The following is a 57671-nucleotide window of genomic DNA, read 5'->3' as shown; positions in this document are numbered from 1 at the left end:
GGCAACAGCTTTCTCGCTAGGGAAGTATTTGTCGATCAGCCCCTGTTTCATCAAAAGCTGTTCGGGCAAGAAACACTCGGCGAGAGTTTGCCAGCACAGATCCAGTGCTTCCTCAAGAGGAATGGCCACCTCGATATCCATGAACCGCTTGCGGAAGAGAGCTCCGAATTTCAGGAGCTGGTGGTCATAATCGGACAACTCAAAGGCCATGGACTGCTTCTGTTCTGCGTCCCGTGCACCGGAATAGAACCGGATCATGGTGTTCATGATCTGGTTGTGATCTTCCCGGGTGACCTTACCGATAACGTGCTGCTTCAAACGCGAGAGAGATCCGAACGGATCAAGCATACCGCTGTGCAGATAGAACTGCCCCTCCGTGATGTAGCCCGTGTTGTCCGGCACCGGATGTGTGACGTCATTGCCCGGCATGGTCGTTACCGTCAGGATCGTGACAGATCCGGAGCCCTTGAAATCACAGGCTTTTTCATAGCGCCGCGCAAGTTGGGAATAGAGGTCGCCCGGATAACCGCGGTTGGCTGGTACCCGTTCCATGGCGATAGAGACTTCTTTCATGGCATCGGCGAAGGCTGTCATATCTGTCATCAGGACCAGGACGCGCTTGCCTTCCTCAACCGCGAATTTCTCGGCGACGGCCAGAGCCATATCCGGAACCTGGAGGCGTTCGACAACCGGGTCGGACGCCTGGTTGATGAACATCACCGTGCGCGGGAAAACACCCGCATCTTCAAACTGTTTCCGGAAAAAGGCGTAGTCGTCGAAAATCAGTCCGAGGCCGCCGAAGACTACAATATCCGCATCCGCCTGAATCCCGATCCGCGCCAGGAACGCGTTGTAGGGTTCGCCTGAGACGGAGAAGATCGGGATTTTCTGACTTTCGACGAGGCAATTGAAAATATCAATCATCGGCACATCCGTGCGGATCATGCGCGAGGCGAGCACCCGTTTCATCGGGTTTGCTGAGGGACCGCCTATGGGTACAGTTGGGTCAGTTGAAAGGTCCGGTCCCTGATCAATCGGGGTGCCGGCACCATCAAACACGCGGCCAAGGATGTTGTCGGAGTACGTGACTTTCGCCGGTTCTCCGAGAAATCTGACAGACGCGTTGTTGGCCAACCCCTTTGTGCCGGAGTTGACCTGGAGGGATACCATGTCCTGGTCGATGTTGATCACTTGGGCGAGGGAAGACGTGCCGTCGCCGGTTTCCACAATGGCCAAATCCCCGAGACAGGGCCGGCCTTCGGCCTCACTCTTCGTTGAGGACACCATGATCCGGATGATGTCTCCGACGATGTCAACGATCCGGGTGTGTGAGACAAGCATGCGGATCCTCGCGTCTGTTAACCAATGACAAACCGTGGTTGTTGAAACAAACTTGAACCACTTCAAGGACTTTTCGCAAGGCAAAATTCGACGATGATATGTGTCGAACCCGTCGCGCCTTTATCCAGGATCCGGTGAACCTCAACCGGGGATCAGTTAAATTCAGTTTCAATTACGCGGATATGACATTGATCAAGAGCACGCGGTTTCAAAGTTGGTCAGCCGGATACGGAGGACCGCTTCCGGAGCAAATATCGATGCTCGCCGGTCAGTACGGTGACGCCATCCTGGTTTCGGATCGTTGCGGTCATGACAACAACACCCGTGGTGTTTTGTTCGATCAGCTCGGAAATCACCAATTCCGAATAGAGCGTATCGCCGACATAGACCGGTTTCATGAACTTGCACTCAAGTCCAATGAATCCGATTAATGCGTCGGCAACCTCTTCGGGAAACGTGCCGGCACCCGCGGCTGACTGGATCAGAACCTGCATGCCATGCGCCAGCATGTCTTTGTGGCCAATCGACTGGCAGTAGACCCGGTCATAGTGGATCGGATCATTGTCGCCGGATGCCAGCTGGAAGGCCGCAAACAGGGCGTCCGTCTGTGTGCGGGACGGCAGCCCGTAGCGGCGGCCAACCTCCAGGTCTTCAAAAAAGAGCGACGGTCCCGGCCGATGATCGGCGGGCGTCCAATCGGGTCCGGTTACTTGATCTGCCATTTAGGATCCTTTCGATTGAGAGTAAAAACATAAGGAAAATCCTGTTGCGTGTCTTTCACGGGGTATCCGAAACCGGGTTTGGATCGGGCCAGCGGCCGGCGGAGAGCGGCTTAATCACCCAGAAAAGCGTAATGCCGACGAGGGAAGTGGCGATGGACAGCGCGAAACCTGCGCCGTAATCGCCGGTCCAGTCAAAAAACGCGGACGATAGCCAACCGCCGACAGCACCGCCCAAACCGAGGCCGATGGTTGTTGCGCCATAAATCGCGGCGACATTATTGGGATAGAGCCTTGCAACAAGGGCGGACACGGCCGGGCCGCGCGAGCCCATGGCAGCACCGAATACAACAACAAATCCCATCAGAAGAAGAAGACTTGGGGTTTCCTGCAGCTGCCACAACAGAGCCACACCGACAGCTGAAAGAATATAGCCGACTGTCACGGAATTGCGCTGGCCAAACCGGTCACTTGCCCATCCGAAACAAACAAGGCCGACGACAGACATCGCGCCGACAGCTCCATAGCCAAAGGCGGCTACAACAGGCGTAAACCCAGCTGAAATAAGAAAGGCGACAGCCTGGAGCATTACGGACCAAACGGTCACTGATGCGAGAAACAACGTTGCAAACAGTCCCCAAAACGCGGGATGCCGCAAAACACCTGCGCCTAGACTGAAGCTGCGGTTTGCCTGGCGGGGCGGAATATGGTCGGCGCCATCGCTCATCGTTTGCCAGGGCAAGAACCAAATCACCGCGACCATTGCAAGGCTGACCCACCCTAGAACGCCATAGGCCGTTCGCCAGTCTGTCGCTTCAATCAGGACCTGGGTCAGGGGAACGATAACAACCATCCCCAGCGGGATCCCGGTATAGGCAAGCGCGTTTGCCAATGTAATCCGGTGAGCAAACCAGCGGCTCACGAGACCGGATGCGACCGTCATGCCAGTCGCTGAAATGCCGATACCGGTCATGATGCCGAGGCCAAGAATGGCCTGCCAAAGGTGCTCCATAATGCTGGCCAGCAGGAAACCCGAACCGAACAGGAAGACACCGATGGTGTAGACCGGGCGTGGACCAAAGCGGTCGAACAACATGCCGATGAGAGGTGCGGAAAATCCGATGGTAGCCATATAGGCGAAGTAGATGGTTCCAAATGTGCTCCGGCTCCAGCCGAGATCTTTCGTGACCGGCAGAAGGAACACGGCGAACGTCTCGCTGACGCCGCGCGAAAAGAAATTCATCGCAGCGCAAAAGACCAGAACCGCGATTGCGGATCTGGTCATTTCAGATGTGGGTGGTTCTGGCCGCTTCAGCATGTTTTAGGCTCCGTCTCTTCCCATCGCCCTAGTTCATCATGCTGGGCAGCCAGGTGATGATCTGCGGAAAGAAGATCAGGCCCGCAATCGTTAGGATATCTGCGACGAAAAACAGGAAAATACCGCGAAAGACGTCGGTGAGGGGGATATCGGGGCGCACGCCATTGACGACGAAACAATTGATGCCGATGGGTGGGGTGATGAGACACACCTCAGCCATTTTCACGACAATGATCCCGAACCAGATGCTGGCCTGCGTCCCACTCATGCCGAAGGCGCTGTCGGCTGCCGTGACATCAGGCCCGCCATTCAGAGCCATAACGGCGGGATAAACAACGGGCAAAGTTAAAAGCAGTAGCCCTATGGCATCCATAAACATGCCGAGGATGACGTATCCCAACAAAATCGCGGCAAGGATCAGATAAGGATCGGCATCAAAGGACAGGATCCAGTTGGCAAACGTTTCCGGCAGGCCGGAAAACCCTAGAAATCGGCCAAAGATCAGGACGCCCCAGATCAATGAGAAGATCATCACAACCAGCTTGGATGTTTCCATCAGCGCGGCCTTGAGGCTCGGCCAGCGCATGCCGTTAATCCATGCCATCACGAGGACAACAAATGCTCCTAGTGCCCCGGCTTCAGTCGGTGCGGCCCATCCGGTGTAGACTGCGCTGACGATGATTCCTACCACGGCTGCGATCGGCAAAACGCCCGGTAAGGATTTAAAACGCTCCCGCCAACTTATGCCGCGCACGGACGGCCCGGCTTCAGGGTGGAATTTGGCCCACAGGATAATAATCGCGGCATAAATCGCTGCGGAGAACAGGCCGGGCAAAAAACCCGCAAGTAGAAGCGCTCCGACCGATTCTTCAACGATAATGGCATAGATGACCAAAATCGCGGATGGCGGGATCAGGGAGGCGAGCGTTCCACCAGCCGCGACGACGCCGGCGGCGAGCGGTCGGTCATAACCGGCCTTGAGCATTTCCGGGATCGCGACGCGAGCGAAAACCGCTGTTGTTGCGGTTGAAGCGCCGGAAACGGCGGCAAAGCCCGCCGTTGCAAAGACGGTTGCAACCGCGAGACCGCCCGGCAGCCAGCCAATCCAGGCACGCGCGGCTGCAAAGAGCTGCGATGTCATGCCTGCATGGAATGCGAGATAGCCAATAAGGATAAAAACCGGGATCAGCCCGAGAACAAAACTGACAGATTTTGAGTGCGGGATGGAGCCGATACTGCCGGCCGCCGCGTGCCATCCGATGAGTTCGACAAGCCCGATCAAGCCGACCAGCCCTGCCGCGAAGACAACCCGAACACCGATCAGAACAAAAACCAGCAAAAGCCCCATGCAGATAACGCCAACGAGCGCAGGATTGCTGTAGCCGATCCCGAAGAATACGCCGGGTGCACCGCTTGTGAGGGTTTCAAGGAAGCTCATTTTTCGCCTCCAGCACTGGAGGCTTCATCCTGCGCGTGATCGGCAGCGGTCTTGATGACCGGCACCGCGACCGGATCTGCCTTGGGCCAGATGAGTAGGCGCAAAAAGCCGATAAACTGCAGGGTCAACCGCAGGAACCAAATCGAAAAGGCGAACGGCACCAAGAGTTTCGATGGCCACGTTGGAATCCCGTAGTCGTATGTGACGTCGCCAACCTCCCAGGAGTTATAAAAAAAGCTCCAGCTGTAGCGGATGAGAACAGCAATAAGGATCATGCCGAGCAAGGTGGCAACCGCCTCTAGAAACCAGCGCATGCGCCCGTGTGCAGCGCCCACCAGCATGTCCATCCGGATATGCGCGCCATACCGCTGCGCATAAGCCACACCGAGGAACGCAAATACTGCGATTGCCTGTTCGGATGCTTCCAGAAATCCCGGGATCGGATACCCCGCCAGCCGGCAGAAGATCTGGAACGTCGTTACCAGCATCACGATGAAGATTGTCAAAGCCGCGATGATATTGAGCGTGTCTTCAACCGCACCCAATCCGCGGTTCATCGATAATAAAAGGGCGCCGCCGCCATGTGTTCCTGTCATGGGAAATCAGGTTCCGAAGCTGGTCAAAATTTGGGAAGTTTTGCCGTTCCAGCACACCTTTGAAGGTTGCTGATTGCGAGAACGGGGAATGGCAAAAAGGCATCGGCTGGAACCGATGCCTTTAAGCATTGTCAGCTGCCGTTGCCGGCATTCAGAACGGTGTCCAGAACGCCTTGTGCGTCAAAGCTTTCCTGGTTGTCTGAGACCCATTGGCGCCAGATCGGTTGACCTGCAACATTCTGGAACTCTTCGCGCGTTGCGGGATCGTAAGTGACTTCGGTCAAAGCCTCCTGAAAGATCGGAAGATACCTCTCGTCCGCTTTGCCATAGACCTCGCGATAGACTTCATCGACCTCGGGTTTCAGAGAAGCGAGCAGATCCTTGTATTGATCCGGAAGGCTGTCATAGGACGTCTTGTTCAGAACGATCGGGCAGTCGGCTGTGCCGGGCTTAAGATTTCCGGTGAACCAGCTCGCCACTTCCTGCAGTTTGTAGGCGCCATGCGCGTACGTGAAAGGAAATGAGACCGCGTCGGCAATGCCGCGTTGAAGTGCAGTGTAGACTTCTGTCGCTGGCATGGACTGGCGCACTGCACCGAGTTTCTCCATGGCAAGACCAACGCCACCGCCGGCTCGAACACGGAGGCCGTTCCAATCCTCGAGAGTTTCCGGCGGCTTGCCAGTTCCCATGAATTCATACTGGGGCAAGTGCGTCGACGCATAGCTGATAGCGTTCCACTTTTCCAGATCGGACACGGCGACGGGATGCTGGTAAAGCGCATCGCGCACGGCGATCGATGTGTCGAAATCCTTGATCGGCAGGAACGGCAGGCTCATGACCATCAACGCCGGTGTCTTTGCCGGGTGGTAGAAGTTGCAGACGATCGCAGCTTCAAAGGCATTGACCCTCATTCCGTCGAGGTTCTCTTTCGCCTTGGACAGCTGATCGCCATAAAAGATCTTGAGTTGGAACTTTCCGCCGGTTTCTTCGGCAAGCCGCGCGGCAAGGTGTTCTGGGCCGGCTGTCAAAGCCCTCGATTTGCCCCAAACCGAGAACTTCCAGAAGACTGGCGGGCCATCAACATTTGCAGCCATGATCGGTTGCGACATGAGCCCTGCAAATAAACCGGCAGCAACTGCGCCGCAGACCGCGTTTTTGATGCGTTTCATCTTTTTCCTCCCAATTGAAATCCGCCGGACGACGGTTTTCGGGCTCAGCGCCCGTTCTCTCCCCTGCTGACCTTTTCCTGAAGGCATCGGTTGAGCGAGGGCCATATTTCATATTGTTCTTATTTATGGACTAAATGATCATATATCGAGACATATGTCTAGCCGGCAGTTTTGGCTTTCAGCCCGTCCGGTCATTGGCGAGGAATATTTCCCAAAGGATTGGGGAAACGACCTAGGCAAAAAATAAAATGAAAATAGCAAGTTATGGGATTGATAAGACCGTGGCCTCGCCCAAGAAGCGCTAACGCGCGATGACTCCGGCCGCGAACGCCTATCGATTGTCAAGATCGGTAGCAGGGCAAAGCGTGGCACGACAGCGGCAAGCGAAGGGTTCTTCGAACGAGGTTGTCACTCGCGATTATTCGCCTGGATTAATTGCTGGCCGCGATCGGGTCTGACGTGATCTCGTTGATGGAAAAGCCGAATTCTCTTGTCAGTCTTTGCAAAGTTGCGGCAACATCGCCGCACTTGTCTTCAAGCCGGTACTGCGGGCCGGCAACCACGACAGCAAATTTGCGGTCATCGACCATCACTGGAATGGCAATTGCGGCAAGGTCCGCGCTGTATTCGCGAATGCTCTGATACCAGCCGCGGTCCCGGGATTTTGCAAGGGCAGCTTCAACGTCTTCCGCTGTCATCAGGGCGTTTGCGCCGTAGCGGTCAAAGGAAACCTTGCTCAAAAGGGCCGTGCGCTCGGCTTCCGAATAGAGGGACAAAAGAGCGCGTCCGGAGGCCCCGGCATGGATCGGTATCCGCATGCCCACATGCGCTGCGTAGCGGATGGGCGAGTGGGATTCAATGACATCGAGATATACGGAAAACCGTCCCGCGGGTGCGGCGAGTATGGCTGTTTCGCCGGTTTCATCAGCGAGTTTCCGCAACAGTTCTGCGAGCTGTTCATTAAGCGGATCCGCCGACATGATGCTCTCAGCAACGCTGGCAAGCCGGGGCGTTGGATAATATCCGCCGCGCCGCGCAGGCTCATACATGTAGCCGCGTTCCACCAGCGTGTTCAAAATATTGTAGGCGCTGGAACGCGGCCATCCGAAATGCTGTTGAAGTTCCACCAAACTGGCCGGTTTTTTGGTCCGGGCGAAATACTCGATCAGATCGAGTGCATTCTGGATCTGTTTAACAGCCATGGGGCACGGTCTTTTGTTGCAAGGCGTTGATTCCGCAGCGTGTCGGCGTAGCCGGGCAGCCTGTCGAAGTCTTCATTTCTGGTCTCGGTCTTCTAACGCGCTTTACCACAAAACGCGAGCAATCATCGATGAGTGGCTTGACAATGTTTCAATATATGGACTTATTATTCATATTTGTGGACATAAGCAAGGTTTTTCGCATGGGCCCTTTGGAAGGCATACGTGTCATAGACATGTCGGCGGTGCTCGCCGGACCAGTTGCTACGCAGACGCTGGGCGATTACGGCGCTGACGTCATCAAGATCGAATCCCCGGCAGGTGACGTGTTGCGCCAGGTGGGACCGATGCGGTCGGCGGCCATGGGCCCGCTTTACATGAATGCCAACTACAACAAGCGGTCCGTTTGCCTTGACCTGAAAACAGAAGACGGCAGAGAGGTCTTGCTGGGCCTGATCCGGTCTGCCGACATCTTCGTCACCAACAGCCGTCCGAAAGCGATGATGCGTTTGGGCCTGTCGTACGACACCATTCAGATGGTCAAACCGGACATCATCTACACCGCGCTGCTCGGATTTGATGAAGGTGGTCGTTATTCAGGACGGCCTGCCTATGATGATCTCATCCAGGGTGCTGTCGGGCTGCCGTTCCTACAGGCCAAGGCGAGCGGTAATGTGCCGCGCTATTTTCCGAATGCAATTGCGGACCGGGCATTTGGTTTGGCAGCTTCCAACGCGATCCTAGCAGCGCTCGTTCACAAGGGACGGACCGGCGAGGGGCAGCAGATCGCCATTCCGATGTTTGAGACCGTCGCGAACTTTGTTCTCGGGGATCATCTCGGGGGCCTATCCTTTGAACCGCCGCTTGATGCAGGCGGATACCATCGTCTCACATCGAAAGCCCGTAGGCCGTTGCGCACAAAGGACGGCTACATTTGCCTGCTTCTTTATTCTGATGCGCAGTGGGGCCGGTTTCTGGAGGTCACTGGAAAGCCAGCCGTTTTGGCGGCCGACAACAGGCTCTCTTCTTTCGCCGGGCGGCAGGAGCACTTTGACGATCTCTGCAAAGCCGTCAGTGAAGTCACAAAGACGAAAACCAGCAGCGAATGGTTGGAACTGCTTGAGACCGCGGACATCCCGGTCATGCCGATGCACTCCCTTGAGAGCCTGCTGGACGACCCGCATCTAAACGATGTTGGTTTTTTCGAGATCTACGATCACCCAAGCGAAGGCCGGATGCGGCGCACGAAAGTGCCGGGCCGATGGTCTCGGACGCAATCAAATACGCACAGGCCGCCGCCGGTCCTTGGTGAGCATACCGTTGAAGTTCTGAAGGAGACCGGTCTCAGCGAAGACACGATCTACGAATTGCTGCAGTCGGGGATTGCTTCCGCACCTGCATCTGAACCAGTTCCTGCGTGAGGCGACAATGGATATCCAGCTTTCCCCCGACCGAACTGCCATTCAGGATGCAATCGCGAGCCTCTGCAGCCAATTCGATGACGCCTACTGGCTCGAAAAAGACAAGGTTGGCGGCTTCCCGACCGAGTTCTTTCAGGCTCTGGCGCAGGCTGGCTGGCTCGGCATTTGTATCCCTGAAGCCTATGGCGGCACAGGCCTTGGAATAACAGAAGCCGCTATCATGATGCGCACGATTGCCGAATCCGGGGCCGGGCTCTCCGGCGCCTCTGCCGTCCATATGAACATCTTCGGTCTTTCGCCGGTGGTTGTATTCGGCACGGAGGAACAGAAGAGGCGTATGTTGCCGCCGGTCGTCGCAGGTCAGGAACGCACGTGCTTCGCTGTTACGGAGCCCAACACCGGTTTGAACACGACGCATCTGAAAACGGCAGCCCGGCGTCAAGGAGACCGCTACGTCGTCAATGGCCAGAAGGTCTGGATATCCACGGCGCAGGTCGCGGAAAAAATCCTTCTTCTGGCCCGCACTACACCGCTTGAAGAGGTCGAAAAACCGACACAAGGGCTCAGCCTGTTCTACACCGATTTCAACCGTGACCAGATTACGGTTCGGGAGATCGACAAGATGGGCCGGAAGACTGTCGATTGTAACGAGCTTTTCTTTGAGGATTTCGAGATTCCGGCGGAAAATCTCATTGGAGATGAAGGCGAAGGGTTCCGGGCGATCCTGCACGGCATGAACCCGGAACGGATCCTGATCGGATCGGAAGCCATTGGTCTGGGCCATGCGGCGCTGCGCAAAGCCTGCGCCTATGCCAAGGAACGCGTCGTCTTTGACCGGCAGATCGGTCAGAACCAGGGCATCCAGCACCCGCTCGCGCGCAACTGGATGATGCTGGAATCCGCCTGGCTGATGGCGCTGGAAGCTGCCCGCCAATATGACGCTGGCCTGCCCTGCGGCCCGGCGGCCAATGCCACGAAGTATCTGGGGTCGGAAGCCGGGTTTGAAGCCTGCCAGCAGGCGGTCATGACCCATGGCGGGTTCGGGTATGCCCGGGAATACCACGTCGAGCGCTACATGCGCGAGGCCATGATCCCCCGGCTCGCGCCGGTCAGTCAGCAGCTGATCCTATGCCATATCGCCGAACGGGTTCTGGGACTTCCGAAGTCCTATTGAGATCAGATCGTTTGGTTCCACACCGTTTGTTTTGGAGATTGCGTTCATGAATATTCATACAGGTCAGCACATCCCCTTGCCTCAAGGCGAGCTCGCCGAACTGGTTGCGCCGGATTGCCATGGACAGAACTTCTTTGAGATCGACCGCAGCCTTCAGGATCTTCTGACGCTGTACCTACCTGAAGATCTGCGCGTTCATCTCTGGCCGAAACTGCAAGAATTCGGGGCTTTGTTGGGCGGTGAAATTGACACGCTTTCCAGAACGGCCGACCGGCACGTGCCGGTTCTCCATCACCGTGACCCGCGCGGCCGGTTTGAAGACTGGATCGAGTTTCATCCGGCCTACAAACGCATGGAACAGATCACGTTCTGTGACTTTGCAATGGCCGGAATGACCGGAAAACCGGGGGTGTTCGGCTGGCCCGAACCGATGCCGCACACCGTCAAGTTTCTCTTCCAGTATTTGCTTGGGCAATCGGAGTTCGGCCAGCTGTGTCCGATATCGATGACAGAAACCACAGCCGCCATGATCAAGAAATTTGGCGGTGAAGCGCTCATCGAGCGGTTTTATGACCGCTTGATCAGCCAGGATCCGGAGACCCGGATGTCCGGCGGACAATTCATGACCGAACGTCATGGCGGGTCTGACGTTTCGCAACTCGCCGTCGAAGCCCGATTTGACGACGGCGAATGGCGGCTATACGGCGAAAAGTGGTTCTGTTCCGCCGCTGATGCCGATGTTGTTCTGGTGCTTGCCCGCCCGCGAGGCGCCCCTGCCGGAAACAAGGGCCTTGCGGTTTTTGCTCTGCCGCGCCGTCTAGAGGATGGCAGCCGGAACGCCTACCGGGTTGTCCGTTTGAAAGACAAACTCGGCACGCTCTCCATGGCCTCCGGGGAGGTGGTTTTTGAGGGCGCAGTTGCCTATCCGCTTGGGGATGTCGGAGCAAAGGAAAACCCCGGTCTCAAGATGATGATGAACCAGGTATCCTTGTCACGCCTGTCCCATGGGGCGCGTGCCGCCTCCATGATGCGCCGGTGTCTCAACGAGGCCATGACTGTTGCCAGGAGCCGAAAGGCATTCGGGGAAACAATCATCGGAAAGCCCTTGCTGCGCCGGCAGCTGATGAAACTCTTGGTGCCGACCGAACAGGCGTTGTCGATGACGCTCTATCTCGGCACCGTGCTGACTGCGGCAGCGAACGGCGACACCCATGCCGAACGCGTCGCCCGGATCCTGACCCCGGCGCATAAATACCGGACAGCGCGCGACAACATCCGCGTAGCGACGGGTGCGATGGAGGTCCGTGGCGGCAATGGTTACATCGAGGACTTCGTCAATGCCCGTCTCGTCCGGGATGCCCATGTTGGCCTTTTGTGGGAAGGCACGTCCAACATCAATGCGCTGGACATCACAACGCGGGCCATCGGACGGACAGAGGCCCATAAGGACCTGAAATCCGCACTGCTGGAGCAGATCGAGGATTGTCCAGGACTCCCCGGTTCATTTGCCAGCGCCTTGAAATCATCCCTGATCAAATCGTTGGATCTCGCTGAAGAAATCGCCCGACGCGGGGAAGAGAGCCTTGCCCGCCAGGCCGCCAGTGCCGTCTACCATGCCTCGACCGCCGTTCTTCTGGCCTGCGAAGGTGCACGTCTGGGTGCTGATGGCGGCGATGCGCGCAGGCTGTTGCTGGCCAGGATGGTAATCGACCACTGTCTGTCGCCGCAAGATCCGCTGTCCAGCGGCAGCAGCGCCTTCGAGACAGCCGCTACAGACCTTCTTTTGAGCGACGCCCCGGTTCCGATCGGCGCAGCAGAACAGACCTTATCTCTCTGAATTTCAATTCAACAGGCCGGCCGGAAAATGTCGGCTCCAAGACCCTATTGGGAGGATTTCAAAATGAATGTTCAACCGCAACACCATACATTGCCAACCCCAGAGCTTGCCAACCTGGTGGCGCCGGATTGCCATGGGTTGAACTTCTACGGCATCGACAAGAGCCTGGAGGATCTTGTTTCTCTTTACCTGCCGGACGATCTGCGGGCCCACCTTGAGCCGCATCTTGAGAAATTCGGCGCCTTGGTCGGCGACGAGGTTGATGACTGGTCCCGCATGGCGGACAAGCACATTCCGGTTCTCCATCACCGGGATCCGCGCGGACGGTTCGAGGACTGGATCGAATTCCATCCGGCCTACCGCAACATGGAAGACGTTGCGCTGGGCGATTATGGCCTCGCCGCGATGATCCACAAACCGGGTATGTTCGGTTGGGACAAGCCGATGTCCCACACGGTGAAATTCATTTTCCAATACATCTTCGGCCAGTCGGAGTTCGGCCAGCTCTGTCCGATCTCGGCCACGGAAACGACGGCGACCTTGATCAAGGACTATGGGGATGAGGCCACCAAGGCCCGTTTCTACGATGGCCTGACCAGTCAGGACACCAAGACCATGCTCAAGGGCGCGCAGTTCATGACCGAGCGGCCCGGTGGCTCGGACGTTTCAAATATCCAGCTGGAAGCCCGTTTCGAAGACGGAAACTGGAAGCTCTACGGCGAAAAGTGGTTCTGCTCCTGCACGGATGGTGATGTCGCCCTTCTGCTGGCTCGCCCGCAAGGCGCGCCGGCCGGTAACAAGGGTCTTGGGCTTTTCGCCCTGCCGCGCCGTCTGGACGACGGCAGCCGGAATTCCTACCGGATTGTGCGGTTGAAGAACAAACTTGGCAGCCGCTCCATGGCTTCCGGCGAGATCGTCTTTGATGGCGCCGTTGCCTATCCGCTCGGTGAGGTCGGCCCGCATGAAAACAAGGGCCTGAAAATGATGATGGATCAGGTGTCCCTGTCGCGCCTGTCCCATGGGTGCCGGGCCGCCGCCATGATGCGCCGCTGCCTCAACGAGGCGCTGGTCACAGCCCAGAACCGGCATGCGTTTCAGGAAAAGATCATCGACAAGCCGCTCTTACGCCGCCAGCTGATGAAGCTGATGGTGCCGACCGAACAGGCTTTGTCGATTACACTCTATCTCGGCAATCAGATCAGCCTGGCGGAAGCTGGTGATGAACGGGCGCAAAAGATCACCCGGATACTGACCCCGGCGCACAAATACCGGACCGCCCGCGACAACGTGCGTGTTGCAACGGGTGCGATGGAAGTGCGCGGCGGCAATGGTTACATCGAAGACTTCGTCAACGCCCGTTTGGTGCGCGATGCGCATTTGGGTGTCTTGTGGGAGGGCACGTCCAACATCAATTCGCTCGACATTACGACGCGTGCGATTGCCAAGGTCGGTGCGCACAAGGATCTAAAAGACGAGCTGATGGATCAGATCGACACCAGCTCCGACATGCCGGGCCAGTTCAAGGGCGAACTGCGCAGCACCGTCCAGCAGGCCATCGATTTCGCCGAAGACGTTGCCATGAGCGGCAACCAGACACTCGCCCGCAAGGCCTCCAGCGCGGTTTATAATTCCGCGACTGCTACATTGCTCGCAACTGAAGGCTCGGCGCTGGGCGCAGCTGGCCGCGATGCCCGGCGGCTGCTGCTTGCACGGATGGTGATCGACCACCGGCTGCGCGCGCAAGACCCGCTGAAAGTTACTGAAACCGGCTTTGAAAAGGCGGCGACCGATCTTCTGCTCGCCGACGCACCGGTGTCGCTCGACATGGCCAGCGACGTGCTGACGCAGTAACCGCACGCGGGAAAATCCTTTTATGGCACTGAACACCAAAAAACCGCTGGACGGGATCCGGGTCCTTGATTTGACCCGGATCATCTCCGGCCCCTTTTGCACCCGTCTCCTTGCCGATTGCGGCGCGGAGGTCTTCAAGATCGAGCCGATGGGCGGAGAACACATGCGGGTCAAGGAGCCGCTGCGGGACGGAAAAAGCACGTATTTCGGCCATTTCAACGCCGGCAAAAAAAGCATTGAGATCGATTTCCGCTCGGAACGCGATCTGGAGGAAATCCGCAAACTTGCCGCGTCTTGTGATGTGGTGGTGGAGAATTTCCGGCCGGGCGTCGTGCAGGACCTTGGGCTCAACTACGCAACCCTGTCCGAAGGCCGCGAGGATCTGGTCTATTGCTCGATTTCCGGCTTCGGTCAGGAAGGTCCACGCTCCCGCCATCCGGCGTATGCCCCCATCCTGCATGCGCTGTCCGGACATGACCTTGCCGCGATGTCCTATGCCGAGGATGTCGACAAGCCCTTCCGAACCGGGATCTGGTACGCCGATTTGATTGGCGGCCTGTTTGCCTTCAGCGCGATCCAGACGGCCCTGATCGGGCAGCTCCGGCACGGGGCGGGGCAGTATATCGATGTTGCCTTGATGGACAGCATGATCAATCTGCTCGTCCTGGAAATGCAGGAAGTTCAGACGCCGAGTTCCTTTGACCGCTGGCTGGCAACACCGGTAAAGGCGTCGGATGGGCATGTGATCGCGGTCCCGATCACGGGCCGGATCTTTGAACGGCTTGCCGATCTCTTGGGTCACCCGGAATGGAAAGACGACACCCGTTTCAACACCCAGCTGGAACGCGAAAAGAACTGGCCGATCCTCATGTCGCTCGTTGAAGAGTGGACGCGGGCAAGGCCGGCCGCTGAAGTTGAAGCGGTCCTGATGGCAGCCGGCATTCCTTGTGCGCGGTATCAAACGGTCGCTGAGGCCATCACCGATGAACAGGTGACGGTGCGCCAATTGATGACTGATGTCGGCAATGGCCCAAGCGCTTTCAAGGTCGCCAATCTGCCATTTCAGTTTTCCGGAGCTCCTTTGCCGGTCGGTTCCCATGTTCCAGACGTTGGCGAACACACGGATGCCGTTCTTAGCGCAGCTGGCGCCTTGGCGGGCGCCAAGGTGCCAGCAATGAACGGGACCAACGACAACGCTGAAGAGGTCCGCCATGTCTGACACGGTTCTGTACAGCGGCGAACGCTCAACCCGGCGGTCGGACTGCGAAGGGCGCGCTCATCGCGCGGCCTCCGGTCTGCGGGACTATGGCATCAATCGCGGCGACAGCATTGCGCTGTTGTTGCGCAATGATTTTGCCTTTTTTGAAGCTGCGCGGGCGGCCACATTGCTCGGCGCAAGCCCGGTGGCGGTCAACTGGCATTTGGCTCCACCGGAAATTGATTATGTTCTGCAGGATTCCGGCGCAAAAGCGCTGATCGCGCATTCGGATCTCCTGCAGGGCTTGGGCGGTGTCATTCCAAAGAATATGCTTGTCCTTGAGGTGGACACCCCGCCGGAACTGCGCGTGGCCTACCGGCTCCCGTCCATGAATCGCGTTAAAACCGTTGAAACGGTACCCTGGGATCACTTCATTGAAACACACCCACCGCTGACACATCCGTGCCGGGACTTTACCGACACGATGACCTACACCTCCGGCACCACCGGAAAACCCAAGGGCGTGATCAAGCTGCCGCAGGAGCCGGGCCTGGCGAAAGAGTTTCTTGCGGTCCGCGACCGAATTTACGGGATCAAGCCCGGCATCAGGGCGCTCATCTGCGGCCCGCTCTATCATGGGGCGCCGAATTCCTTCGGGATGCGCACCTACGCAGTGGCCGACAAGGTGTTCCTGATGCCGCGTTTCGATGCGCGGGAATTCCTTGCGACAGTTGAGCGGGAGCGGATCACAACGGCCTTCATGGTCCCAACCATGTTTGCACGTCTCTTGAAACTCCCTCCGGAGATCCGGGATCTCCATGATGTCTCGTCGCTTCAGTATGTCGTGACAGCTGCCGCGCATTGTCCGCCGGAGGTTAAAACGGCGATGCAGGCGTGGTTCGGACCCGTTGTCCATGAGTTCTACGCGGGCACCGAGCAGAATTATGTGACCTACTGCACCCCGGAAGAGAGTCTCCGCAAGCCTGGCACGGTCGGCCGCGCGCTGGACGGCGTGACATTGCGGATCATGGACAGTGACCGCCAGGATGTGCCGGCCGGAACACCTGGGGAGATCGTCTCCCGCCTCGATACGGCTCCTGAATTCACTTACGCCAACAATGCGAAAGCGCGGACGGATCTCGATGTCGGTGGCCTCATTGCCACGGGCGATGTCGGGTATCTGGATGAAGACGGATACTTGTTCCTGTGCGACCGGTCAAAGGACATGGTGATTTCGGGCGGGGTCAACATCTATCCGGCAGAGATTGAAGCAGAACTTCATGCCATGCCGGGGGTCGCCGATTGCGCTGTCTTTGGCGTGCCGGATGCGGAGTACGGCGAAGCGCTGATGGCCATTGTGCAGCCCGAGCCGTCCAGTGATCTCACGGCAGATGAAATCACCACCCACCTGAAGAACCGGTTGGCCGGGTTCAAGGTGCCGCGCCGGATCGAATTCAAATCCCACCTGCCGCGCGATGACACCGGCAAGATCTACAAGCGCAAACTCCGAGATCCCTATTGGGAAGCCGCTCGGAAATTCCGAGAAAAGGCAGCCGGCTGAGCCGCGAATTTACACCCAATCAAAACAGCCGCCTTTTCAGCGGAACAGTGAAAGTATCGGAAATGGATTTTACCCTTTCAGAAGAACAGACCGCTCTCCAGGAAACCGTGCGCCGGTTTGCACAGAGTGAGCTGCCGGACATTGCCCGTGAGGTTGAGGAAAAAGATGAAGCGCCCGGACCGGATGTCATGCACCGGTTCGCCGAGCTCGGACTTTTGGGGGTCAACCTGCCGGAAGCCCATGGCGGCGGTGGTATGAGCCATTTCGAAGCGGTTCTGGTGCTGGAAGAGGTTGCCAAGGTCTCCATCGGCGTTGCTTTTCCGATCTTTGAATCCTGCTTCGGCCCGGCACTTGCGATCGCGAACTTCGCGCCCGAAGCCATGCGCCAGAAAATCCTGCCGAAGGTCTGTTCCGGCGACATGATCGTCGCAGTTTCCATGTCCGAGCCGGGCGCGGGATCAGCGCTGACCGATCTCACCACCAAGGCTCGGGTCGAGGGAGACAGGGTGATCGTCAACGGCCAAAAGCGCTGGTGTTCCGGCGCAGGCCACTCGGATGCCTATGTCGTCTATTGCCGTATGTCCGACGATCCCGGCGCGAAGGGCATCGGAGCTGTTCTGGTCGAAAAGGGGGCTGACGGTTTCACCTTCGGAAAACGGGAGCACCATATGGGCTTTCGAGGTGTGCACAGCGCAGACATGTATTTCGACGATGTCAGCGTTCCGGCCAAAAATATCATTGTTCCGGCCGGTGGGTTCCGGAAGCTCATGGAGGCGTTCGATCTGGAACGTTGCGGCAACACCACCATGAGCCTTGCCTGTGCCCAGTCGGCTTTCGACTACGTCCTGAGTTATGTTCAGGAGCGGGAGCAGTTCGGCAAACCGATCATCGATTTCCAGGCGGTTCAGCTTCAAATCGCCGACATGAAAATGAAACTGGATGCAGCGCGCCTGCTGCTCTACCGGGCGGTCGTGAAGGCCGAAAGCGGTCTGCCCTCGGTTGGGGAAAGCTCGATTGCCAAGTGTTTTGCCAACGAGATGACCCGTGAAGTGACCGGCAAGGCCATGCAGCTGATGGGCGGGTATGGGTATTCACGCGAATACCCGATGGAACAAAAGATGCGGGACAGCTGGGGCTGGGGCATTGCCGGCGGGTCCATCGACATCCAGAAAACCAACATTGCGAGCGCCCTTGTCGGCCGCCGGTTCAACCAGCGGGCCAAATAACAGGCAGCGCGCAATACGGTCCCCTCGACACTCCCTGCGCACATCACCGGAGTGTTTCTTGCCCGGACGTATGAACAGCGTCCGGGTCTTTTCTTGCAAAATGCCCATTCTGCCGGAATGAATGGGGCAGCAATCAGTTGATCTGGAGTGCCTTGCGATGAAGATCCGGCCCGCCGTCCCAGACGATGTATCGGCTGTCCGTGCCTGTGCGGACGAGGCCTATGCCCCCTATATCGCGGCAATCGGCCGGAAGCCGGCGCCCATGATTGCTGATTTTGAGGCGCAGATCGGCGCTGGGCAGGTTTATGTTGCAGAAGATGAGACCGGCAGTTTCCTGGGCTTCGTCGTCTATTTCCCGAGGGCCGACCACATGTTCCTGGAAAATGTCGCTGTTGTCTCGGCCGCAGCCGGTCGAGGCATCGGTAAGGCCCTTGTATCCCACTGCGAGGCGGAAGCCCGTTCGCTCGGTCTTTCCGCCATCCGCCTTTACACAAACGAAAAGATGACGGCCAATCTCCGCATCTATCCAAAGCTCGGCTACACGGAGACCGGCCGCCGAACCGAAGACGGATTCAACCGCGTCTATTTTGAGAAGTCTCTATTCTAGAGCCTTTAGCATTAAATCGTCCGCCGTCCCGGCCTTGTGCCGGGACCAAATACACTCAGGCCCCGGCGGAAGGCCGGGGCAGCGCCTTTTGTTGATCAGAACATCAGGCTCGGCAGGCCGAGTGACAGGATCGGGAAGGCCAGTAGTGCCAATAGGACAACAATGTCCAGCACCAGGAACTTCATGATCCCGAAGAAGATCGTGTGAACCTGTATCTCCCGTCCAACCACCGAATTGATGACGAAGACATTGAGGCCGACCGGCGGTGTGATCAGGCCGATTTCCAGCAGTTTGACGACGATGACACCAAACCAGATGAGATCAAATCCCATGCCTTCGATGAGCGGGACCGTGAAGGGCAGGGTCAAAAGCATGGTGCCGATCGGATCCAGGAACATGCCCATCACCAGGTAAATCGCGACGATGCACAACAGGATCATCCAGGTTTCCAGGCCCGAAGACGATACGATATCGACCAGGCCGCCTGTCACCCCGGTCAGGGAGACGAAGGAGACGAAGATCTTGGCGCCGACCGCAATGAAGAACAGAGATCCGGTCTGATAGGCGGTTTCGCGCATCGACAGGACGAAATCCGCCCACCGCAACCGGCCTGAAATTGTTCCGTAGATCAACACGAATGACAGACTGACGGCAGCTGCTTCCGTGGCGGTGAAGATGCCGCCATAGATCCCGCCAATGATGATGATCATCAGCGTGGCGGCCGGCCAGGCTTTGATCGCGGCCGTAAACCGGTCGTCTCCAGAAATTGCGCCTTCGGGGACGGGGGCCGCTTCCGGCCGGAGTTTGACCCAGACCAGCACGGTGATGATGAACCCGGCAAGACTCAAGAGGCCTGGCACCACACCGGCCATGAACAGCCGGCTGATCGATGTCTCGGTGAATGTGCCGTATAGGATAAACAGAACGCTCGGCGGGATGAGTGCGCCAAGTGTGCCGCCCGCAGCGACGCTCGCGCTTGCCAGTTGCTTGTCGTAGCCATAGCGCAGCATTTCCGGAACGCAAATCCGGCCCATCGACGAGGCACAAGCAACGCTGGATCCCGTGATTGCGGAAAAGCCGCCGCAGCCGATCAGCGACGCAACGGCCAAACCGCCGGGGAGGCGGGACATCCAAACCCGGACCGCGTCGTAAATATCCGTTGTAATGCGGGTGTGATAGGCGATGTGACCAGCTGCGATGAACAGCGGCACCATCGACAGGGAATAGGAGTGAATGAACTCAAAGGCGTTGGATTCAATCAGCGCCATTGCCGGGCGCAGGCCACGGCCGAGATTGAACTCAGAGCCTGGGCGCCAAGCATATGTGACCAAAGCGCAGATGGAAGAAACGCTGACCAGCGTAAATCCAATTGGAACGCGCAAGATGAGCAGTGTGAGCGCTGTCACAAAGCCGAAGATACCAATTGTTGAGGGGTCCACTAGAGTGTCTCTCGTTCGAGTTGATTTGTGAACGAGGTGGCTGCCGGCTGGAGATCAGGCAGCCTCCTCCCAGCTTGGATCGTGTGTCTTGTTGGAGTTTCCCCCGCCGCCGGAGCTGATTGCGGTCCAGACGTCTTGAATGAACAAGACAGTTAGGCGGATGAAGAACAAGGCATAGCCTGCAAAGAATGCGACCCGTCCCGGCCACTCGGGGACTTCCAGAATGCCGAAGAAATAGTTGCCGCTTTCGATCGCGTGGATCATGGCAAGATATCCGGCATAAGTGATTGGGATCACCGCGCACAGTCCGATTATGGCCGCGAGCACGTTGAGCCAGACTTGGGCAGCTTTTGGCAGCAGGTCCGTTATGACTTCAACGGCAATGAAGCCGCGATCGGCCGCCACATAGGCCAATGGCAGGATCAAGGCGCCGATCATCAGGTCTCCGACAATCACGACTTCATCCGGGATCTGCATCCCGACAAAGGTGCGCAGGACGATGCCGAGCGTGATGTAAACACACATGCTCAAAATGGCGACAGCGGCAATTGCTATGAACGCTGTTTCCAGCCCCGCCAGAAGTCTTAAGGGGGAGGAGAACCGGCCCCGCCCGCTGCCAGGCGGGACCGGTTTGCCGGGCGTCACCGTGCCCATGGATAGCCTTTGGTGTTCAGCTCATCCGCATACTTGTCGACGAGAACGGCATACTGATCCCAGATCGCCTGGCCGTCATATCCCCGTTCGGTCATGTCGGAGATCCATTCCTGGACATACTTGTCCGTCATGGCGAGCAACTTCGCGCGCTCAGCGTCGTCAAGCGCAACCACAGGCACCTGACGGCCGATTTCGCCGCTCGCAAGCCCGGCTTTCACGTCGTTGATGGTCTCGATCTGAATGCGGGCGAACTCGTCGATCATCTGGGATCCGGCGGTCATGATCGCGTTCTGATACTCCGCAGGAAGGTCTTCCCAGACATCCTTGTTCATGACCAGGGCAAAGCCGCCGACCTGGCCCCAGTTTGCCTCGGTGATGTGATCGACGATCTCATAATGCCGGAACGCGCGGTTCGTGTAGTAGTAACCGGCAGCACAGTCGACCAGACCGGAATCAAGTGCCTGATAGACTTTGTCAAAGGTCATGTTGACGACATTGGCGCCAAGCTCATTGAGCGCCTTGCCGACCGTTCCGGTTGCCCGAACCGTGAGTCCCTTGAAGTCGTCAGCCGTTTCGATCGTGTGATCGCCGGTGCACTCAAACTGGGTGCCGGTAGAGGTGAAATTGCTGAGGAAGACAACGTTTTCCTTGGCCAGGAAGTCCTTGAGCTGTTCGTTCGTTGTCATCAGCTCGTGCATTGCCCGGAGGCCGACCCAGGTGTCAGACGACGAAATGGGCAGATCCCCGATTGCAAGGCCTTGAAGCTGCTTGGGCGAATAAGGGGCAATGACGGTTCCCATGTCGGCCGCGCCAGCGGCAACTCCGTTCAGCACGGCTGACCATTTCAGGAGCGCGCCGCCCCAATGCACGTCGAAGGTTAGCCGGCCTTCTGTCATGCGGCTCGCTTCATCCAGGAAATACTGCAAGGCTTTGGCTCTGGCGCCCCGGTTTGGGCCCGCTTCGGAATAGCGCAGCATGGTTTCAGCGGATGCCACGCCTGCCATGGCGATGGTCAAGCCCAGACCCAAAAGGGCCGACTTTATGGAAATCATGTTTATCTCCTCCCGTGTTCGGACCGGGCCAAACAGGTGCCGATCCATGCGGCCTGCGTGTGTTCGCCGCGTTTCGCTCCCTCACAACTCAATACATTTGGTCTATTATTATAAGTATACGAATTATACGCATATTATATAATTGCGCAAGCACATCTCCAGTCCGCCCGTGCGCCTCGGTTCAGCGTGTTGTGTTAGATTGCGCTGCTGTTCCTCAAAACCGGCGCGTCTTCGCCAGTCACTCCCCAGTCCTGCAGCACTGACTCGTTATGTTCGCCTATGAGCGGCGGCCTGGACGGCAACGTGGCTTTGGCATTCTGAAAACGCGGGGCAGGGGCCGGTTGAACGATGCCGTCACGTTCCACGAAGGTCTCCCGCGCCGCATTGTGTGCATGAGCCGGAGCTTCTTCCAGGTCCAGAATTGGCGCGAAACAGATGTCTGTTCCTTCAAACAGCTGACACCAATGATCGCGTGGATGTGCGCCGATGATGCTTTCAAACCAGCGGCGGATGTCCGGCCATTGGCGGGTGTCATGGCGGTCGCCGATGTCCGCTTCGTCAAGCTTCAGCAAATGCAGGAACAGCTGCCAGAACTTTTCCTCGATCGGTGCGATCGATACCCACTTGCCGTCGGAACATTTGTACACGCCGTAATAGGGCGCTGTTCCGTCCAAGCGATTGCTGGCCCGTTGGTTCTGCCAACGGTTGTTGGCGAGCCACATGTAAACCGGAGCCATCAAAGCCGCAGTTCCGTCTGATATCGCGGCATCAATCACATCGCCTTCGCCGGTGTTTAGGGCGCGCATTAAGGCGCACACAATGCCAAAGGCGAGGAACATGCCGCCGCCGCCATAATCTCCGAGAAGATTGAGTGGTGGCACCGGATCGCGCCCGTCTTCACCGAAGGACCAAAGGGCCCCGGACAGCGAGATGTAATTCATGTCGTGACCGGCCGCATGCGCCAAAGGGCCGGTTTGGCCCCAGCCGGTCATGCGGGCGTAAACCAGCGCCGGGTTGCGGCCAAGACATACGTCCGGACCAAGACCGAGCCGCTCCATAACACCGGGGCGAAAACCTTCGACAACGGCGTCCGCTTTTTCGATCAGCTTGAGCGCGGTTTCAACGGCGGCAGGATCCTTCAGATCAAGCGTGATGGATTTTCGGCCACGGGCAACACTGTTTTTCCATTGTTCGTCAATGCCTTCAATGTCCGAAGCCCCGGTTGGTTCCCGGTCGATCCGCAGGATCTCGGCCCCCATATCGGCAAGCATCATGCAGCCGTAAGGGCCAGGCCCAATACCGGCAAACTCAACAATCTTCACACCGTGAAGTGGCCCCATCCCCAGTCCTCCCAGATTTTGTTATCGCCGCGCTCAGCCGGCATCTTTGTTCAGTGTCTCAAGCAGGTTCTGCCGGACCGCTTGCAGGTTGGACAGCAAAACGTGAATGCTGGTTTCCGGCAAGCCCTTGAAGGATGCTCCGTCAACTTCCGTGCTGCATGCGTCCATGATTTTTTCCAAAGGCCGGGCCTCGTCCGTGAGGCAAACCCGCTTCGCGCGCCGGTCGACCGGATCGGCCCGGCGTTCAACCAGACCGCGTGCTTCCAATCGGTCGACAAGACCACCCACCGTCACTGTGCCGACATCCATGCGGCGCGCGATGTCCGACTGGGTCAGCTTGTCTTCGGCAAGCAGGTGCAAAAGCACGCGTGCCTGGGACATGGTCAGCCCATAGGGAGCGATGAGGCGATCGAAAAGAAGGCCACGAAACCGGGCAATGTCCTGAAAGATCGATTTGCAGGCCGCGAGCGTTGCATCCATTTCGCGTCCTCCCTCTTTGTTATCCCAGTTCGACGCATCCATTGTTCAAAACCACCGTATCGCGCTCCAGCACCTTGGACCGGAATGAGACAACGCCGCCATCCCGCCACATCTCGGTCCGGATGGTCTCGCCTGGATAGACCGGACTTGAGAACCGCAATTTCAGGGATTTCAGCCGGGTCGTGTCATATTCGCAAAAGCTGCGCAGAACCGCATGTCCGGCGATCCCCAAAGTACAAAGACCATGGAGGATCGGCGCTTTGAAACCGGCTGCCGCGGCCACCTTCGGGTCAGCATGCAGAGGGTTGGGGTCGCCGGACAAGCGGTAAAGCAGCGCTGCATGCGGCCTTGTGGGGAGATCGCACACAGCGCAAGGGTCGCGCTCGGGTAATTCGTGCGGCTGCGGCTGCGGGCCGGTTGCTCCGCCGAAACCTCCATCCCCGCGCGCAAAGGTGGTCGACGACAAGGTGGCGAGCTTATCGCCGGTGGCTTTGTCGACGAGATCACGTTCGGAATAAATAAGCGCGCCCTTGTCAGCCCCCTTGTCGAGAACGCGGGCGATGCGGGTGCGTGCTGTGACAGTCGCCGATTTTGGCAGAGGCTTGTGCCAGCGAATGCCTTGTTCCCCATGCAGGATCTTGCGCCAGTCGATGCCAGTCTCGGGATCGCGCAGCCAAAAACCTGGCCCGGCCAGTACAACGGCCATTGTCGGAACAGCCTTGAAATCGGCTTCCTCGAAAACGAAGGGCAGTTGCCCCTCGTCGACCGGGTCATGGCCATATCCGACGCCAAGGGCATAGATGATGCTGTCCTTTATTGAATAGGTTTGTTCAACCTTTTCGAAGGGCCAGTCCATCAGCTTGTCATAGTCGATGGCCATCAGACCGGATCCCAGCAGAACACGTCGGCCGAGCGCTCAAGAGGCACAAGTGTGCTGGAAAAAGCCGGGAATGCGTGTTCGAGAATGGATTCCGGCGTCCAGCCGTCAGGACGCGCCATGGACCGGACCGGCCGCGGTTGGCTGAGCAGCATGACCTCACTGCCCCGAGAAACAAACACCTGGCCGCTAACGTTCTGGGCGGCATCGGAGGCAAGAGCTGCAACCAGCGGCGCGACCTTTGCCGGGGTCATGCTCTTCAGGCGCTCAACCCGAATGCGCTCTTCTTCGGACTTGATCGGGATCGTGCCGATAAGACGGCTCCAGGCAAATGGTCCGATCGCATTGGACGTGACATTGTAACGCGCCATATCGAGGGCGACGGAACGCGACAGACCGACCATCCCGAGTTTCGCCGCCGCATAGTTGGCCTGACCGAAGTTGCCGATCAATCCGGACGTGGATGTCATGTGAATCATGCGGCCGGATTGCTGCTCCCGGAACACGGTCGCGGCGGCGCGGCTCACATTGTAGGCGCCTTTCAAGTGGACGGCGATCACCTGATCCCACTCGTCTTCCGTCATCTTGTGAAAGATCGCGTCCCGGACAATGCCGGCATTGTTGACCACGATGTCGAGCTTGCCGAAGTTTTCGATTGCCTGGTCAACCATACCTTGGGCTGCTGCCGAGTCGGTGACGCTGTCGAAGTTGGCAACTGCGTTTCCGCCAGCGGCCTTAATTTCGTTGACGACTTCTGTTGCGGGGAGTGCGTCCTCGCCCTCGCCGCCGCCGGTCCCGCCGAGGTCGTTGACCACAACGCTAGCGCCTTTCTGAGCCATCAAGAGAGCTATCTCCCGGCCGACACCGCGGCCCGCGCCGGTGACAATTGCGACTTTTCCATCCAGCAAAGCTTTGTCAGACATTCCCATCCCTCAGTATTTGGCCTCAGTATTCGGGCAGTTTCGACACGCAATGTGCCGAACTGCTAAATTTGTATCGCAAAATAATAATACGCTTGCGAATAATAATCAACACATATAATATCCAGCCTAGAGTTGATGCATTGACCAGTGCTGTCTGGGATGACGGCGATGGCTGGAGCCGCAAGAGTGGGAGAGGTCATGACCCTTGCCGAGACATCGGAGCCAATAGGGGAGTTCAACAAGCATGTCGGGTTCGAGCTGACCGAATGGCAGCGCAATCATGCGTGTGTCGAAGTCGAGATCGACAGCTATCACACCAACGTAATGGGCGTGACCCATGGCGGTGTTCTGGTGAGCGCACTCGATTTCGCGTGTGGCATGGCCGGGTGCTATCGCCCGCCTCCCGAACCACGCTTTTATTGCATGACACTGACATTAAACACGAATTTCATCGCCCCGATGCGCAAGGGGTTGTTGCGGGCACATGGCCGCAAGATCGGTGGGGGCCGATCTGTGTTTTTTGCAGAAGGAGAAATTGCGCTGCCTGACGGCACCTTGATCGCCACCGCATCCGGGGCATTCAAGCTGTTTGACAGGAAGCCGAAAGCATAAGCGCTGAACGGCGCACGAGGAGGAACGATATGGACTTGGGAATTCTGGCCTTCGGCGGTTACTTGCCGCAAAGCCGGTTGCAACGTGCTGAAATCAGCAAGATGCACGGCTGGTACAATCCCGGCTTGAAGGGATTGGCAAAAGGCGAGCGAACGATCGCTAGCTGGGACGAAGATGCGATCACCATGGCAGTGGAAGCGGCCCGGGATTGCTTGACCGGGCTGGATCGCTCCGAGATCTCCGCGGTTTTCATGGCATCCACCAGCTTTCCTTTTGACGACCGGCAAAATGCCGGTGTGGTTGCCGAAGCATTGAACCTCAAAAGCCAGTTGATGACCCTCGATCTGGCAGCATCCCAGCGCGCGGGCAGTTCCGGGTTGTCGGTCGCCTTGCAAGCGGCTTCCGGCGCCGAAGAACCAATTCTTTTTGCCGCATCCGAACAACGCAAGACCAAGGCCGCCAGCCCGCAAGAAATGACCTATGGCGACGGCGCCGCGGCGGTTCTTGTGGGCAAAGGCGATGTGGTCGCGAAATTCATCGGGGCGCACACTGTATCTGCCGACTTTGTCGACCATTTCCGGGGGGCTGGCCACGCGTATGACTATGCCTGGGAAGAGCGCTGGCTGCGCGATGAAGGCTATTTGAAAATCGTTCCGGAGGCGATCACCGCAGTCCTTGAAAAAACGGGTACTGCGGCAAGCGATGTCACGACGTTCTGCTTCCCGGCCGCCATGAAGCGGGTCGCCAGCATGCTCGCCATGAAGGCGGGGTTTGCGGACGAGGCGGTTGCCGACAATCTCCAAGCCACTTGCGGGGAAGCGGGGGCCGCCCATCCTGTCATTATGCTGGTCCACGCTTTGGAAACCGCCAGCCCCGGAGATAAAATCCTTGTCACCGGCTTTGGCCAAGGCTGCGATGCTTTGATCTTCGAAGTGACGGACGCCATCGAAAAGCTTGCACCGAGAACCGCTGTTTCCGGCCATCTGGCCCGCCGCCGGGCGGACACAAACTACGCTCGCTTTCTCACCGTCAATGGCCTGGTCACGGTGGAAGAGGGCATAAGGGCGGAGGTCGACAAACAAACCGGCCTCTCCACCCACTATCGAAACCGGGACATGGCTCAGCGCATGATCGGAGGGTGCTGCAGTGAATGCGGCACGCTGCAGTTCCCCAAAAGCAATGTTTGCGTCAATCCAAATTGCGGCGCTATCGGCGCGCAGGAAGACAACGCGTTTGCCGACAAGAAGGCCCGGCTGAATTCCTTCACGGCCGACCGGCTGACCTTCTCTCCGGACCCGCCCGCCTATTACGGCATGATCCAGTTCGAGGACGGCGGCCGGTTGATGGCCGATTTCACCGACGTTGACCCGGATCAGGAACTGGCGGTCGGCATGCCCATGAAGCTGATGTTCCGGGTGAAGGACTACGACAGAAACCGTGGCTTCCGCCGGTACTTCTGGAAGGCAACGCCAGACAATGATGATCAGGCCAGCGCGCCAGCTGAAGCGGCCGAATAGGGAGGAAAGAACATGGCATCTGGAATTAGAGACAAGGTCGCCATTCTCGGCATGGGCTGTTCGCAGTTTGGCGAGCGCTGGAGCGACAATGCCGAAGATCTGATGATCGAAGCGTTCACTGAAGCCCTCGGCGACGCGGGTATTGAGAAAAATCAGATCGATGCCGCGTGGCTCGGCACGGCCATTGAGGAGCAGCATGTCGGCAAGTCAGCTGTGCCCCTGTCGATGGCGCTGCGTTTGCCGAATATTCCGGTCACGCGCGTTGAAAACTACTGCGCCTCTGGTTCGGAAGCCTTCCGGGGCGCCGTTTATGCAGTCGCAGCCGGGGCGGCCGACATCGCGCTGGCGTTGGGCGTTGAAAAGCTGAAGGACACAGGCTACGGCGGCCTGCCTCAGCGCAACCGTGGCTCGGTGAATGATCTCTTCTGGGCGAACGTTTCCGCGCCTGGATCCTTCGCACAACTCGCGTCCGCGTATAGGGCCAAGCATGGCATTGACGCCGGTGATCTGAAACGCGCGATGGCGCATATCTCCGTCAAAAGCCACGACAACGGCGCGCGCAATCCCAAAGCCCATCTGCGCAACCGGATCGACGAAGACAAGGTGCTTAACGCTCCGATGATTGCCGAGCCGCTTGGCCTGTTCGATTGCTGCGGGGTGTCTGACGGGTCCGCCTGCGCCATTGTGACCACACCGGAAATCGCCAAGTCTCTCGGCAAACATGATCTGATTACCGTGAAAGCCTTGCAGCTGGCCGCCTCCAACGGACTGGAAGCGCAGCACAATTCCTGGGATGGCAGCCACTTTGTGACGACGCGCAAATGTGCCGAACGGGCTTACAAGGAAGCCGGCATCACCAATCCGCGCGAGCAGATCAGCCTCTTTGAGGTGCATGACTGTTTTTCGATCACCGAGCTGGTGACCATGGAAGACCTTTTCATCTCGCCAGAAGGCGGTGCCGTGAAGGATATCATGGATGGCTTTTATGATGCCGACGGCAAGGTCCCCTGCCAGATCGATGGAGGGTTGAAGTGTTTTGGCCACCCGATTGGCGCTTCTGGTCTCCGGATGATCTACGAGATGTATCTGCAGCTTCAGGGCCGCGCGGGTGAACGCCAGCGGACGGAAGAACCCGTTTTCGGCATGACACACAATCTGGGCGGTTTCCCGCATCAGAACGTCTGTTCTTTGGCGATCGTCGGAAAGATGGGGGCATAAACGCCGCCATCGCGATGGCAGGGCCCGGTGACTGATACCTGGCCGGGCCTTGTCACAGCTAAGCGGCAGGAGGAGCCGCCTGTAAAAGCATCCTGGGGAGGAGCAATGAGCGATTTACTTGTAAAGCGGGACAGCGGCGTGCTGAGCCTGACCCTCAACCGTCCGGACCGGTTGAATGCGCTGTCGACGGACATGCGCGAGGGCATGTTGTCGGAGCTTCTTTCAGAGCTTCATGCTCCGAGCGTACGCGCTGTTTTGATCACCGGTGCTGGCCGCGGGTTTTGCAGCGGTGCCGATCTCGATCTTGAGACGATCCTGGCGCGCCGCCAGCATATCGAGACGCAAATCCTTGGTGGGATCAACCGGGTGGTTCAGGCCTTGCGGGACTTGCCGGTTCCGGTCATTGCCGCCGTCAATGGCCCAGCTGCCGGTGCCGGTTTTTCCATTGTCCTCGCGTCCGACATCGTCATTGCAGCTCAATCCGCAAAGTTTCACCTGTCTTTCGCCCGGATCGGCGCAGTCCTGGACGGCGGGGCCTCCTCGCTTCTGACGCACCGGATCGGCGCATCGCGTACCACGGCGCTGGCGATGCTTGGCGGATCGATGGAGGCAGAAACTGCCAAGGATTGGGGCCTTGTTCACGAGGTCACGGAAGATGACAGCGTCCTGGACACTGCAACTGCGCTGGCACAGCGCCTCGGGTCTGGTCCAACGGTTGCCCTCGGCCTGATCAAGCGCGAAATCGCAGCCGCGCAATCGGCGTCCCTTGATGAGTCCTTGCGCCTGGAAGCAGCCTGTCAAAGCAAGGCCTTCAACACCCAGGACTTCGAAGAAGGCGTTCGTGCCTTCGGTGAAAGCCGCAAGCCCAATTTTCTGGGCCACTAAACGGGAAGAGTACCGAGTTCATGCCAAAGACATTGATTTGCGGGCCGCGGTCCATGGACCATGCCGACATCAGGATCCTGGCGCGCCGGGCGGCAAGTGGTTTCCTGAAAGCCGGCGTCACGGAAGGCGGGACAGTCGCCACCATGATGCGCAATGATTTTCCGCTGGTGACGATGGACCTTGCGGCCGCTCTTGTGAAAGCGGCCGCAGTCCCTGTCAATTGGCGGTTCACGGCCGAAGAAGCCGCCTACATCCTGAAAGACTGCAAGGCCAGGGTCTTTGTCATTCATGCGGATCTCTGGAGCCAGATTGGCTCGGATCTCCCGGCCGATGTCATTGAACAGCTTCAGATTATCATCGTGCCGACCCCGCCCGACATTGCAGAGAGCTATGGACTTTCAGTAGATGCTTGTGCTGTGCCGGATGGTTACCTGGTCTGGGAAGACTGGCTTGCAGAACAGTCTGTCTGGGTTGGACCGGATGCCCATGGACAGGCCGCGATGATCTACACCTCCGGGACCACCGGCCATCCAAAAGGTGTCCGCCGGCTGAGCAACCCGACTTTGGTCAGCACCGGGTACAACAAGATTTTCTCTGAAGACTGCCGGACGCTGATGGTGGCTCCGATGTATCACTCGGCCCCGAACCGGTTTGCGATGCTGACGGTCGATGTCGGCGGCGATCTGGTTCTTGTTCCGCGGTTCGATCCGGAAAAGATCCTTCAGATCATTGAGGAGCATCAAATCACCACGGCCTTCATGGTGCCGACCATGTTTATCCGGCTCTTGAAACTTCCTGCTGCGGTGCGCCGGCAATATGACACATCCTCCCTGCGGCACATCGTTGCCGCCGGCGCACCGTTCCCCCCGGATATCAAACGCGCGATGATCGACTGGTGGGGACCTGTGATCTTTGAGTATTACGGTGGCACGGAAACCGGCGCAGTGACATTGTGTTCCAGCGAAGAGGCGCTCCATAAGCCGGGCACGGTGGGCCGTGCCGTTGAGGATGCAAGCATCAAGATCTTTGCCGAAGATGGCTCGGAATGCCCGCCGAATGTGCCAGGCGAAATTTATTGCCGCCTGCATTCCTTTCCCGACTTTATCTACGAGGGCCGGCCGGAGGACCGGGCAGTTGTAGAACGTGACGGGCTCTTCACCGTTGGCGACATTGGCTACCTCGATGAAGATGGCTATCTGTTCATCTCCGACCGCAAGCGCGACATGATCATCTCCGGCGGTGTCAACATCTATCCAGCGGAAATCGAGGCGGCCATGTTCGGTCATGACCAGGTGCATGATTGCGCTGTCTTTGGAATCCCCGATCCTGAGCTTGGCGAAGCCATTGCCGTTGCCATTCAGCCGGAACCCGACACCACCATCGATACCGGTCAATTGCAGGACTACCTCCGGTCACGGATTGCCAGCTACATGATCCCCCGTAAGATCCTGATCAAGGACAGCTTGCCACGGGATGACAACGGCAAGATTTTCAAGCGCAAGCTGCGCGATGCTTTTTGGGCCGATGCCGGCCGGCGGATTTGAGTGAGGAACGTTTCATGGCCGATGTATTGCCTTCCACCAGCGCCAGCCTTGATGTCCTCTTGAAACCCCAGTCGGTCGCAATCATCGGCGCCTCCGACGATGCAAGCCGGATTGGTGGGCGGCCGGTCGCCAGCACGATCGCCGGTGGCTTTAAGGGGCGGATCTATCCGGTTAATCCGAAGCGGCCGACAGTGCAGGGGCTCAAGGCTTATCCCTCGATCACCGATGTGCCGGAAGCGGTGGATTGCGCGATTGTCGCCGTACCTGCCTCTCTCGTTGAAAAGACCGTAGCTGACTGCGCAGCTATGGGCACCAAGTCCACGATTATCTTTAGCTCCGGTTTTGCCGAACTAGGCGCGGAAGGCGCTGAAACGCAGCAGCGGATCGCGGCAGCTGCCCAGAACTCCGGGATGCGACTGATTGGTCCAAACTGCATCGGAGCGTTCAGTGTTAGTGCCGGTTGGTTCGGTACTTTTTCAAGCGTTCAGGCCAGCTTGCGCCTCGCTCCGGGAAAAACCGCGATCATCAGCCAGAGCGGGGCCTATGGCGCGCACATGTTCTACATGGCTCAAAGGCGCGGAGTTGCAACGGACCTTTGGGTGACGACCGGCAATGAATCGGACATCGATGTTGCCGAAGTGATCGCTTATTACGCTGAGCATCAGGATGTCTCGACCATCATGGCCTACACCGAAGGCGTGAAGGACCGGGACCGTATGTGTGCGGCCCTTGATCTGGCCCGCGCCGCGAAGAAGCCGGTAATCATGATCAAGGTTGGGGATACGGATGTGGGCGCAGAAGCTGCGGCGACACACACGGCCAGTCTCGCTGGTGATGATGCGATCTACGACGCGCTTTTCAAACAATATGGCGTCTACCGGGCGCACAGCTGCCAGGAAATGGTCGACGTCGCTTATGCCTGTCAGACAGGGCTCTTCCCGAAGGGCCGGAAGATGGCCATTCAGACCGTGTCAGGCGGCATTGGCATTCAAATGGCTGACGAATCTGTCAAAAACGGCTTGGAAGTTCCGGCGATGCCGGAGGCTTTGCAGCAAAAACTGCTGGGACTGATCCCATACGCTGGTGTGCGCAATCCGATCGACATTACCGGGCAGGTGCTCAACCAGCCGGAAGTCATTGGTCAGGGCATTGATCTGTCGATCCGCGAAAGCGGCTGTGATGCCTACGCCACCTATCTTGCGAGCGCTCCGCAGGCGCCGGGTCTCAAAGACTTCTGCCTTCAGACTTTCAAGGACCTGCGGGAAAAACACCCGGAGACGCCGATGGCGCTCAGCATGATCGCCACACCCGAAATCATTGCCGACTATGAAGCGCTCAACATTGGCTGTTTCGAAGATCCGGTCATGGCTATCCGTGCAATGGCCGCCCTTTCCCAGTTCTATGAAACATTCGAACGCGGTCAGCCGGATACGCCTTCAGCTCTTCCGGCAGGTGTGTCTGAAGTGCCGGACCGGCTGGTGTCCGAAGCTGGAGCAAAAGCCATTCTGGCAAGCGCCGGCATCCCGGTGACACGGGACGTCCTGACGGAGAGTGCCGAAGAAGCAGTCAAGGCGTGGCATGGGATTGGCGGCCCCGTGGTCTTGAAAATTGCCTCGCCGGATATTCTGCACAAAACCGAGATCGGCGGCGTTTTGATTGACCTGAATGATGAACAGGCCATCGCCGAGGGTTTTGAGGTGATCCTGAACCGGGCGCGGGAAGCCCAGCCAGATGCCACAATAGAGGGCGTGCTCGTCTGTGAAATGGTCTCAGGCGGTGTTGAAACGGTTCTGGGCGTGACGAATGATCCGGCGCTCGGTCCGGCAGTGATGTTCGGTCTTGGCGGGGTTTTCGTTGAAGTGATGAAGGACGTGACGTTCCGCCTGGCACCATTCGGCATTGATGAAGCGCATCGCATGATCGGCGAGATCAAGGGGCGGGCAATGCTGGATGGTGTACGCGGCGCGCCGCCTGCGGACGTTAAGGCGCTGGCGCAAGCTCTGTCCCGGCTGTCGGTCTTTGCAGCCGAAAATGCTGACCGGTTGGAAACAATCGACATCAATCCGTTTGTGGTTCTGCCGGACAGCGCTGTTGCCTTGGACGCAGTCATTGTTCCCAAAGCCACGGTGCTTGCCGGCGATCCGGCGGTAAGGTGACATGCGGGCATTCAAGGGACTGCGAGTCATCGACTTTACCCGCGCGCTTTCAGGGCCGATGGCTGCGCAAATGCTGGCGTTGCTCGACGCGGATGTCGTCAAGGTCGTGCCGCCCGGCGTTGGAGACCAGCTGCGCGGGGTGCTGGCCAGTCCTGAAATGGCGGAAAAACGCCTCTCGCCGGCGTTTCTCACCGGCAATCTTCGGAAGCGCAGCCTTGCCCTTGATTTGAAATCGGAGCTTGGACAGGAAGCCGCCGAGAGGCTGGTTTCTGCTGCGGATGTTGTGATTGAAAACTTCGTGCCGGGAACGGCGAAAAAACTTGGCATCGACTATGAGACGGTCCGAAAAGCCAATTCGGATGTCATCTATTGTTCCATCAGCGGATATGGGCAAACCGGTCCAAGAGCTTCGGAAAAGGCTTATGATTCTGCGATACAGGCAGATTCTGGGATGATGTCGCTGACCGGGTTCCCGGAGACAGGGCCGACCCGGATCGGTTTCATGCTTGTTGATGTCACAACCGGCGTTTCGGCGGCCTATGCCATAGCCGCAGCGCTCTACCGTCGGGCCATGACCGGAAAAGGCCAGTTTCTGGACGTTGCCATGTATGACACGGCCCTTCAGCTGATGTGCTGCCAAGGGGCGGACTATCTGGTTCGAGGGCATCTGCCGCCCCTGATGGGCAATGAATCCCCGATGACCCAACCGACTGCCGGAACGTTCGAAACATTGGATGGCATGATCCTGCTCGCCACCTTGACTTCAGATCAGCAGGAGGGGGCGTTCAAGGCACTCGGTCTTGCGGAGCTATTGGAGGACCCGCGATTCTCCTCTGAGCTTGCCCGCCACAAACATCATGAAGAAGGCCGGGAGCTGATCCGCCCGGTTCTGCGTGGCCAAACCACCCAGGATTGGCTGAAAATCCTGAAAGCATATGGCGTTCCCGTCCAAGCCGTTCGTGATCTGGGCCAGGCGCTGTCCGACCCGCAGCTTGACCATCGCGGCCTGCTTGTGGAAGCGGGGAAACTACACTGCACATCAGACCCCGTCACTTTGCTTGGTGCGCCATTCGTGGCGAACGAGGACGGGCCGCACCAAAAGGCAGAGCCGCCGTTTCAGGTTGGGCAGCACAGTCGCGAAGTTCTGGAAGAACTTGGCTTCTCTGCGTCAGAAATCACAAAATGTCTGGAAACAACTCGGTAAGTTTATCCTCGACCAACTGACGATTGTTCGCATGTACATATTTTGCTAAGGATCGCGCGCTGATAAGGCAGGGATAAAGACTTTGACCGGACCGATAGCAAAAAGTGGGTGGCGTAGATCCGCTGATGAAATCGGTTTTGGCAAACCTGAAATTGGACACACATGCACGACCTGGATCGCAAGCTTGGTACTTTGTTCAGCGACATTGCCCGTTTCCGCCGGATTCTGTTTGATCAGCTGGCAACCGAGTACGACCTGACCCATGTGCAGGTGTTCCTGCTCAATCATCTTCACAAGGATGATGGACTCACCCAGACGGATCTTGCGTCCCGGATGGATATCGGAACGGTCACGATCAGCGGTCTCGTCGACCGGCTTGAAGCCAAAGGCTATGTGGAACGCCGGCCGGATGACAAAGACCGCCGGGCCAAACGTGTTTGGCTGACGCCGAAGATGCAGGAAGTCTGGAAGAAGATCGGCGAAAGTATGCGCCAGATGAATGAAGTCACCTTCGAGGGTGTCGATGAAAGTGACATTGAGCATCTGATCACGACCCTGCGCAAGGCACGGCAGAACCTTCAGGGCCGGTTGAGCGGAACCGGCGCTTAGGCCTGGTCGGGCTTATTCTCTGTAATTTCATGAAACCAGGCGTTGGCCACCAAAGCCGGCGGTTTTTCGCGTGCCGCATTGAAGGGGCTCTGCCCGGAGGGTTGTAACCACCAGATCGCTTTAAACGCTTGCCAGAAAATTAGTTCGCAATATAATAATAAATATACTTATGAAAAACGTTTTCGGGTGGGCCTGACCCCCGATCACGCACCTATGAGAGTGTTTAGACGCATGACACGATCTCCACGGCTCGTCGGACCGGGGTTCTACTGGCAGGACTTTTCCGCTGGTGACCGGTACCGGACGCTGGCACGCACGATCACGGAGGCAGACATCATCGCCTTCGTCGGTGTGACCGGAATGACCGAAGTCCTGTTTACCGATCAGACCTTTGGGCAAGGTGTCGCGGCCAGGGGGCGAGTAGCGCCCGCCGCGCTGACCTACACATTGATCGAAGGCATCCAGTGCCAGACGCTGATCCAGGCGACGGGGCTGGCGCTTCTGGAAGTCGACAAGAAGGTTCTGGCGCCTGTCACGGCCGGCGACACCGTTCACGCCATCGTGGAAGTTTTGGAGGTTCGTCAGACCAGCAAGGGCAACCGCGCCGTGGTGACGACGCGCAACGACATCGTCAATCAAAACGGGGAAACGGTGATCACCTACACCGCCAAACGGCTCATCGCGGGACGGTAAACGCTATCGGCGTCAAAGCCGCTGGAGGAGCGGTTGGTGCGTAGAGGCAGATAAACAAATTGGGAGTGAGGCATGGACATCAATTATACGCCGGAAGACGAAGTTTTCCGTTCCGAGGTAAAGACCTTCCTGGAGGCGGAACTGCCGAAAGACTTGAGCGACAAGGTTAGGGCAGGACAAAAGCTCGATGGCGAGGACTTCATGCGCTGGCAGCGTATCCTTGGACAAAAGGGTTGGCTTGCACCCCGCTGGCCCCAGGAACACGGCGGCTGCGGCTGGACACCGATGCAGGTGAACATCTTTGATGAAGAAGCCTACCTTGCAGGAGCGCCCCGTGTTCTGCCGTTTGGCGTTAACATGGTCGGCCCGGTAATTATCGAATTCGGTAGCGAGGACCAGAAAGCCCGTCACTTGCCGGGGATTGCCCGTGGTGAAGTCCCGTGGTGTCAGGGCTTTTCTGAACCCGGATCGGGGTCGGACTTGGCCTCCTTGAAAACGGCAGCGGTTCGCGACGGTGACGATTTCATCGTCAACGGACAAAAGATCTGGACGTCATACGCTCATTTTTCCGATTGGATGTTCTGCCTGGTGCGCACTGATCCCAACGCGGCCAAGAAGCAGCAGGGAATCTCCTTCCTTCTGATCGACATGAAAACCCCCGGCATTACCGTCCGTCCGATCATCACGTTTGACGGCATGCATTCGGTCAATGAAGTCTTTCTGGAAAAAGTCCGGGTCCCGGCGGAAAACCTGGTCGGCGAAGAAAACAAGGGCTGGGACTATGCCAAATTCCTGCTCGGGCATGAACGCACCGGGATTGCCGGCGTCGGCGGTTGCAAGGCCGAGTTTGAAAAGCTCCTGGAAATCGCCCGGACAGAGAAGAAAAACGGCAAGCCTTTGATCGAGGATCCGCTGTTTGCGGCGAAGATCGCGCGGCTCGAGATCGACCTCAGGGCATTGGAACTCACCAACATGCGGATGCTGAGCGGCAGTGGCACGGGTCTGAACGGGGCCTTCCCATCCGTTTTGAAGATCAAGGGCACTGAAGTGCAGCAGCGCATTGCCGAACTGCAAATGGATGCGGTCGGTGTGCATGCCCTGCCATGGCAGCAAGCGGCTATGGATCCTGCGTGGAACAGCGGCACAGTTGGGCCGGACTACGCGATCCCGCGCATGCCAGCTTACATCGACCGCCGCAAGGCAACGATCTACGGCGGCTCGACCGAAATTCAGAAAAACATCATTTCAAAAGCACTCCTCAGCTAAGCGGACCGGCGTCATGAATTTCAATTATTCTGAAGAACAATCCTTGATATCTGACAGTCTCGGCAAGCTTTTGAGCGATGGCTGCAGCCAGGCCGCCCGAAGAGCCCTCATTGCCGAGGAACAGTATCATGATCCTGCGATCTGGTCGGCGCTCGGTGAGCTTGGAATGCTGGGCCTGCCGATCGCAGAGGCTTATGCGGGCGTTGGCGGAACGGCTGTCGACACGATGGTCGCGGCCGTCGAGTTTGGACGGCATCTTTCGCTCGAGCCCTTTACGGCAAGCGTTGTTTTGGGCGGCGGCGCCCTTCAATTGGCTGGGACAGAAGATCAGAAAAAGGCTTTTCTGCCGGGCATTGCGGATGGCTCCAAACGTGCCGCGGTCGGTTTCTTGGAGCCTGAAAGCCGGTTTGACCTTTCAAGCGTTACGACCCGTGCGGAACCGGACGGCGATGGCTACCGGCTCACCGGCCGGAAAACAGCGGTCATCGGCGCTCCATCAGCGGACATTCTGATCGTGTCGGCCCAAACCTCCGGAGCCACGGCTGAGCCGGAAGGCTTAAGCGTGTTCGTTGTGCGGCCAGCCGCAAGCGGTGTGGAGATAAAACCCTACCGGTTTGCAGATGGCCGGATCGGTGCGGATATTGTGCTGAATAGTGTTCAAGTGGCAGCATCGGACATGCTTGGTCCGAAAGACAAGGCTGGTGACATTATCGAGCATGTCGCAGATCTTGGCACGGCAGCGCTGTGCGCAGAGGCTTTAGGAGCGCTTGAGAAAATCATTGCCATGACGACCGAGTATCTCAAGGTCCGCACCCAGTTCGGCCGTCCGATTGGCGAGTTCCAGGCACTTCAGCATCAGCTCGCCGAAATGACGATCGATTTCGAGCATGCCAAGTCACTGGTTTTTGAAGCAGCCATGACCGCTGATAGCCCGGACGCCCCGCTTCGGAAAAAAGCCGTGTCTGCCGCCAAGGTCTACCTTGGCGAACGGGGGCGGGTGATCTGCCAAAATGCGATCCAGATGCATGGCGGGATCGGCATGACGGACGAATATGAGCTTGGGGACTACGTGAAACGGGCCATGTTCGCAGAAAAGGCTTTCGGCGATACAGATCACCATTTGGAGCGCTATGCCCGCCAGATGACTTAGATACCGTGGCTGCTGAACAACGCGATCGGGAGGATAGTCCTCCCGACTGCGGTAATATGTTGGCCACAAGCCATATTTTTCGCCGGGATCATTTGAAGATCGGATCGGACAATCCGATGCTCTCGGCGGTTGGTCCGCTCCAGTAATCCTTGTGAAAAGCCGTAAACGGCACTTCAAAGTCACTCACGGTGTAGAGCCCGTACTTGAAGTAGTACCCATCTACTTTGTCGTTGGAGTAGCCGGTTGTGCCTTCAAACTGAATCATGTCCTGCCAACGGCCGTCGCAGGTCTCCCGCAGGGGCGGACATTGCCGCATCCAGGCATTGATCCGGCCATCATCTTCCGGCGACCACACAACACGGTAGACATATTCGTGGTAGACACCCTGGTCGATCCGAGGCTCCGAATAAAGGATCTGGCCGTCTCCCTCGATGGTGCCAAGCCGTTCGATGACGTCGTCGCTCCAAAGGGTCACGACGAAACGGCCGTTCCAAAGCCGATGTGAAATGTTGGGCCGCAAGCTATGGCCACCCGCCCTCAGCCGTTCGTGCCACTGAGACAGGACAAGCCGGTGGTCTGCTTCCATGGGAAACGTTTTCGGGATCAATGTGGAGATCCGGTACCAGACTTCCTCGCCATTCTTGGCCACGTACATGTCGCGCAACTCAGCGCGAATCCCGGATGAAATAGGTTTGTCGTCCGGTGAAATGGTGAACTTTACGGCGCGCAGATCCTTGCCTGGCATTTCGAAATCGATGAGCTCGGCGGATTCACAATTCGCCAGCCGTTTGATGCTCAGGTCATCCGGGATTTCCTCAGCGGTCATGTCACATTTGTAGGAGTCTTCCTCGACAGGTACGGCTTTACCACCAATCACGATCTCGTCTTGAGCGAGTGCGGTTGAAGCGCCCAAGAGCGTCAGAACTCCGCAAACGGAACAAGTTTTTGCTTTCGAAAACAGTATGGCTCCGGTGTCGCCTGCGGTCACAGAGAAATCCCTTTTTTCTTTCATTCATCAAGTGAGCGAACGCGAGGGCATGTTTATCGTTCCGTAAACACAGACTTGTGATCACGATTTTTTATGGACCAATTTCTCGATTTTCTGGAAAAGAAGGAGATTAATCTTTGCGCGGATGACCAGATTCAAAGCTCGCTCTACACAGATACTGACAAAAATACGTAGTATGAACAAAAAATAGGCAATAAAGCTGCGTTCAGGCAAGTGTAACCATATCTAATTTATTTATTCAGATTAACTCTATAGAAGTGGTCGGATTGTTATTTCAGAAATACTGTACCGATCTTTGGTCGACGTTGATCCGTTCAGGGTCTGAAGACCGGAGCCACAGCTGTAAAGCAAAATTAGATTACGGATACCGCAATTGCGCTCACTTTTTCCAATACTTGCGTCCCGTTTTTCCAGCTTGGGGGCGGATCGGTCCGGTAATGTCGCCATTCTGACAGCTTTGGCGTTTGTACCACTGATGCTGATCACGATCGGGAGTCTTGATGTAGTCCGGATGACGACCGCTCAGGCAAAACTCCAATCCACGTTGGACTCAGCGACGCTTGCGGCCGCTTCGTTGAGCAACACTGCGGATATCGAAGATACGGTGGATGAGTATATTCAGGCCAATCTTCCTGACACGGCGCCGTGGACAACTCTGAAGTTGACGATGGGGGATGTGACGGACAGCCTCAACGCAAAGTCTGTCGAGATCACTGCGACCGTTGATATTGAAATGACGATTTTGAAGCTGGCCGGGATCGATAAGACGAGTGTTTTGGCATCTTCAGTCGCTCAGCAAGCTGCGCAAAACATCGAAGTATCCGTTGTTCTTGATATTTCCTCGTCCATGGGCGGGTCAAAAATCACAAGCCTGCGGGAAGCTGCAAAGGGTTTCATCGACACGATGCTCAAGGAAGACGAAGACAAGGAATACACGTCCCTGAGCATCATACCATTCGGCGGAACCGTTAACATCGGTGACTTCTACGATACATACGCTGTGAACTCATCGACCCCGGGGGTTATCGATTCGCCAAGTTCGGCCAATTACTACGTGAACAAAAACGTTCCCTACGGCAAATTCATGTTCTCTACGGAGAGAGAGGGTTGCATCGAATACACGGATGATGACTTCGATATGGCCGCGATACCGGCGAACAGCCGCCCGCAAGTGCCGGACTTTACAAAGTGGGTGGCCACCAATCCCTGGTGCCCGTCTGAAGACTCCGCAATGGTGTTGAACTCAAATAATACAACCGATTTGAAAGCTTTGATTGATGACATGGATTTGTCCGATGGCACCGGAATGGACATCGGGGCACTGTGGGGCGCGAAGGTGCTGTCCGGTTCAATGAGGGGTCAGCTGGGCGGTGATTTTTCGGACCGGCCGGCTGATTTCAACGATGAAGACACGCTCAAGGTTGCGGTCATCATGACAGACGGCGCGATTACTGCGCAGTTTCGGCCAAGAGATTACACAACGACTGGCAAAATCAAAAACAAAACTCAGCAAACCATCGTATCCAAAGGCAATATAAATACTGCTTCCACTAAAGCTGATGATGCGGTTGCATACTTCAAGCGCGTCTGTGAATATTTGAACGATAACAATGTTCAAGTATATACGATAGGATTTCAAATCAATAGCGGTTCTCTTCCAGATCAGCTGCTTAAGTATTGTGCGTCAAGTCTTTCAAATTACTACTTTGTGGAGGGTTTGAACATCGAAGATGCATTCAATGCGATAGCATCAGCGGTCAACAACCTTCGGGTCTCCGGTTAGGTTAATTTCAATGCGTGTGTTGCGAAGTTTCCTTAAAAAGAAAGACGGTGCGACAGCCGTAGAGTTTGCGCTTATTGGGCTGCCATTTTTTGCGTTGTTTCTGTCTTGTTTTGAGATGGGGCTCTTGTTTATCCGGATGACAATGCTGGACCATGCTGTGAACACGACGTCGAAGTCAGTCTATATTGGGGCTGTCACAAAAGGTTTGGCCGACAACACAGTGTCCCGTGAAGATTTTGAAGAAGACATCTGTGAGATCGTGGGAATTGTTGTTCCTGATTGCGTCAACAACCTCACCATTGAGCTCATTGAAATCTCAAGTCTGATCGATCTGCCGGAAACGAATGCCGTTTGTGTGGACACAAGCAATGACTTTAAACCCGTTGTGACTTTCAATCCCGGCAGCACCAGCAGCATCGTATTCATGCGGGCTTGTCTGACGACAGATGTCTATACGCCTGGGTTGGGATTTGGTCTGGCGCTGTCTAAAAGCGCTAATAACCAATATGAGATGGTGTCTTCAATGGCCTTCATGAACGAGCCTTTCTAACAATGCCGATACGATCCACACGCCTACGGAAATTCCGGACAGACACGAACGGAGTTGCGGCCGTCGAATTTGCGCTGATTTTCCCATTATTGATTTTGATTTTTTTGAACACCGCCAGTTTGTTTGATGGGTTCCGCGCTTCCCGTCAGCTTGAGCGAGCAGCGAGTGTGACAACAGATCTCGTTACGCGCTTCGACGGTGTTGAGTTTACAGAAGATGACTTCGATCTTATTGAAGCAACGGCGGAGTCTATTCTCGGAAATTACGCGACCGACAGCAATTTCACCATGACAGTTTCGAGTGTCCGCAATTTCTTCGATGATGAGGATGAATTGGAGGTTCACTGGTCAGAGAGCAACGATGACGATGCGCTTCTGACAGAGGAAGATTTGGCCCAGTTTGATTTTCCCACCCTCGCAGAAGGCGACACTGTCATCGTCGTACAGTTGTCGTTGGAGCATTCAGCCTTGTTTGTAAGTGACATTGTCGGTGACTTCAGTCTTAATGATTTTCATATCCGGCGCCCGCGGTTCAAAACAGAGATTCTTCACGAAGACGACAGCTGATTGCTGCGCAAACGCCGGTACAGCTTAGCCCTTTGAGACGGTGCTCAAGTCTCCAATTTTTTCCGAACTAAGCCTCGGTATCAAACACACTTAGGATCTCTTTGAGAGGTTTTTTGATTTTGGCTGCGGCTGGAACGGTGGCGTCGGTTGCCGGGTGGCCGACGGCGAGGATCATGACGGGCTTTTCGGCTTCCGGGCGGTCCAGAATATCGTTCAAAAACCGCATAGGGTTGGGCGTATGGGTCAAGGTGCTGAGACCTGCATGGTGCAAAGCCGTGATCAGCACACCGGTCGCGATCCCGACGCTTTCAGGAACATAGTAGTGCTTGTAGCGCGTGCCGTCTTCATACGTGCCCCAGCGCTGGGCAAAGATCACAATTAGCCATGGAGCGATTTCCAGATGCGGTTTGTGCGCGTTGGTGCCGATCGGTTCCAGCGCCTTGATCCAGGCATCTCCCGCGCCGCCATCATAAAACTTTTGCTCTTCTTCTTCGGCTGCTTCCCGAATCTGGCGTTTTAGGTCTGGATTACGGATTGCCACAAAATGCCAGGGTTGATGATTGGCGCCGCTAGGAGCGGTTCCGGCAGCGCGTATGCAGGTTTCGATCACACTGCGCTCTACCGGTTTGTCGGAAAACTGGCGAACCGTATGCCGTGTGCGAACATCTTCCAGAAACTCATCGGCGCGCTGGCGCATGTCTTCATCGGAAACAGCCCGCCGGTCCGGCATTGGAACGGCCGTGTAGACGAGGGTTGATTTGTCGATCATGGAAAGACCTTGCGCGTCTTGGCTGTTGTCCATCAGTATGAGGCTTGCCTGAGTTCCATTCAAAGGCAGCATGGTTGATACTGCAGGAATTGCCAATGTCATGGCAACGCAAGCTTGAGTGGAAATTGGAAAATAGAAACAATATGAGCGAATTAACGGGTCAACAGAATTAAAATTCCGCATGACTAAAAAATAGTCTTGACCAGAGAGCTGGCAGCTTTCTAGATTTTCTTGACCATTTGGTCAGGCTGACTGTGGAGAAGACGACACGTCCGCACAGTGCAGCGCGGCCATATTGCGGGGAATGTGCAAGAGCGTGAGGGAGATGCTCATTCCTTTATTCCCGGCAAGGTTTGAATTCCAGAGACGGGCGGAGCCACCAAGGCACGCCCATAAACAATAGGGGAATGGCAATGAAGGCACTCAAAAGTCTGGCACTGGCTTCGGTCCTTGGCGCTGGTCTGTTTGCGACCGGAGCGCAGGCTGCCGACGAGCTGACGCTTCAGTTGAAATGGGTCACGCAAGGCCAGTTTGCAGGTTACTACGTCGCCAAAGACAAAGGCTTCTACGAAGAGGAAGACCTTGATGTCACAATCAAGCCGGGCGGTCCGGACATTGCGCCGCCGCAGGTGATCGCCGGTGGCGGTGCAGATGTCATCATCGACTGGATGCCGTCGGCTTTGGCATCGCGCGAAAAGGGCGTGCCGCTCGTCAACATCGCCCAGCCGTTCCAGAAGTCCGGGATGATGCTGACGTGCCGGAAAGAAACCGGAATTTCTTCTCCGGAAGACTTCCGCGGCAAGACACTTGGCGTCTGGTTCTTCGGCAATGAATATCCGTTTCTATCCTGGATGAGCCAGCTTGGCATTGCAACTGACGGCAGTGACGGTGGCGTGACGGTTCTCAAGCAGGGCTTCAATGTGGATCCGCTGCTTCAGAAGCAGGCCGACTGCATTTCCACGATGACCTACAACGAATACTGGCAGGTGATCGACGCAGGCATTCCCGCGGAAGAGCTGGTGGTTTTCAAATATGAAGACCAGGGCGTCGCGACCCTTGAAGATGGCCTTTATGTCCTGGAGTCCAGCCTTGAGGACCCGGCAATGGTCGACAAGCTGGCACGCTTTGTAAAAGCCTCCATGAAGGGCTGGGCTTATGCCGCCGAAAACCCGGAAGAAGCAGCTGAAATCGTTCTGGAAAACGACGCGACCGGTGCTCAAACCGAAAAGCATCAGATCCGGATGGTTGGCGAGATCAACAAGCTGGTCGATGGGTCTGACGGCAAGTTGGACATGGCCGCCTATGAGCGGACCGTGAAGTCTCTCCTGTCTGGTGGGTCTGATCCGGTTATTACCAAGGAGCCTGAGGGCGCGACCTCAACGGCAGTGACAGACAAGCTCTAAGCAGAGCGGGCTTTGTTCAAATAGTTCTGATGCCGGGGTGGTTCGTCCGTCCCGGCTATTTTTGTTGTTTTGCACGTATTGAGAGAAAATTAGAGAATTACCTTTAAAAACTACTTCATATCGTCCTGATCTGGATAGAATATGGGTAATATTGACGATAAATATGACGAAACAGTCTATGATGGCGGACGTCTAGACCGCGAAGATATCGTAAAAAGACGCATTGGAATAAATACGTTATTTGTCGCGCCTGTGGCTGTCGTGCCTGTTTTATTCACGATCGTGCTGGTTGTTTTCGGGGCAGTTTTCATCAAGGTATGGCTGGCCGAAAAGGAAACTGCACAGCGTGAAGTGACGGCCGTTTCCCGGATTTTCGACAGCTACCGGCAATCACTGGTCGACGAGATGGAGCGGTATGCGGCTTCAAATGCTGCGTACATCAACATCGTCTCAAATCCCGATCCTGACTGGATTGCAGATCGTTTTGGCGTTGATATGGCTGGTGATTTCTCGCCAGATTATTCAGGATTGATAGCGCCCAGTGATGGCCTCACTTTTTCAGCAAGCAAGTCAGGCGAACCAGCCCAAAAGGTAATCCGAGAGGTCCTGAACAGTGACTTTGCCGATGCGTTGCAGTTGATACGTAACAATTATCTAGCCGCGCTCACCGCGAATCCGGACGGAGATATTCTGTTCGCCGGTGACTTGGCGGATCTGAACGGATCGGATGTATTCAGAGTAAACGGCATTCCCAGTCTTGTGGCCGCTTTTGCGGTTGTTCCAGATCCAGGCGGTATTCCGATGGTCTATCAGGAACCGTTCATTCTGATCTCGATTTTTGAACTGAATGACCGCAGATTGGCAGAATTGCTCTCCGTCCTTCCAGTCGAAGAACTTGAACTGCAAGATAAAACTCCGGAAGGCATGATCGGCATTTCATTGAAAAATGCAGCGGGTTCGAAAGTGGCTCAGCTGGTTTGGAACCCGATCAGCCGGGCAACCGGTGTGATCATGTCCTCGATCCCGGTTTTGTTTTTGTCTCTGGGAACCATTTTGATCATGGTTCTTGCGGCTTTACGCCAGATCACACAGGCCAAAAGCGAATTGGCACTGCAAGAGCGAGAAGCCCGGCGCGCCGCTTCCCACGATTCTATGACGGGCTTCACCACACGGGCTCAATTCTACAAAGAGGCTGAAAGGCAATTAGCGTCCGAGGACGTGCGCATGAAGGGTGCCAGTCTTGTTTATCTGGACCTGGATAACTTGAAAGAAGTCAACGACATCCATGGGCACATGGCCGGGGATTGGCTGATCATGAGCCAAGCCGTCCGGATACGAAAGCGTCTTGGGCCGGACGTGCTGATCGGCCGGATCGGCGGCGATGAATTTGTTATTTTGGTAGAAGGCCGGGTCGGGGAAGACCACTTCCCGAGCAATCTGGTTGGATTGTTTGATGACCTGATCGAGCCAATCGAGTTTGAAGGGCGTCTGATCGATGCATCCTGCAGTGCAGGGATTGCGCGTTTTCCAGATCATGGCCGAGGCATACTCGATATCATTCGATCTGCTGATGTTGCGCTTCAAAGGTGTAAGGCCGAAGGCAAACGGTCTTACCGGCTGTTCGACAATAGGATGGATGAGGAGCGCTGCGAACGCCGACAGCTCCGCAGTGAGCTGGCGACTGCCCTTCAGGACGATCAGTTCGAACTGTTCTATCAGTCGATTGTGGTGTCCGGGACAGGCGAACGGGCACATGCTGAGGCACTCATTCGCTGGCGCCATCCGGAGCGTGGACTTGTTTCTCCAGGGGTGTTTTTGCCTATTGCCAAGGAAGCCGGGTTTACATCCGAAATCGATAATTGGGTCTTGGAGCGGGCAATCCGTGACGCCAGCAATTGGGGCACAACGGGCGTCTCGGTCAACGTGAGCTCAAGCCAATTCCAGAAAGAGGGGTTTGCCGAGCATGTGGCTGACCTTCTGATGACCTATGGTTTGTCTGCCGACCAATTGCTTCTCGAGATTACAGAGGATCTGGTGCTTGAGGAGGACCAATGCACCCAAAAGGTCTTTGCCGAACTCCGGGACATGAATATCGGCCTGGCAATCGACGACTTTGGAACCGGCTATTCCAGCTTGAGTTATCTGCACAAATACCCGTTCAACACGATGAAGATCGACCGTAGCTTCGTGGCACGCATTGGCATCAGCGAAGAAAACGACATGCTTGTCCGCACGCTCCTCGGCATTGCCAAGGTGATGGGAATGAAAACCATTGGCGAAGGTGTTGAAACCCAAGAACAGCGGGACTTTTTGGTGAATGCCGGCTGCGAGTATCTGCAGGGTTATCTGTTTGACCGTCCGGCGCCGTTGGCTGAAAGCGGATTGAAACGCGCGAGCTGACGCGTTTCAGCCTCTAAGTGATTCAGTTTTTTGGCGACTTGCGCATCAGGACCCAGGCAAGGAACCCGATAAACGCAAAGGTCCCCAGGTTCATGAAGGTATCGACCGGATCACCGATAAGCATCTCAAGTCTCCTTGGGGTTGTCTAGGATAAGGGCCTTTATCAGGCAGGCGAACAACATCGCTGTAATGAAGACGAACGGTAAGGCACCGAGGGCAATCAGGGTCCGCACGGCGGACATCGATCCGGAGAGCAGCATGGCAGCCCCCAGGACGCCCAGCAAACCACCCCAGATCACCTTAATCTTCACGCTTGGATTTTGATTGCCTCCGGTTGAGAACATCCCGAGCACAAAGGCTGCGCTGACCACACTGGTCACAATGAATAGGAAGGCGGCCAAAATAGTGGCCAATGTGGTCACAGTGGCAAAGGGAAGACGATCAAGAAGAGCAAACGTCATCCGCTCCACATTAGTCTGTGTCAGCGCCAGCAACTCGCCCTTGCCATTTAAAGTCTCAAATATGCCGACACCGCCAAATGCGCCGAACCAGATCGTGGAAAATAGCGTGGGGCCGATCAGTACACCGAGAACGAATTCCCGGATAGTGCGGCCCTTGGAAATGCGCGCAACGAAGACCCCGACAAAAGGTCCCCATGCAATCCACCAGACCATGTAGGTCAGCGTCCAGTCCTGAAACCAGCGGCCGACTTCGTCGCCATAGAAAGTGAACGTGCGGAAGCCGGCAGGAATGACATCCGCAATATACATGCCGATGCCACCGATCACCGAGTTCATCAAAAACTCTGTCGGACCCATAATGATGGTGTAGGCAACAAGCGCGATCGCAAGGCTCATGGCGATGTTGGAAAGCTTCGCCATGCCTGTGCTGAGGTCCACCATCAGAGGCGGGATGTAAGCAATAACCATGACCAAGAATATCAGGCCGACAAGCCATGGTGCCGCTGTTTGGGTGCCGGCAAGAACGGATACGCCGTCAGCGACCTGAAACACACCCATTGCAATAGAACCACCGACCCCGATGGCGATTGCAGCGATCGCCATGAAGTCGGAAAACCAGCCCACAACCCAAGCCCATTTTTCGCCGGGAAACAGGCTTTTTAAAGGCGCGCTGACCAGCATGGGCGTACCGCGTCGAAAACTAAAATAGGCAATGGAAAGTGCCGTTGTGCCGTAGATTGCCCAGGCGTGAATGCCCCAATTGAAGTTGGTCGCGAGCAATGCCGAATCCGCAGCTTCAGGGACAGAAATCTTGTCTTTCAGGAATGCAAAGTGGGTGAGCGGTTCGGCGACCGCCCAAAACAACAATCCAACACCCATCCCCGCAGCAAACAGCATTGCGATCCAAGTGGGCGTGGAATACTCGGGCCGATCGTCGTCGGCACCAAGGCGGATATCACCGAAACGGGTGAAGGTGAGGCCAAGGCAAAACAGCAGCATTATCGTGACCGACAGCATCACGAACCAGCCACGGCTTACGAAATACTGATCGACGATCTCCCGCGCTACTGCCTGAAGGCCTTCCGGATCAATGACACCCCACAAGCCGACGATGGCACAAAGACTGATGGAGCACGCGAGAAGTAGGCGATTAGAATCCAAGGAGGCCTCCAGACAGGTTTCCTGAACGCTAGCTGATCTTGTGAGCAATGCCTAGGCCGCACTGGCCGAGCCGGAGTTTTCTGTCTGCGCGAAGAAAAACAGAGGTTCACTTCAACCTCTGAAGTGTTTGACCCCTCTTGACGCACGGCAAACTCAAGTCTTCAGTTAGAATGCAGAGCTCAGATATTAGCTGAAAAGAAACTCAGATTTCGCAACAGTGCAGTTTTGCAGGATGCGATTCCGTGAGGCGCCTTGGGAGGGGATGTGCTGAACAGAAGTCAACCGATTGTGGAGACGTCTCCGGCTGTCTCCGATGAAATACGAAAAACCACTTGTTACATGTGTGCTTGCCGATGCGGGATCAACGTCCATCTGAAGGACGGCAAGGTCGCTTATATCGAAGGCAATCGCGATCATCCGGTCAACAAAGGTGTCTTGTGTGCCAAGGGCGCGTCCGGGATCATGCAGGTCACAGCGCCTTCGAGACTGCGGAAACCACTCAAGCGGAAAGGCCCGCGCGGGTCAGGTGAATTTGAAGAAATCAGCTGGGAAGAAGCGCTGAAAACAGCCGTTTCCTGGCTGGAACCCATCCGCAGGACCGCGCCTGAAAAACTGGCGTTTTTCACAGGTCGCGATCAGTCTCAAAGCTTTACCAGCTTCTGGGCGCAAAACTTCGGCACCCCCAACTACGCAGCTCATGGCGGCTTCTGTTCGGTCAATATGGCAGCCGGCGGCATCTATACGATCGGTGGAGCCTTCTGGGAATTTGGCCAGCCGGACTGGGACCGCACGAAGCTGTTCATGTTGTTCGGGGTGGCCGAGGATCACGACTCCAATCCGATCAAGATGGGCCTCGGCAAACTGAAGGCGCGAGGCGGCAAGGTCATCGGGGTGAACCCGGTTCGGTCAGGCTACAACGCCATTGCCGATGAGTGGATTGGAATCACGCCAGGCACCGACGGACTGTTCATTTTGTCCCTCTGCCACGTGCTTTTGAAAACTGGACATATAGATCTTGCCTATCTGGCCCGCTTAACCAATGCGCCATGTCTGGTGATCGACAATCCGGGGTCTGACGACCACGGATTGCTGCTGAAAGACGCTGACGGAAAGTCACTTGTGATCGACCGTGCGAGCGGCAAACCGGCACCATTCGACCAAAAAGGCGTCCGGCCGGATCTTGGTGCAGAATATGACGCAGATGGGGTGTCATGCAGGACCGTCTTTCAGCATCTGGCGGAGCGCTATCTGGATGACGCCTACGCCCCGGAGACGGTTGCCAAAACCTGCGGGGTGCCGGCCGGCAAGATAAGGGCTGTTGCCGCGGAACTTGCCCGCGTGGCGTTCGAGGAAGCGTTCGAGATCGACCAACCCTGGACCGATTTCCGCGGGGAAACCCATCAGACCATGCCGGGGCGGCCGGTCAGTTTCCACGCCATGCGCGGAGTTTCTGCCCACTCCAACGGGTTCCAGACCTGTAGGGCGCTGCATGTCCTGCAGATCCTTCTTGGAACGGTCGAGGTCCCGGGTGGTTTCCGGTTCAAACCGCCCTATCCGAAGCCGGTCACAGCGCACCCAACCCCCCATTGCAAGACCCAGCCGGATTGTCCGCTGGATGGTCCGCATCTGGGCTTCGTCCGTGGCCCAAACGATCTGGCGCTGAAAGACGACGGCACGCCAGCGCGGATAGACAAAGCGTTTTCCTGGGAAAACCCGATGTCGGCCCATGGTCTTATGCACATGGTGATCTCCAACGCCCATGCGGGCGACCCTTATAAGATCGACACGCTGTTTCTCTATATGGCGAACATGTCCTGGAATTCTTCCATGAACACGCGTGGTGTCATGGAGATGCTGACGGATAAAGACGAAAACGGCGACTATGTGATCCCGAAAATCATCTATTCGGATGCCTATTCCTCAGAAATGGTCGCCTATGCGGATTTGATCCTGCCGGACACCACGTACCTGGAACGCCACGACTGCATCAGCCTGCTGGACCGGCCGATCTGCGAGGCGGATGCGGCAGCCGATGCGATCCGCTGGCCGGTGATTGAGCCGGACCGCGACGTGCGCGGCTTCCAATCGGTCCTGGTGGACCTCGGCGCACGGCTTGGCCTGCCCGGTTTTGTCAATGAAGATGGCAGCGCCAAATATGCAGACTACGCCGACTACATCGTCAATCACGAGCGCCGGCCGGGGATCGGCCCACTCGCCGGTTTTCGGGGGAACGGTGATCAAGCTGGCCGCGGTGAAGTGAACCCGGCCCAGCTGGACCGCTACATCGAAAACGGCAGTTTCTTCGTCGAACACATCCCGGAGGAAGCGGCGTTTTATAAACCCTGGAATGCAGCCTATCAGGACTGGGCGGTGAATCTGGGTCTGTTCGACAGCCCGCAGCCCTATCTGTTTGAGATCTATTCCGAGCCCATGCGCCGGTTCCAGCTGGCCGCAGAAGGGCACGGCGACCGGCAACCGCCAGATCGCTTGAGAGGTCAGATCAAGGAAGCCTTTGATCCGCTGCCGGTTTGGTATCCCCCGCTCAGCGACACCATTGCGGATCCGGACACCTATCCGGTCCATGCACTGACCCAGCGGCCAATGGCGATGTATCATTCCTGGGGCAGCCAGAATGCCTGGCTCCGGCAGATCCACGGCCGGAACCCTCTCTATGTGCCGACCCGGATTTGGGAAGAAAATGGCTTTTCAGAAGGGGATTGGGCAAAAGTGACCTCGCCGCACGGGGAAATTGTCGTACCCGTTGCTCACATGGCGGCGCTCAATGAAAACACCGTGTGGACATGGAACGCCATCGGCAAACGCAAAGGCGCTTGGGCGCTGGATGGGGATGCGCCAGAGGCTACCAAAGGCTTCTTGCTCAATCATCTGATCCACGAGCTGTTGCCGCCGAAAGGCGATGGCCTCAGGTGGTCAAACTCGGATCCGGTTACCGGACAAGCTGCCTGGTTCGATCTGCGGGTGCGGATCGAGCGTGCAGAGCCGCCTCCTGAAAGCCAGCCGGCTTTTGACCCCATCAAATCCCCGGTTGGAACAGGGCCGGACACCGTTCGACAGCAGGTGCGTTCATGACCCAGTTGCCGGAAACAACAGACAAGAAGCTCGGGCTCGTTATCGATCTCGACACCTGCGTCGGCTGTCATGCCTGCGTGACCGCCTGCAAGGGCTGGAATACGGAAAACTATGGCGCGCCTCTGAGTGACATGGATGCTTACGGCAAGGACCCGGTCGGATCTTTCCTCAACCGCATCCATTCCTTCGAGGTTCAGCCAGAGAATGGGCCAGCGCAGACGATCCACTTTCCGAAGTCGTGCCTGCATTGCGATGATGCGCCGTGCGTCACCGTCTGCCCGACCGGCGCAAGCTACAAGCGCCGGGAAGATGGGATTGTTCTCGTCAATGAAGATGCCTGCATTGGCTGTGGCTTATGCGCCTGGGCGTGTCCTTATGGGGCGCGGGAGCTCGATCAGGCCGAAGGGGTTATGAAGAAATGCACCCTTTGCGTTGACCGGATCTACAACGAGAACCTGGAAGAAGTGGATCGGGTGCCGGCCTGTGTCAGAACCTGTCCCGCTGGCGCGCGGCATTTCGGGGATCTTGGGGATCCGGACAGCGATGTGTCCCGTCTCGTGGCTGAGCGCGGCGGGTTCGATTTGATGCCCGAACAGGGAACCAAGCCGGTGAACAAATATCTTCCCCCGCGACCGAAGGATAAGCTCGCGGAAGTATCGGCCAGTTCGGACACGATGCAGCCCGTTGCCGAAACGCCAAAGGGCTTTTTGCGCTGGCTCGACAAAGCATTGGAGGCGCTCTGATGCATCCGGCTCCCTCCGTCATCATTTTCACGGTCTTGTCCGGGCTCGGGTTCGGATTTCTTGCTTGGCTGGGCCTTGGCCTTCCGGCGGTCACCGGCTGGACAGCGTTTTTCGCCTATCTGATCGGCTTTGCGCTCGCTGTCGGCGGCCTGCTGTCGGCAACCTTTCACCTCGGCAATCCGCAGCGCAGTCTTCTGGCCTTCACCCAGTGGCGATCGAGCTGGCTGTCGCGTGAGGCCTGGCTGTCCGTGCTCGCGCTTGTCTTCATGGGGGTCCACGGCTTTGCTGCCGTTTTCTTCGACATAACGCTTGCGCCAATTGGCGTTACCGGCGCTTTGCTTTGTGTTGCAACAGTGTATGCCACCGCGATGATTTATGCGCAGCTTGCCACCGTGCCGCGCTGGAACCATTGGCTGACACCTTTGCATCTTGTGTCCCTATCCTTGGCGGGTGGCGCTATCCTCGCTGGACAAGGTTTTGGCGCCGTTCTACTGCTCGCAATTGCCGGGTTGGTTCAGAGCCTTTACTGGATCTTCGGAGACCGCCGTTTTTCCGAACGCGGACATACAATGGAGACCGCGACCGGACTTGGCGAGCGCGGCAAGGTGCGCCTGTTTGAGCCGCCTCATACCGGCACGAATTATCTTTTGAAGGAGATGGTGTTCACCGTCGGCCGCAAGCATGCGCATAAGCTGCGGATCATCGCGTTCGCGCTCAATTGCGTGCTGCCGATCGTACTGATCGTACTTATGCCTGCCAGCCTGCCGGTTGTCGCCCTTGCAGGAATTGCCTTCCTGATCGGAACGTTTGCCTCGCGCTGGCTATTCTTCGCCGAAGCGGAACATGTCGTCGGGCTTTATTACGGCAAGCGGTAACAAAAACGCAGGCAAGGAAGTCTTGCCTGCGTTGATTTTCTGACGACGTAGTCGGAGTTATTCCGCAGCTTCGGGCACTGCCATCGGGTTGTTCGGATGGGTTGTCCAGTTGGCGTATTTCTCCTCGACCACCTTGTTGGTGCGTGGATCAATGGTACCGGGGGCCATCTGCTCCATGGTGATGCAGTTCTCAACCGGGCAAACGTTGACGCAAAGGTTGCAGCCGACGCATTCCTCGTCGATCACCTCGAACTTGCGTGCGCCATCCACCATGTTGGTGATTGCCTGGTGGGACGTGTCCTCACAGGCAATGTGGCAACGGCCGCACTGGATGCAGAGATCCTGGTCGATCTTCGCCTTGGCGATGTAGTTGAGGTTCAAATGCTGCCAGTCTGAGGCGTTCGGAACCGCCCGGCCGACGACCTGATCAACCGACGTATAGCCCTTTTCATCCATCCAGTCGCTGAGGCCTTCAATCATGTCCTCAACCACCTTGAACCCGTAGGTCATAGCGGCTGTACAGACCTGCACGGACCCGGCACCAAGCGCCATGAACTCTGCCGCATCACGCCAGGTGGTTACGCCGCCAATGCCGGAGATCGGCAGGCCATGCGTTTCCGGATCCCGGGCGATTTCGGCCACCATGTTGAGCGCAATCGGTTTCACGGCCGGGCCGCAATAACCGCCATGAGCGCCCTTGCCGTCGACCATGGGAGCCGGTGACATGGCATCCAGATCGACGCCAACGATCGAGTTGATCGTGTTGATCAGGGAAACCGCGTCCGCACCGCCCGCTTTTGCGGCCTGCGCCGGTTTGCGGATGTCGGTGATGTTCGGCGTCAGCTTGACGATACAGGGCATGCGGGAGTGCTTTTTCACCCACCGTGTGACCATCTCGATGTATTCCGGCACCTGACCGACAGCGGATCCCATGCCGCGTTCGCTCATGCCGTGCGGACAGCCGAAGTTGAGTTCCACACCGTCTGCCTCGGTGTCTTCAACTGCCTTGAGGATATCGATCCAGTTCTGCTCTTCGCAGGGAACCATCAGCGACACAACCAGCGCACGGTCCGGCCAGTCACGTTTGACCTGCTTGATCTCCCGAAGGTTGACCTCCAGTGGGCGGTCGGTGATCAGCTCGATGTTGTTGAGCCCGATCAGTTGCCGGTCCTTGCCGTGAATGGCGCCGTAGCGCGGCCCGTTGACGTTGACGACCGGGTCGCCATCGCCAAGTGTTTTCCAGACAACGCCGCCCCAGCCGGCCTTGAAGGCGCGGACAACGTTGTATTCCTTGTCCGTCGGTGGCGCGGAGGCCAGCCAGAACGGGTTCGGCGACTTGATGCCGATAAAATTTGTCGTCAGATCAGCCATGTGTCTCTCCCTCGGCCGTTCAGGCGCTCAGCGCGGCGTTGATGGCTTCCGCAGCGATCTTGCCGTCTTCGACGGCTGCGACCGTAAGGTCTTCGCCGCCGGCAACGCAGTCGCCGCCCGCCCACACATCATCGAGGCTGGTCTTGCGGTCCGCGTCCACCACAATCCTGCCCTTCTCGAGGGTCAGGGCGCCACCGAGATCCGTATCCACCAGGGTCTGGCCGATGGCCTTGAAGACCATATCAGCTTCAAGCGTTACGATTTCACCGGTTCCGGTGAGGGATCCATCTTGATCCTGTGTCCGTTCCAGTTCAATCCCCGTAACCGAGCCGTTTGCAGCCACAAGTGCCTTGGGCTGTGCCCAAGTCATGATCTTGACGCCATTGGTCTGCGCAAGGTGTTGCTCATATTCGGATGCGTTCATGCGATCCTGACCGCGCCGATAGGCAATGGTGACATCATCGGCACCGAGCAGCTTGGTCTGAACTGCAATGTCCACTGCAGTCATGCCGCCGCCAATAACGACCACCCGTCGGCCAACGGGAAGTTTCCCGAGATCGTCGGCCTGGCGCAGATTGGCGATGTAGTCGACAGAATCCAGAGAGCCGCCCTTGTCTTCGCCGTCAAGGCCAAGCGCATTCACGCCGCCAAGGCCAATACCGAGGAATACGGCATCGTAGGATGCGCGCAGATCGGCGAGAATCAGATTGTCGCCAAGGCGTGAGCCGGTCTTGAGCTCGATGCCGCCGATGGAGAGGACGAATTCGACCTCACGGGCCGCAAAGTTGTCGACAGACTTATAGGACGCGATGCCAAACTCGTTCAGGCCGCCTGCTTTTTCGCGTGCGTCGAACAGGGTCACGTCATGGCCATGCATGGCGAGCCGGTGCGCACAGGCGAGACCAGCCGGGCCGGCGCCGACCACGGCAACCTTTTTGCCGGTGCTGGCTGCCCGTTGATATGGCTGCGTTTCATTTTCGGCCATGTAGTGATCAGTGGCATAGCGCTGGAGCTGGCCGATCTGAACCGGCTTGCCTTCTGCGATTTCGCGCACACAGACCTGTTCGCACAAGGTTTCCGTTGGGCAAACCCGGGCGCACATGCCGCCGAGAATGTTCTGGTCAAAGATGGTCTTCGCTGATCCGGTCGGATTGCCCGTTGAAATCTGGCGGATGAATTGCGGAATGTCGATGCTGGTCGGGCACGCTTGCATGCAAGGTGCGTCGTAACAGAAGTAGCACCGGTCTGCCTCGACCTGTGCCTCGTGCGGTTCTAGCAGCGGATGCAGATCGCTGAAGTTTTCAGTGTATGCTTCCTGAGGCAAGCGTCCGGCGGCAATATCGGGGCCGGCTTTGGTCTGGGTCATGAAGATCTCCGGAAGGTTGGCGATCGTTTTTGGGAACGGCATCCTTCGTTCTTTTGAGGCTGCTCGTGGGGGTATTGGGCAAAAATTTGAACAGTTAGTCAAATATTTTTAGAACAATTAAAAACTGGAGAAAAAAACTCAGCAATAATATTGCTGAAACATCAGTACTTTAGTTTATATTTTGGGCGTGATTAAATTTGCGCCATAGGGCAAAATGATACCAAACAAGCCGGTTCGGCCGGAGTGTTTTCAATCAGATACTTCGTTTTTCGGATCGAAAAAAACACACCGCATGGCGGTCAGGTGGTGTTTTGGTGAGAGGAAAATACCCTTGAAAGGAAAAGTCGAGACTGACCGTTTGTGGCTGACGAGGTAAAAAAATTGCCGACGTGCCAGAGTTCTTCGGTTTTCTCGGGGATCCTCAGGCTATGCAATACACCCAATTCGACAAGGATCTGGCACCTTGCCGGCGGCGCTTGATGTCGCCGACGCCAAGGTTGGGTTGCCTCCGGTGTCGGCGTTTGCGCACCCGGACAATAAAGCGTCCCAGAAACTGCTGCAGAAGGCCGGGTTTCTGCCGGAGCACCATGTTGAGAGCATGAACCGTATCCTCTACCGGCGGCGCCGCCAGGCCCTCTAAACGAGGCTTACTCCGGATACCAGAAACGCGCCCTTTCCGCGCCCGGCTCTACGTTGACGTCGGAGTTCGCGTTACGCGGAGGAACGAGTAGACTTAAAGGGAAATGCGGGAAACGATGGTTCTTTAGGTTTCCGAGGAGGTATTACGCCGCTTTAAAATGCTCTTTGCGCAGGTCCGGCTGGCTCAGTATCCATGGTAGCCGCCGGTCCGGATGAAAATGAGCTTTGAAGTCAGCCCGAAATTAGCTTCAAGCAGGGAAACGGGTAGGGAATTCAAGTGCTCATTTCCCTGACGATTCCTGCTGTACGTTTCGCGCATAGCCAGTTTTAGCCGGGGGACCAACCATCCTGTGGAGGTGACTACGGATCTAGTCTTCACATTCCTATCATGTGTTTCCGGTGCGTCCCCAATTGAAACCGATGAACCTATCAAGATAAATCCGGCGAATCCGTGAAAATGGTTCAGCCTAAGTTTGTCTGCAATTAGGGCGCATGCCTAATGGCGTTCGCTGATGTGTTGCGCATAGGGCTGCGGATGTTTTGAACGTCCACAACTCAGCATCAAAACCAGAAGTTGACAATCCCATCGAAAACGCTTAACACTAGGTCATCGATATTTTCTTGCCGAGATTTGGTTGCAACGCGCTTGGCACCGCGTTCTGAACGAACACTCCCTTTAAAGCATCGTTATCATCACCCGCGAGCCCTTCGCTCGCTGGCTCTTCTCTCTATGCTATGAAAGGGTTCATCATGACCACTGGCACAGTAAAATGGTTCAATTCCACCAAAGGCTTCGGCTTTATCCAGCCTGACAACGGCGGTCCCGACGCCTTCGTCCATATCTCCGCTGTCGAACGCGCTGGCATGCACGAAATCGTTGAAGGTCAGAAAATCGGCTACGATATGGAGCGCGACTCCAAGTCGGGCAAAATGTCCGCCTGCAATCTGCAGGCTGCCTGATTGATCCGGGATCTGCTTTCCCTTGACCACGGATGTACTGGCATTGTCGAAAGCATGAGACCAAGCAAGGCCAGGCAAGTTGCCTGGCCTTTTTCGTTGCTGCTCATAGGTGAATAGCCTTCCGGAGGAAAGCCATGACTGAAATTTACAGCAAACCCCGCCAACAGGCAGAAGTCGCGTTTGGCAAAAACCAGTCGCAATTTTTTGAACGCCAACGTGCAATTGAGGACCTCAACTCGATCGTAGTCGCC

49 protein-coding genes and 1 pseudogene (2 of these 50 running past the window's edge) are annotated in these 57671 nt (G+C 56.8%); 31 read left to right on the top strand and 19 right to left on the bottom strand.

Going from position 1 to position 57671, the window contains the following annotated elements; genetic code table 11:
* The 7 genes from SADFL11_RS16805 to SADFL11_RS16775 form a co-directional block, all read right to left on the bottom strand.
* Positions 1-1341, bottom strand: the 5' portion of a protein-coding gene (locus tag SADFL11_RS16805; RefSeq protein WP_008196465.1) for a V-type ATP synthase subunit B. The gene continues 42 nt to the left of window position 1, outside the view; the window shows 1341 of its 1383 coding nt (coding positions 1-1341); it begins with the start codon at positions 1339-1341; its stop codon lies off the left edge, out of view.
* Positions 1342-1559: 218 nt separating this feature from the next.
* Complete coding sequence (locus tag SADFL11_RS16800) at positions 1560-2063, bottom strand: MaoC family dehydratase (RefSeq protein WP_008192626.1); 504 nt, start codon at positions 2061-2063, stop codon at positions 1560-1562.
* Between the two features lie 55 nt (positions 2064-2118).
* The gene (locus SADFL11_RS16795) at positions 2119-3378 is read right to left on the bottom strand and encodes an MFS transporter (RefSeq protein WP_081450533.1); all 1260 of its coding nucleotides are present in this window, start codon (positions 3376-3378) and stop codon (positions 2119-2121) included.
* A gap of 28 nt (positions 3379-3406) precedes the next feature.
* Positions 3407-4816 carry a TRAP transporter large permease gene (locus SADFL11_RS16790; RefSeq protein ID WP_008194283.1) on the bottom strand — a complete coding sequence of 470 codons (1410 nt, stop codon included), beginning with the start codon at positions 4814-4816 and terminating at the stop codon, positions 3407-3409.
* Positions 4813-5412, bottom strand: coding sequence for a TRAP transporter small permease (locus SADFL11_RS16785; protein WP_040451229.1), 600 nt, complete (start codon positions 5410-5412; stop codon positions 4813-4815). The genes SADFL11_RS16790 and SADFL11_RS16785 overlap by 4 nt, the downstream gene beginning before the upstream one ends.
* Before the next feature lie 131 nt (positions 5413-5543).
* On the bottom strand, positions 5544-6581 hold the full coding sequence (gene dctP / locus SADFL11_RS16780) for a TRAP transporter substrate-binding protein DctP (protein WP_040451230.1): 1038 nt from the start codon (positions 6579-6581) through the stop codon (positions 5544-5546).
* A 431-nt stretch (positions 6582-7012) separates the two neighbouring features.
* Positions 7013-7783 (bottom strand): IclR family transcriptional regulator, encoded by a 771-nt coding sequence (locus SADFL11_RS16775; RefSeq protein ID WP_008196330.1) that lies wholly within the window; start codon positions 7781-7783, stop codon positions 7013-7015.
* A gap of 200 nt (positions 7784-7983) precedes the next feature.
* Between SADFL11_RS16775 and SADFL11_RS16770 the strand changes: the two genes are divergently transcribed.
* From SADFL11_RS16770 to SADFL11_RS16735, 8 genes are all read left to right on the top strand, one after another.
* Positions 7984-9201, top strand: coding sequence for a CaiB/BaiF CoA transferase family protein (locus SADFL11_RS16770; protein ID WP_040451231.1), 1218 nt, complete (start codon positions 7984-7986; stop codon positions 9199-9201).
* 7 nt (positions 9202-9208) lie between these two features.
* Entirely contained in the window at positions 9209-10375 is a 1167-nt protein-coding gene (locus tag SADFL11_RS16765; protein ID WP_008190293.1) for an acyl-CoA dehydrogenase family protein, read from the top strand.
* Positions 10376-10421: 46 nt separating this feature from the next.
* Entirely contained in the window at positions 10422-12212 is a 1791-nt protein-coding gene (locus SADFL11_RS16760) for an acyl-CoA dehydrogenase family protein (protein WP_050776019.1), read from the top strand.
* A 63-nt stretch (positions 12213-12275) separates the two neighbouring features.
* The gene (locus SADFL11_RS16755; protein WP_008195344.1) at positions 12276-14063 is read left to right on the top strand and encodes an acyl-CoA dehydrogenase family protein; all 1788 of its coding nucleotides are present in this window, start codon (positions 12276-12278) and stop codon (positions 14061-14063) included.
* 22 nt (positions 14064-14085) lie between these two features.
* Positions 14086-15282: a CaiB/BaiF CoA transferase family protein gene (locus SADFL11_RS16750; protein ID WP_008194821.1), complete on the top strand. Its 1197-nt coding sequence runs from the start codon at positions 14086-14088 to the stop codon at positions 15280-15282.
* Entirely contained in the window at positions 15275-16822 is a 1548-nt protein-coding gene (locus SADFL11_RS16745; RefSeq protein ID WP_008191875.1) for an acyl-CoA synthetase, read from the top strand. The genes SADFL11_RS16750 and SADFL11_RS16745 overlap by 8 nt, the downstream gene beginning before the upstream one ends.
* Positions 16823-16884: 62 nt before the next feature.
* Entirely contained in the window at positions 16885-18048 is a 1164-nt protein-coding gene (locus SADFL11_RS16740) for an acyl-CoA dehydrogenase family protein (RefSeq protein WP_040451233.1), read from the top strand.
* Between the two features lie 121 nt (positions 18049-18169).
* Positions 18170-18655 carry a GNAT family N-acetyltransferase gene (locus tag SADFL11_RS16735; RefSeq protein WP_008189266.1) on the top strand — a complete coding sequence of 162 codons (486 nt, stop codon included), beginning with the start codon at positions 18170-18172 and terminating at the stop codon, positions 18653-18655.
* 95 nt (positions 18656-18750) lie between these two features.
* On the opposite strand, the gene SADFL11_RS16730 is transcribed toward SADFL11_RS16735, so the two are convergent.
* The 7 genes from SADFL11_RS16730 to SADFL11_RS16700 form a co-directional block, all read right to left on the bottom strand.
* Positions 18751-20094, bottom strand: a complete 1344-nt coding sequence (locus SADFL11_RS16730; RefSeq protein WP_008195839.1) for a TRAP transporter large permease — start codon at positions 20092-20094, stop codon at positions 18751-18753.
* A gap of 54 nt (positions 20095-20148) precedes the next feature.
* Positions 20149-20748: a TRAP transporter small permease gene (locus tag SADFL11_RS16725; RefSeq protein WP_050776020.1), complete on the bottom strand. Its 600-nt coding sequence runs from the start codon at positions 20746-20748 to the stop codon at positions 20149-20151.
* Positions 20736-21800: a C4-dicarboxylate TRAP transporter substrate-binding protein gene (locus SADFL11_RS16720; RefSeq protein WP_209002636.1), complete on the bottom strand. Its 1065-nt coding sequence runs from the start codon at positions 21798-21800 to the stop codon at positions 20736-20738. Before SADFL11_RS16720 ends, SADFL11_RS16725 begins: the two co-directional genes overlap by 13 nt.
* 194 nt (positions 21801-21994) lie before the next feature.
* Complete coding sequence (locus tag SADFL11_RS16715) at positions 21995-23140, bottom strand: CaiB/BaiF CoA transferase family protein (RefSeq protein WP_040451234.1); 1146 nt, start codon at positions 23138-23140, stop codon at positions 21995-21997.
* A 33-nt stretch (positions 23141-23173) separates the two neighbouring features.
* Entirely contained in the window at positions 23174-23620 is a 447-nt protein-coding gene (locus SADFL11_RS16710; RefSeq protein ID WP_040452704.1) for a MarR family winged helix-turn-helix transcriptional regulator, read from the bottom strand.
* A 19-nt stretch (positions 23621-23639) separates the two neighbouring features.
* Positions 23640-24500, bottom strand: coding sequence for a MaoC/PaaZ C-terminal domain-containing protein (locus tag SADFL11_RS16705; RefSeq protein WP_008195576.1), 861 nt, complete (start codon positions 24498-24500; stop codon positions 23640-23642).
* Positions 24500-25420, bottom strand: a complete 921-nt coding sequence (locus SADFL11_RS16700; protein ID WP_134853067.1) for an SDR family NAD(P)-dependent oxidoreductase — start codon at positions 25418-25420, stop codon at positions 24500-24502. Before SADFL11_RS16700 ends, SADFL11_RS16705 begins: the two co-directional genes overlap by 1 nt.
* Positions 25421-25618: 198 nt before the next feature.
* On the opposite strand from SADFL11_RS16700, the gene SADFL11_RS16695 reads away from it, so the two are divergent.
* The 11 genes from SADFL11_RS16695 (at position 25619) to SADFL11_RS16645 (ending at position 38274) form a co-directional block, all read left to right on the top strand.
* A complete protein-coding gene (locus SADFL11_RS16695) occupies positions 25619-26032 on the top strand; it encodes a PaaI family thioesterase (RefSeq protein WP_040452706.1) in 414 nt (137 codons plus the stop codon).
* A gap of 29 nt (positions 26033-26061) precedes the next feature.
* Complete coding sequence (locus SADFL11_RS16690) at positions 26062-27549, top strand: hydroxymethylglutaryl-CoA synthase family protein (protein ID WP_008193102.1); 1488 nt, start codon at positions 26062-26064, stop codon at positions 27547-27549.
* Positions 27550-27561: 12 nt separating this feature from the next.
* Positions 27562-28767: an acetyl-CoA acetyltransferase gene (locus tag SADFL11_RS16685; protein WP_008192857.1), complete on the top strand. Its 1206-nt coding sequence runs from the start codon at positions 27562-27564 to the stop codon at positions 28765-28767.
* 105 nt (positions 28768-28872) lie between these two features.
* Positions 28873-29652 (top strand): enoyl-CoA hydratase-related protein, encoded by a 780-nt coding sequence (locus SADFL11_RS16680; RefSeq protein ID WP_008193106.1) that lies wholly within the window; start codon positions 28873-28875, stop codon positions 29650-29652.
* A 20-nt stretch (positions 29653-29672) separates the two neighbouring features.
* Complete coding sequence (locus SADFL11_RS16675; RefSeq protein ID WP_008188698.1) at positions 29673-31196, top strand: AMP-binding protein; 1524 nt, start codon at positions 29673-29675, stop codon at positions 31194-31196.
* A gap of 14 nt (positions 31197-31210) precedes the next feature.
* Complete coding sequence (locus SADFL11_RS16670) at positions 31211-33352, top strand: acetate--CoA ligase family protein (protein WP_040451235.1); 2142 nt, start codon at positions 31211-31213, stop codon at positions 33350-33352.
* Between the two features lies 1 nt (position 33353).
* Positions 33354-34556, top strand: a complete 1203-nt coding sequence (locus tag SADFL11_RS16665; protein WP_040451237.1) for a CaiB/BaiF CoA transferase family protein — start codon at positions 33354-33356, stop codon at positions 34554-34556.
* 162 nt (positions 34557-34718) lie between these two features.
* Positions 34719-35165: a MarR family winged helix-turn-helix transcriptional regulator gene (locus SADFL11_RS16660; RefSeq protein ID WP_008194148.1), complete on the top strand. Its 447-nt coding sequence runs from the start codon at positions 34719-34721 to the stop codon at positions 35163-35165.
* Between the two features lie 231 nt (positions 35166-35396).
* On the top strand, positions 35397-35858 hold the full coding sequence (locus SADFL11_RS16655; protein WP_008190164.1) for a MaoC family dehydratase: 462 nt from the start codon (positions 35397-35399) through the stop codon (positions 35856-35858).
* A gap of 72 nt (positions 35859-35930) precedes the next feature.
* Positions 35931-37124: an acyl-CoA dehydrogenase family protein gene (locus SADFL11_RS16650; RefSeq protein WP_008193853.1), complete on the top strand. Its 1194-nt coding sequence runs from the start codon at positions 35931-35933 to the stop codon at positions 37122-37124.
* Positions 37125-37137: 13 nt separating this feature from the next.
* Positions 37138-38274 carry an acyl-CoA dehydrogenase family protein gene (locus SADFL11_RS16645; RefSeq protein ID WP_008194861.1) on the top strand — a complete coding sequence of 379 codons (1137 nt, stop codon included), beginning with the start codon at positions 37138-37140 and terminating at the stop codon, positions 38272-38274.
* 88 nt (positions 38275-38362) lie between these two features.
* Here the strand turns inward: SADFL11_RS16645 and SADFL11_RS16640 are convergent, their stop codons facing one another.
* Complete coding sequence (locus tag SADFL11_RS16640; RefSeq protein ID WP_167578999.1) at positions 38363-39187, bottom strand: heparin lyase I family protein; 825 nt, start codon at positions 39185-39187, stop codon at positions 38363-38365.
* A gap of 469 nt (positions 39188-39656) precedes the next feature.
* Here SADFL11_RS16640 and SADFL11_RS16635 point away from each other — a divergent pair, with 469 nt between their 5' ends.
* The 4 genes and pseudogenes from SADFL11_RS16635 (at position 39657) to SADFL11_RS16625 (ending at position 42182) form a co-directional block, all read left to right on the top strand.
* The gene (locus SADFL11_RS16635; protein WP_134853065.1) at positions 39657-41066 is read left to right on the top strand and encodes a TadE/TadG family type IV pilus assembly protein; all 1410 of its coding nucleotides are present in this window, start codon (positions 39657-39659) and stop codon (positions 41064-41066) included.
* A 10-nt stretch (positions 41067-41076) separates the two neighbouring features.
* Entirely contained in the window at positions 41077-41616 is a 540-nt protein-coding gene (locus SADFL11_RS16630; protein WP_040451242.1) for a TadE/TadG family type IV pilus assembly protein, read from the top strand.
* A 2-nt stretch (positions 41617-41618) separates the two neighbouring features.
* Positions 41619-41771: pseudogene (locus tag SADFL11_RS25865) on the top strand (TadE/TadG family type IV pilus assembly protein); the annotation flags it as partial.
* 12 nt (positions 41772-41783) lie between these two features.
* Positions 41784-42182, top strand: coding sequence for a hypothetical protein (locus tag SADFL11_RS16625; protein WP_228198213.1), 399 nt, complete (start codon positions 41784-41786; stop codon positions 42180-42182).
* A gap of 67 nt (positions 42183-42249) precedes the next feature.
* Here the strand turns inward: SADFL11_RS16625 and SADFL11_RS16620 are convergent, their stop codons facing one another.
* Positions 42250-43023, bottom strand: coding sequence for a nitroreductase family protein (locus SADFL11_RS16620; RefSeq protein WP_456114967.1), 774 nt, complete (start codon positions 43021-43023; stop codon positions 42250-42252).
* Positions 43024-43364: 341 nt separating this feature from the next.
* Here SADFL11_RS16620 and SADFL11_RS16615 point away from each other — a divergent pair, with 341 nt between their 5' ends.
* Positions 43365-44354 carry an ABC transporter substrate-binding protein gene (locus SADFL11_RS16615; protein ID WP_081450534.1) on the top strand — a complete coding sequence of 330 codons (990 nt, stop codon included), beginning with the start codon at positions 43365-43367 and terminating at the stop codon, positions 44352-44354.
* A 141-nt stretch (positions 44355-44495) separates the two neighbouring features.
* The gene (locus SADFL11_RS16610) at positions 44496-46754 is read left to right on the top strand and encodes a putative bifunctional diguanylate cyclase/phosphodiesterase (protein ID WP_134853064.1); all 2259 of its coding nucleotides are present in this window, start codon (positions 44496-44498) and stop codon (positions 46752-46754) included.
* Between the two features lie 125 nt (positions 46755-46879).
* Here the strand turns inward: SADFL11_RS16610 and SADFL11_RS16605 are convergent, their stop codons facing one another.
* Positions 46880-48376, bottom strand: a complete 1497-nt coding sequence (locus tag SADFL11_RS16605) for a BCCT family transporter (RefSeq protein WP_040451250.1) — start codon at positions 48374-48376, stop codon at positions 46880-46882.
* Between the two features lie 339 nt (positions 48377-48715).
* Here SADFL11_RS16605 and SADFL11_RS16600 point away from each other — a divergent pair, with 339 nt between their 5' ends.
* From SADFL11_RS16600 to SADFL11_RS16590, 3 genes are read left to right on the top strand one after another with little or no spacing between them, the layout of a single operon-like run.
* Complete coding sequence (locus SADFL11_RS16600) at positions 48716-51466, top strand: molybdopterin oxidoreductase family protein (protein WP_209002888.1); 2751 nt, start codon at positions 48716-48718, stop codon at positions 51464-51466.
* Positions 51463-52209: a 4Fe-4S dicluster domain-containing protein gene (locus tag SADFL11_RS16595; RefSeq protein ID WP_040451253.1), complete on the top strand. Its 747-nt coding sequence runs from the start codon at positions 51463-51465 to the stop codon at positions 52207-52209. The genes SADFL11_RS16600 and SADFL11_RS16595 overlap by 4 nt, the downstream gene beginning before the upstream one ends.
* Positions 52209-53084, top strand: coding sequence for a dimethyl sulfoxide reductase anchor subunit family protein (locus SADFL11_RS16590; RefSeq protein WP_008193614.1), 876 nt, complete (start codon positions 52209-52211; stop codon positions 53082-53084). The genes SADFL11_RS16595 and SADFL11_RS16590 overlap by 1 nt, the downstream gene beginning before the upstream one ends.
* A gap of 57 nt (positions 53085-53141) precedes the next feature.
* Here the strand turns inward: SADFL11_RS16590 and preA are convergent, their stop codons facing one another.
* Entirely contained in the window at positions 53142-54455 is a 1314-nt protein-coding gene (gene preA / locus SADFL11_RS16585; protein ID WP_008195293.1) for an NAD-dependent dihydropyrimidine dehydrogenase subunit PreA, read from the bottom strand.
* 19 nt (positions 54456-54474) lie between these two features.
* On the bottom strand, positions 54475-55821 hold the full coding sequence (locus tag SADFL11_RS16580) for an NAD(P)-dependent oxidoreductase (protein WP_040452709.1): 1347 nt from the start codon (positions 55819-55821) through the stop codon (positions 54475-54477).
* A gap of 433 nt (positions 55822-56254) precedes the next feature.
* Between SADFL11_RS16580 and SADFL11_RS16575 the strand changes: the two genes are divergently transcribed.
* The 3 genes from SADFL11_RS16575 to SADFL11_RS16565 all read left to right on the top strand — a co-directional run.
* Positions 56255-56461, top strand: coding sequence for a GNAT family N-acetyltransferase (locus tag SADFL11_RS16575; RefSeq protein WP_407690693.1), 207 nt, complete (start codon positions 56255-56257; stop codon positions 56459-56461).
* A gap of 749 nt (positions 56462-57210) precedes the next feature.
* A complete protein-coding gene (locus tag SADFL11_RS16570) occupies positions 57211-57420 on the top strand; it encodes a cold-shock protein (protein WP_040452710.1) in 210 nt (69 codons plus the stop codon).
* Positions 57421-57554: 134 nt separating this feature from the next.
* On the top strand, positions 57555-57671 hold the start of the coding sequence (locus tag SADFL11_RS16565; protein ID WP_008189908.1) for a hypothetical protein. Its footprint extends 123 nt past the window's final position; 117 of the gene's 240 nt are visible here — the first part of the coding sequence; its start codon is at positions 57555-57557; the stop codon falls past the right edge of the window.

The organism is Roseibium alexandrii DFL-11 (genome assembly GCF_000158095.2).
Lineage (GTDB): Bacteria > Pseudomonadota > Alphaproteobacteria > Rhizobiales > Stappiaceae > Roseibium > Roseibium alexandrii.
The sequence above is the reverse complement of the archived record's forward strand: the minus strand, read 5'-3'. Positions and strand labels throughout refer to the sequence as shown.

Coding starts and splice junctions, on each gene's coding strand:
- SADFL11_RS16595 (WP_040451253.1), top strand. CDS start 51,463: ATGACCCAGTTGCCGGAAACAACAGACAAGAAGCTCGGGCTCGTTATC.
- SADFL11_RS16755 (WP_008195344.1), top strand. CDS start 12,276: ATGAATGTTCAACCGCAACACCATACATTGCCAACCCCAGAGCTTGCC.
- SADFL11_RS16760 (WP_050776019.1), top strand. CDS start 10,422: ATGAATATTCATACAGGTCAGCACATCCCCTTGCCTCAAGGCGAGCTC.
- SADFL11_RS16715 (WP_040451234.1), bottom strand. CDS start 23,140: ATGGGGCCACTTCACGGTGTGAAGATTGTTGAGTTTGCCGGTATTGGG.
- SADFL11_RS16800 (WP_008192626.1), bottom strand. CDS start 2,063: ATGGCAGATCAAGTAACCGGACCCGATTGGACGCCCGCCGATCATCGG.
- SADFL11_RS16725 (WP_050776020.1), bottom strand. CDS start 20,748: ATGGGCACGGTGACGCCCGGCAAACCGGTCCCGCCTGGCAGCGGGCGG.
- SADFL11_RS16795 (WP_081450533.1), bottom strand. CDS start 3,378: ATGCTGAAGCGGCCAGAACCACCCACATCTGAAATGACCAGATCCGCA.
- SADFL11_RS16615 (WP_081450534.1), top strand. CDS start 43,365: ATGAAGGCACTCAAAAGTCTGGCACTGGCTTCGGTCCTTGGCGCTGGT.
- SADFL11_RS16740 (WP_040451233.1), top strand. CDS start 16,885: ATGGATTTTACCCTTTCAGAAGAACAGACCGCTCTCCAGGAAACCGTG.
- SADFL11_RS16705 (WP_008195576.1), bottom strand. CDS start 24,500: ATGGCCATCGACTATGACAAGCTGATGGACTGGCCCTTCGAAAAGGTT.
- SADFL11_RS16680 (WP_008193106.1), top strand. CDS start 28,873: ATGAGCGATTTACTTGTAAAGCGGGACAGCGGCGTGCTGAGCCTGACC.
- SADFL11_RS16685 (WP_008192857.1), top strand. CDS start 27,562: ATGGCATCTGGAATTAGAGACAAGGTCGCCATTCTCGGCATGGGCTGT.
- SADFL11_RS16590 (WP_008193614.1), top strand. CDS start 52,209: ATGCATCCGGCTCCCTCCGTCATCATTTTCACGGTCTTGTCCGGGCTC.
- SADFL11_RS16660 (WP_008194148.1), top strand. CDS start 34,719: ATGCACGACCTGGATCGCAAGCTTGGTACTTTGTTCAGCGACATTGCC.
- SADFL11_RS16620 (WP_456114967.1), bottom strand. CDS start 43,023: ATGCTGCCTTTGAATGGAACTCAGGCAAGCCTCATACTGATGGACAAC.
- SADFL11_RS16570 (WP_040452710.1), top strand. CDS start 57,211: ATGACCACTGGCACAGTAAAATGGTTCAATTCCACCAAAGGCTTCGGC.
- SADFL11_RS16700 (WP_134853067.1), bottom strand. CDS start 25,420: ATGTCTGACAAAGCTTTGCTGGATGGAAAAGTCGCAATTGTCACCGGC.
- SADFL11_RS16745 (WP_008191875.1), top strand. CDS start 15,275: ATGTCTGACACGGTTCTGTACAGCGGCGAACGCTCAACCCGGCGGTCG.
- SADFL11_RS16690 (WP_008193102.1), top strand. CDS start 26,062: ATGGACTTGGGAATTCTGGCCTTCGGCGGTTACTTGCCGCAAAGCCGG.
- preA (WP_008195293.1), bottom strand. CDS start 54,455: ATGGCTGATCTGACGACAAATTTTATCGGCATCAAGTCGCCGAACCCG.
- SADFL11_RS16670 (WP_040451235.1), top strand. CDS start 31,211: ATGGCCGATGTATTGCCTTCCACCAGCGCCAGCCTTGATGTCCTCTTG.
- SADFL11_RS16770 (WP_040451231.1), top strand. CDS start 7,984: ATGGGCCCTTTGGAAGGCATACGTGTCATAGACATGTCGGCGGTGCTC.
- SADFL11_RS16675 (WP_008188698.1), top strand. CDS start 29,673: ATGCCAAAGACATTGATTTGCGGGCCGCGGTCCATGGACCATGCCGAC.
- SADFL11_RS16650 (WP_008193853.1), top strand. CDS start 35,931: ATGGACATCAATTATACGCCGGAAGACGAAGTTTTCCGTTCCGAGGTA.
- SADFL11_RS16775 (WP_008196330.1), bottom strand. CDS start 7,783: ATGGCTGTTAAACAGATCCAGAATGCACTCGATCTGATCGAGTATTTC.
- SADFL11_RS16610 (WP_134853064.1), top strand. CDS start 44,496: ATGGGTAATATTGACGATAAATATGACGAAACAGTCTATGATGGCGGA.
- SADFL11_RS16645 (WP_008194861.1), top strand. CDS start 37,138: ATGAATTTCAATTATTCTGAAGAACAATCCTTGATATCTGACAGTCTC.
- SADFL11_RS16735 (WP_008189266.1), top strand. CDS start 18,170: ATGGGGCAGCAATCAGTTGATCTGGAGTGCCTTGCGATGAAGATCCGG.
- SADFL11_RS16750 (WP_008194821.1), top strand. CDS start 14,086: ATGGCACTGAACACCAAAAAACCGCTGGACGGGATCCGGGTCCTTGAT.
- SADFL11_RS16695 (WP_040452706.1), top strand. CDS start 25,619: ATGACCCTTGCCGAGACATCGGAGCCAATAGGGGAGTTCAACAAGCAT.
- SADFL11_RS16580 (WP_040452709.1), bottom strand. CDS start 55,821: ATGACCCAGACCAAAGCCGGCCCCGATATTGCCGCCGGACGCTTGCCT.
- SADFL11_RS16785 (WP_040451229.1), bottom strand. CDS start 5,412: ATGACAGGAACACATGGCGGCGGCGCCCTTTTATTATCGATGAACCGC.
- SADFL11_RS16765 (WP_008190293.1), top strand. CDS start 9,209: ATGGATATCCAGCTTTCCCCCGACCGAACTGCCATTCAGGATGCAATC.
- SADFL11_RS16655 (WP_008190164.1), top strand. CDS start 35,397: ATGACACGATCTCCACGGCTCGTCGGACCGGGGTTCTACTGGCAGGAC.
- SADFL11_RS16665 (WP_040451237.1), top strand. CDS start 33,354: ATGCGGGCATTCAAGGGACTGCGAGTCATCGACTTTACCCGCGCGCTT.
- SADFL11_RS16630 (WP_040451242.1), top strand. CDS start 41,077: ATGCGTGTGTTGCGAAGTTTCCTTAAAAAGAAAGACGGTGCGACAGCC.
- SADFL11_RS16790 (WP_008194283.1), bottom strand. CDS start 4,816: ATGAGCTTCCTTGAAACCCTCACAAGCGGTGCACCCGGCGTATTCTTC.
- SADFL11_RS16720 (WP_209002636.1), bottom strand. CDS start 21,800: ATGATTTCCATAAAGTCGGCCCTTTTGGGTCTGGGCTTGACCATCGCC.
- dctP (WP_040451230.1), bottom strand. CDS start 6,581: ATGAAACGCATCAAAAACGCGGTCTGCGGCGCAGTTGCTGCCGGTTTA.
- SADFL11_RS16710 (WP_040452704.1), bottom strand. CDS start 23,620: ATGGATGCAACGCTCGCGGCCTGCAAATCGATCTTTCAGGACATTGCC.
- SADFL11_RS16600 (WP_209002888.1), top strand. CDS start 48,716: ATGTGTGCTTGCCGATGCGGGATCAACGTCCATCTGAAGGACGGCAAG.